Origin of the sequence: Streptomyces sp. NPDC046866 (assembly GCF_040704625.1) — a bacterium.
Taxonomy (GTDB): Bacteria; Actinomycetota; Actinomycetes; order Streptomycetales; family Streptomycetaceae; genus Streptomyces.
In genome coordinates, this window is sequence record NZ_JBEYXN010000019.1 from 1 (window position 1) to 56130 (window position 56130).

Consider the following 56130-nt stretch of genomic DNA (forward strand, 5'->3'; position numbering starts at 1 on the left):
TGCATTCCTCTCTCTCCGAAGACCTCACCGAGCTGACCACCGAGCGGCTCGTCCTGCGCACCTGGACGGCGGCCGAGGCCCTCGCCGTCAGCGCGCACGAAGGCGGCACCCGGCCTGACGGCTGGGCCGCCGACTTCCCTGCCGAAGGCGACCGCGTCATCGCGAGCCTCCTCGGCGACAACCCCGCCTGGCTCGGCGCCTACGGCCACCGCCTGATCACCGAGCGGGACAGCGGTCTCATCGTCGGCTCGATCGGCCTGTTCTGGCCGCCCCACGAGGGACTCCTCGAAATCGGCTACGGCGTCGTCGCCTCCCGACGCGGCCGCGGCTACGCCACCGAGGCCGTCCGGGCACTGGCCGCGTTCGCCCTGACCGCACCGGGCGTCCACACCGTCACCGCCGGCGTCGAACTGTCCAACCCGGCCTCCGTCCGCGTCCTGGAGAAGGCCGGCTTCCAGCGGTACGACACCACCCCGGCCCAGGACAACGAAGGCACCGCCCGCTTCAGGACCACCCGGCCCACCCCAGGCAAGTAGGCCCCGTGTGGGCCGGCGGCACCGCCGCCGGCCCATCGGTCTCACCGGCGCCCCGGTCGCCGCTGGCCGGCTGCACTGAGGGGGCCGACTCCGGCGGCGGAGGGGAGGCGGTGCCGCCCTGCCGCTCCATCCGTCCCAGGTGGCCCAAGCGGTCCCGATCAGGGCCGCTGCGGGGCGGCCCGCTGCCCGGTCACTTACTGACGTCGCTTCGGCGGTGTTGGTGTCGTGCTCTCCACCGGGCCAGGAGTTCGCCGGGTGTGCGGGCCGGCGGTGTCCGTTCCGCCGGCGCGCGTTCCTCCTGGGTGAGAGCGACGTGGGGCATGAGGTAGCGGTCGCCGCCTGTCTCCAGTACGCACAGGGGGACGTCGCCCGGGTCGTCGGGGTGGCCGATCCTGACGACCACGCCCTTCGGCGGAACGGTGGGGATCTCCGCTTCCATGACGGTGGGACGGTGGCGCGGAGTTTCGGCCACGGTGACGGTCTTTCCGTTGATCCAGACTTCCGCTCGCCGGCGCCGAGGGTCATGCAGGACGGTGATCGAGTGGCCGTCCTGGTCCAGGTGGTAACGGTGGCGGCCTGCCATGGCAGCCTCCTCCGGCGTTCCTGCCTCCCATCGTAGAACGCCGGGCCCTGCCGACTGCCGTGAGCCAGCGGGACAGGTCCCCTTGCCCGCGCCGGCCCCCCGAGGTGCCGCGTACCGTTCGACAGACGAGGCCGGGCCATCCCCGCCCAGGAGCGGCAGGCAGCAGCCGCAGGCCGTCGAAGCCGCCCAGGGTGAAAGGTGGCGGGAGGCGGGTAGGTGCACCGCGTGAACGAGCAGGAAGGGCCGCGGACGGAAGCCGACGATCTGCTGACGGGGCTCAGCGTGGACGACCGACGGCCGGAACAGCCGGTGCTGCTGGACTCCTCCGGCGCTCCGATCCGCACCTGGCGGGAGAACTATCCGTACGACCACAAGATCCGTCGCGGGGAGTACGAGCGAACCAAGCGGATCCTGCAGATCGAGCTGCTGAAGCTGCAGCACTGGGTGAAGGAGACCGGTGCGCGGCTGGTCGTGATCTGCGAGGGGCGGGACGCGGCGGGCAAGGGCGGCACGATCCAGCGGTTCACCGAACGGCTCAACCCCCGCGGGGCGCGGATCGTGGCATTGGACAAGCCGACCGAGCGGGAGGCGGGGCAGTGGTACTTCCAGCGGTACGTCGCCCACCTGCCGGCCGCTGGTGAGATCGTCTTCTTCGACCGCTCCTGGTACAACCGCGCCGGGGTCGAGAAGGTCATGGGGTTCTGCAGCCCGGAACAACACGAGCTGTTCCTGCGGCAGTGTCCCGCCTTCGAGGCCATGCTCGTGGAGGACGGGATCCTCCTGGTCAAGTTCTGGTTCTCGGTCTCCCGGGCGGAACAGCGCACCCGGTTCGCGATCCGTCAGGTCGATCCGGTGCGGCAGTGGAAGCTGTCTCCCACCGACCTCGCCTCCCTGGACCTGTGGGACGCCTACACCGCCGCCAAGGTCGAGATGTTCCGGGCGACCGACACCGCCCACGCACCGTGGACGGTGGTCAAGAGCAACGACAAACGACGCGCCCGCCTGGAGGCCATGCGCAGCCTGCTGTGGCGCATCGACTACGACCGCAAGGACGACACAGCCGTCGGCCACCCCGACCCCCTGATCGTCGGCGCCGCCGACACCCTCCTGGAGGCCGGCGAGCAACCCACGGCCCTTTCCCCCACCCCGTTGGCCGGCCCGCCCCTCGGCCCCGGCCTCCACCCTGACCCCCCACACCCCGCCCCATAGCGCCCGGCAGCCCAAGCACGGTGACCCTTGCACTGCGTACCGTCACGGCGGCGGGTCAAGGGCGACTGGGCACGTCGCCGCGGCCGGCGCCCCGCATGTCACGCGTTCGCCGGGGTGGCCCGCATGCCGCCGAGCAGTGTGGTCAGGTAGCGGCGGGCGGTGTGGACCCGGTCGGCGGACGTGCCGCCGCGGACGTCGACGGCGTGGGCGATGCCGCACATGAGCGGAACGAGGTCTCCGGCGTCGACGTCGGGGCGGACCGCTCCGGCCTCGCGGGCCCGGTCCAGGAGAGCACCGCCGGTCGACCGGAGTGACTGCTTCAGTTCCGTGGTCCGCGGGAGTGAGTCCGTGTCGGTGGCGGCCACCGGTGCGAGGGAGGCGTCGGTGACCTGTGCTTCGACGACACGGAACAGGAAGCCTTCGAACGCGCGCCACGGGTCGGTGTCGGCCAGCGCCTGCTCACCGTACGCGGCGAGGGCTTCCAGGCAGGGAGTGGCGACGGTCTCCAGCAGCGCCTCGGGGGAGGCGAAATGCCGGTAGACGGTGCCGACTCCCAGGCCGGCGCGGCGCGCGACGTCGTTGAGCTGCAGCGGGGCGCCCTCGTCGACCAGGGCGCGGGCGACGGCGACGATCCGGTCCCAATTGCGGGCCGCGTCCTTGCGCAGGGCTGTCGTCATGACGGCCATACTAATCGGATGGCCCATCCGGATGGTCCGGGCCGCCCGGGCCCGTGCGGCCCGGACCGCCAGACGGTCAGGTGGCCGTGAGGGGTGCGTGGCGTTCGCTGAGCCGGCGGACGGCTTCGGCGACGCGGGTGTCGGTCGCCGTGCGGAACGGCGCGACGGGGCGCGCCTGGGCGCCGATGACGATGCCGGTGCGGCCCGTGAGGGTGTCGTCGGTGGCAGCGGTGATCGAGGGCCGGGCGGCCACGGACGCCGGGCCTGAGGTGGAGCGGGCGAAGGTGCGACGCACGAGCGGCCACAGCAGCCGCAGGGCGGGTGAGACGATCTTGGGGTCGCTCATGGTGCCGTTGGTCATGTCGGTCGCCGCTCCTCCTGGGTCGGCTGCGAAGACCGAGACGCCGGTGCCGTCCAGCCGCTTGGCCAGGTCCAGGGTGTAGGCGAGGTTGGCGAGCTTGGCACGGCCGTACCAGTGGAAGCCGTAGTAGCCGCCGGGCGGCTCTACGGCGTCGAACACCCGCTTGGCGACGGCGACCGCGCCCGAGGTGACGTTCACGATCCTGCTCGGCGCCCCGGCCGTCAGCGTGGGCAGCAGGAGTTCCGTCAGCAGGTACGGCGAAAGGTGGTTGACGACGAACGACGCCTCGACCCCCTCCACGGCCTGGCGGACCGGGTACATGGCCCCGACGTTGTTGACCAGCACCGTCAGCGGTTCACCCGCGGCCGTGCAGTCGGAGGCGATTCGGTCGGCGAGCGCGCGTACCTCCTCCAGCGAGGCGAGGTCGGCCGGCAGGAACCGGGCCTGGCGGGCCGGGTTCTCCGCGTTGATGCGGTCGACCGCCTGGGCGCCCCGCTCGGCGTTGCGCCCGACCACGGTGACCGAGAACCCGGCAGCGGCCAGCCCCAGGGCCGTCTCCAAACCGATTCCGGCCGTTCCGGCCGTCACGACAGCTGTCTTTCCCATGCGCTCCTCCACCCCGAGCAGACATCCGGATAACTCATCCGCTTGAGGAAGACGGTAACACAAGCGGATGCGGTATCCGGTTGTGGATCCGTAGGTCGGCGGCACACGCGCCCGGTTCGGCCCGCGGGGGCCGCCGAGGTCCCCGAGGCGGCCGCGCCGGCCCCCGAGCGGGGGCCGGCGCGGATGGCGACGGGGGCTGCGTCGGTCAGGCGGTGGCGGCCAGCGCCTCCAGCCGTTTGACGAGGCGGCGGAGCACGACCAGCGGGATCACCCCGAAGACCCCGAAGGAGATGTCGATCAGGCTCCAGCCGAAGGGGATGCCCCGGACGGGCCCACAGACCAGCGCCAGGGGGACGATGCCGACGCAGGCGACCATGCCGGCCTCGATGATCCAGACGTTGCGCACCGGGTCGCGCAGGACGCCGTAGAAGAAGACGGCGATCACCAGGTGGGCGAAGGCGAGCCAGTCGGTGCCGTAGAGGAGGAACGGGTACTGCGCGTCGGCCTGGTCCAAGCCCTCCCCCACCCGGCTCAACCACGCGTGGGACACCAGGGAGTTGGCCCAGCGCAATTCGGTGACCAGGGGGAAGGCCGTGAGCCCGCTGAGGACGAGGCACACGATGAACAGGACCAGCCAGGCACGGATACGCCGTTGGAGGGCGCTTCTCTCGCTCATGGCAGCACCCTACGCCCAAAGTTGAACACGTTCAGCAGATTTCCTGAACGTGTTCATTTCCGTGGCGATGATCACAGCCGGGTGGCGGCGTTCCAGCGCCCTCGACGCCTGCCCCAGCCGCCGTGGAGAGCCGCGGCCACATCGCCCACATCGGCCGCGGTGAGGTGCCGGCGATGCTGGTCGGTCGGCCGTGGGCGGGGGCGGTGTCGCGTGTCGCTACTGGGCGGCCTTGGGGCAGGTCACCTTCGCGAACTTCGAGGTGACGGTGTACGTGTCGTTGGGGACGCCGGTGAACTCGAAGAACCCGTCCTGGATGGTTTGGGTGGTGTTCACGACGGCGCCGGAGGAGTTCTTCAACGTGACGGTCTCCGCCACCGGGAATCCCCTGCCGGACACGCCGTAAGTCGTTCCCGGGCCCTTGGTCACGGTGCACTTGATCGCGGCCTCCTCGTCCGACACCCACTTCGGGCAGATCGCCCTGACCCGACGTCCCGTTGCGCTGTAGGTGTCGTTCGGCAGCCCCGTGACCTCGAAGAAACCTCCTGTGATGGCTGTGGTCGTGCGCACCGTGGTGCCCTGTGAGTTCCTTACGGTGACGCGTTCGCCGGGCCTGAACCCTTCGCCCGACACGCCGAACGTGTTGTTGGGGCCTTCCGAGAGGAAGCAGGTGGCGGCGGGTGCGGCCCGTTCCGCTGCGTCGGCCGTCATCACGGTGACGGTGGTCCACCCGCTGAACGCCACAGCGGCCGCGACCGCGGTGGACAGGGTCTTCCTTCGCATGAGATGTCCCTTCCCTCGACTGAACGCAGTCGCTTCGCTCGAGGAGGGCCCCGGATCCTGCCGGTGGTGGTTGAGGTGTCGGCGTCTTCGACCTCGGCAGCGAGGAAGCGGAGCTGCTGACGACACATGGAGGTCCGTGACCACTCACACCCCCGGGGGCGGCCTCCATCCGCTCCCCACTATTCCACCGGGCGGGGCGGGCCGCATGTGGGCGTGTCTGCGGCGCCGGGGAGCGGCACCAGCGCCCTGCCGGCCGCGCCTCGACCGGGTCTGTCGATCAAACGGCCTGCCGACGCAGCACTTGGCCGTGATCCACGACTGTCCGGCCTGCGGCGCGAAGGGTGCGGGCGGGGGCGTGGTCAGCGCGGGGGTGCCGGTTCGATGGAGAACAGGCGGCCCTGTGGTCCGGTACCGGGCCCGGCCACCGTAGGGGGGCGCATGAAGGTGTCGGCCAGCACGACACCGGATTCCGCCCGGCCGAGTGGCCGAAACTCGCCGATGAGCGGACGCCGGCCAGGGGCGATGCCCGGTACGGGTCCGGCGGGTGCGGGGCGGGAGGCGGGCCCCTGCGGCTTTTACCGGATCACCGACGGGCGCAGCTCCACGCGCCCATGCCCTGCATGGCGGCCAGCCTCTGGGCAGTGGCGATTTGCTCCGACCTGGTGGCGCGGTCGGCGCGAGGGGCGTATCGGGCACCGCCTGCGGCCTTCCAACTCGATTGCGTGAACTGCAGACCCCCGTAATGGCCGTTTCCGGTGTTGGCACGCCAGTTGCCGCCGGACTCACACCGGGCAATGGCATCCCAATTGACCTTTGGTTTTGACACGTGGTCAGCGGCATGAGCGCTGAAAGCGCTCATGGACACCAGGTGGCAAAGAACCGATGCGCACAAAAGGTGCCAAGTCATGCGGGCGGTTCGGCGGCGTGCCTGGAAACGCGACATGGATCCTCCGTAAGTCCTCAGTCGGCCCGGGGAGACCGGGCGTAGCTGGTGGCTTCACGCCTTCAGATGCAGGAGTGGCCACGCGGTTCACGTGGCGCCCCGGATGCCCATGGTGAGGCGCGCGCTTCGCCTCGTCACTGATTACGGAGATGGCAAAGGGGTGTTCTTCGGACAGGGTGGACGTCGCTGAGTGGCTGGGCGTTCTCCGGTTCGGCCTCCGTGCGGCTGCCGGCCCTGCTCCAGCACCCGCGGCAAGCGGGCCGTCTGGGGGCCAGCCAGACGGTCAACCGCATGTTTGCTGCCCAACAGGGCGAGGCTGGGACCGACGGTGGCAAGACCTGCGGCCGGGCGTCACCTGCCTGGCCGGGGCTCTGCCGCCGTACTCGCCAGCGCGGCAAGTTTTCGGTACTCCAACTCATCGGCCTGCCGGACTTTGAGGTGGACCCGGGAGGTCTCAAGGTGGGTCTGCAGAGCGGTGAAGGCGGCCGCGTACGCCTGGTCCTGGTCCTGGTCCTGGTCCTGGTGCTGGTCCATGGCGCTGACGGGGTCCCAGAAGATCAGCAGCGGCTCGTTGTGGCGGGTGCCGTCGGGGGTGGCGAAGGCCAGCTCGTGGACAACCAGGCGAGGCTCATCGGCAGGGAGAGCTTCAAGGAGTTCCTCATGGGTCAAGTTCGCCTCCACCTCCACCTCCACCTCCACTGCCCGACCACCGGCCGTGCCTTGGCGCTGGAGGATCACGGTGTTGACGTCACGCCGCTCGGCCAGGCGACGGAACGCCTGGAGAGAACCTTCGGAAAAGACACAGGGGCTGTTCACACACGCCTCGTTTCACTCGTGGTCAGGACCTGCCCAGTCAACGCCGCAGCCTCACCGAAGACACCCTGTGCGTGGCTGGTGTGGCGCCGCGGCCCACGTGGGCACTCGGCCCTGCTCCGCCATGAAACCGGCGGAGCCCAAGGCGGGGGCGGGTCAGACGGTCGGGGAGGCGGTGTAGTCGTGGCGCTGGTAGCCGCGCCCGTCCCCCTGCCAGTCCAGGAACAGCACCGAGTCGCCCAGGGCGGCGGGGCCGGCGCTGTGGCTGATGGTCGGGGTCCGGTAGGTACCGGTGCGTTGCCTGCTGGATGTGCTGTCCTCCAGCCGAGCCTCCAGCTCGGGGAAGTCGCGCTCGAAGGCCACGGGGTCGGTGCCCTCGCGGGACTCCTTGATCTGCAACCGCAGCTTGGCGCCGTCGAAGATCGTCGGATCGTCCACTGGGTGGAAGGTCGCGCCGTCCCATTTCACTTCGGCGTAGGCGTACACGGTGCCGCCGGAGCGGGCCGCGCACGTCTTCACCGTGATCTGCCAGTTGTCCGGCCACGGCCCGTCATAGCTGGTGTCGTCAATGTCCCTGGTGCTGCTCGCACACTTGTAAGCCGGCGCCGCCGTGGCGGTGGGAGCGGTCGGTGCCGCCACCGCCAACGCGGCCAGTGCGGCCGCCGCCGCGCGGTTGATGGGGTTCATGCCCGGTCAATGCCAGCGCGGCAGACGGCGACACGGGCCGAGATCGAAACCGCCCCGGACGGGGGACACCGGCCTGCGCGACCCGGCGCCGGTGGCCGGCCGCGCCGGCGACTGCGAACCGGGCGAGGCGCGCGCAGGCCTGGCGGTCGGGTAGGCGCGGGGCGCTGCGCTCACGGCGCGCCGAGCGGGAGTGGGCGGCCGCAACGCCGCCCCCCGCCACCCGGGACGCCGTCGATGCCGAGGGGGCCGGGCAGAAGGCTTCCGCCGTCACCGGCCCCCCCTCGTGCAGCGGCGGAAACTCCCTGGCGCGCGGGGCGGACGGCGCGCAGACTCCGTCCCATGGCTGACATGGGATCGTTCCGAGAAGCAGTGACCGCCTGGGCGGCCGGCGGGACCGGGGACCGTGCGCGCGAGCTGGCCCCGCTGCTGGGCGTCCGGGCGGTCGTCCTGCTCGAAGGGGCGAGCGACGTCGCGGCGGTGAGCGCGCTCGCCGCGCGCCGCGGCCGGGACCTGGCGGCCGAGGGGGTCTGCGTCCTGCCGATGGGCGGTGCCATGAGTGTCGGGCGGTTCACCGGCCTTCTCGGACCCCGCGGCCTCGGCCTGCCCCTGACGGGGCTGTGCGACGAGGCGGAGCGCGGCTACTATGCCCGCGCCTGGGAGCGCGCCGGCGCGGCACCCGAACGGTTCTTCGTCTGCGCGGCGGATCTGGAGGACGAGCTCATCCGCGCGCTGGGCGTCCCGCGGGTGCAGGAAGTCGTGGGTTCGCAGGGCGACCTGCGCGCCCTGCAGACCTTCCTGCGCCAGCCCGCGCAGCGGGGCCGCACCTCGCAGCAGCAGCTGCGGCGCTTCCTCGGTACGAAGAAGGGACGCAAGATCAGCTACGGACGGGCGCTCGTCGAGGCCCTCCCCCACGACCGCATACCAGCCCCGCTCGACGGACTGCTCGCCTGTCTCTGACCCGGCGCCCACTACCCCTGCCCCCCAACCGCTCCCCCTTCCCCTCGCCGGAACGGGCCAGGCGGGTGGTGTTCGGTCACGGTCGGCCGATTCCGGGCGGGCTGGGGAGTCGTCCGGCGGGTGGGTCGGCGACGGTGGTGAAACCACCCGCGGCCCGATGTGGGTCGCGCCGTCGCCGGGAGTGTGAGTCATGCGTCGTTCTGTGCCCCTTCTGCTTGCAGTTGCCGCCTTGACCGGGGCGCTCGCCGTTCCCGCCGCCGCGGCGGACCCGACGCCGATCACCTCGCCCTACGTGCAGGCGGCGGCGGATGTCAACGCCGCCGGCGTGCTCAAGCGGGCGAAGAACATCGACTGGGTGCGGCACGTCAACACCGGCCGGTACTGCGTGAAGGTCAGCAACCAGGTGAACCTGGCGTTCAGCGTGGTCCAGGTCGAACTGCCCAACTCCAACCGTCGCAGCTTCACCACGACCCCCAACGCCGTCTGCGGCACGAACGCCGTCACCGTCTACACCTACGACCTCAACGGCAGCTACGTCGACAACCCCTTCACCGTCGCCGTGTTGTGACCCCGGGGTCGTCAGCCGGCTTGCCGGGCGACGACGCCCCCGGCATCGGCAGCCGCCAGACCTCCGACGACGGCCACGCCGTGGGTGAGCGCGTGGAGGGCCAGCGGCGAGGGCACCGGCCGGGCCGGCTGCGCACGCAGCGCCGCGCCGGTCACCGCGCACCCCGCCGACGCACGGGCGAAGCGCTGCGCCGCCCCCGCGGGACACCGCCGACCGGGCGAAGAACCCCGGTCGGCGGTGCGACACGCGGCGGCCCGCGTCGCCGTGCCCCGTCCGCAGTGGTTGTGTGGCGCCCGAGCCCGCTCGGGTGTCCTCGCCCGGACCGTGCGGGGTCGCGATGTCGAGGAGGCTCTGTCGTGAGTTCCACCGAGGACGTACCCCAGGGGCTGGTTCCCCCGCACCTGCTGCGGGGCCAGAAGGCGCTGGTGACGGGCGCCAACTCCGGGATCGGCAAGGCCACGGCCATCGGCCTGGGCCGGGCCGGCGCCGACGTGGTCGTGAACTACGTGGCCGGGCGCGAGGAGGCCGAGAAGGTCGTCGCGGAGATCGCCTCGTTCGGGGTGCGCGCGGCGGCGTACGAGGCGGACGTGTCCGACGAGGACCAGGTCGTCGCCATGACGAACCGCATGGTCGAGGAGTTCGGGACCATCGACATCCTCGTCGCCAACGCCGGACTCCAGCGGGACAGCGCCTTCCCCGACATGACCCTCGCCCAGTGGCAGAAGGTCATCGACGTCAACCTGACCGGCCAGTTCCTGTGCGCCCGGGAGGCGACGAAGGAGTTCCTGCGGCGCGGGGTCGTTCCGGAGGTCTCCCGCTCCGCCGGAAAGATCATCTGCATGAGCTCGGTGCACCAGATCATCCCCTGGGCCGGGCACGTGAACTACGCCTCCTCCAAGGGCGGCGTGCAGATGATGATGGAGACCCTGGCCCAGGAGCTCGCCCCGCAGAGGATCCGCGTCAATGCGATCGCCCCCGGCGCGATCAGGACGCCCATCAACCGCAGTGCCTGGGACACCCCCCAGGCCGAGCAGGACCTCCTGAAGCTCATCCCGTACCGCCGCGTGGGCGAGCCGGAGGACATCGCGAACGCGGCCGTCGGTCTCGCCTCCGACCTCATGGACTACGTCGTGGGAGCCACCCTCTACGTCGACGGGGGGATGACCCTCTTCCCGGGCTTCGCCACCGGCGGCTGACCCCGCCCGCCCGCCTCTGCCCCGGGAAGGTCGCCCATGCACACCACGGTCCACCTGCTGGCGCAAGCACCGCCCCAGATGCTGCCGGCCAGATCGCTCATGGCCTTCACCCTGGCCGCGCACATCATCCTGGTGCCCCTGGGCGTGGCGCTGCCGCTCATCACCTTGATCATGCACGGTTACGGGCTGCGCCGCGGCGACGCGACCGCCCTGCTGCTGGCCCGGCGCTGGTCGGCGGTGATGGCGGTGCAGTTCGCGATCGGTGTGGTCACCGGCACGGTGCTGTCCTTCGAGTTCGGGCTGCTGTGGCCGGGGCTGATGGGCAGGTGGGGCGACGTCTTCGGGCTCGGCTTCGGCGTCGAGGCCTGGGCTTTCTTCCTGGAGGCCGTCCTCATCGCCGTCTACCTGTACGGCTGGCGCAGGCTGCCCGCCCGTACGCACTTCGTGCTCGGGCTGCCGCTGCCGGCCGCCGCCCTGCTCGGCGCGTTCGGCATCCTGGCGGCCAACTCCTGGATGAACACCCCGCGGGGCTTCACCCTGGACTCCGAGGGAAATCCCGTCGACGTGGACGTCCGCACGGCCGTCTTCACGCCGATGTTGGGGCCGGAGTACTGGCACTTCGTCGTGGCGATGCTGGTCACCGCCGGGTACGTCGTCGCCGGGGTCTACGCCGCGGGCCGGCTGCGCGGGCGGCGCGACCGCTACCACCGGCTCGGCTTCACCGTCCCGTTCACGGTCGCGGCCGTCTTCACCCCGGTCCAGTTCGTGCTGGGCGACGCCATCGCCCGTGCCGTGTTCCGCAAACAGCCGGTGAAGTTCGCCGCCATGGAAATCGTCTGGAACACCGACACCCATGTACCGGAGTACCTCTTCGGCCGCCTGCACCCCGACGGGACCGTCTCCGGCGGCATCAGGATCCCGCAGCTCGACTCCATCCTCGCCGGCTTCAGCCCCGACACCGAGGTGACCGGACTGACGTCCGTACCGGCCGACCGGCGGCCGAACGCCACCCAGGCCACCATCACCCACTTCGCCTTCGACACCATGGTGGGCATCGGCACCGTGCTCCTGCTGCTCGCCCTCTGGTACGGGATCGTCTGGTGGCGCCGCCGCCGGCTGCCCGCCTCGCCCTGGTTCTACCGCAGCGCCGCATGCGCCGGAGCGGCCAGCGTCATCGCCGTCGAATGCGGTTGGATTGCCACCGAGGTGGGCCGGCAGCCGTGGATCGTGTACCAGAACATGAAGGTCGCCGACGCGGTGACCGCGACCCGTTCCGGCGCCCTGTGGACCATGTTCGGGCTGGTGGTCCTGGTGTACGTGTTCGTCTTCGGCTCCTTCCTGGTCGTGCTCCTGAGGATGCGCACCCGGTGGCGGCTGGACGACGAGCGGCGCGCTGGGGAAGGAGCGACGGAAGCGGAGACACCGGAGACGGACACCCCCTACGGCCCCCGCTCCGCGATCGCGGCCGGCGGCACCCCGGCAAGCCCGCGCGGCGACGGCGGCCCGGGACCGACCGGGGAAGGCAGCCGGTGACCGCCGACGTGGTGGCCGTCGTCCTGCTGCTCGCGGTCGCCGCGTACGCCTGCGCGGGCGGTACGGACTACGGCGCCGGCTTCTGGGACCTGACCGCGGGCGGCGCGGAGCGCGGGAAGCGCCCGCGGTGGCTGATCGACCACGCCATGGCGCCCGTGTGGGAGGTCAACAACGTCTGGCTCATCTTCGTCTTCGTCATCATGTGGACCGGGTTCCCCGTGTTCTTCCAGACGGTGTTCTCGTCGATGTGGCTGCCGCTGGCCCTCGCGGCCGTCGGCATCGTGCTGCGCGGCGCGGGATTCGCCCTGCGCAAGCCCATCCGCAGGGTCGCCGGACGGCGGGTCTACGGGGCCGTGTTCGCGATCTCCTCACTGCTCACGCCGTTCTTCCTGGGGGCCGCCGCGGGCGGGGTCGCCTCCGGTCGGGTGGCGCCCGGCACCGAGCCGTCGGCGCACGCCTGGGCCAATCCCACCTCCGTGCTGTTCGGCCTGCTCGCGGTCGTCGCCACGGCCCTGCTGGGGGCCGTGTTCCTGGCCGCGGACTCGGTGCGCTTCGAAGCCCCCGACCTGCACGCCTACTTCCGGTGGCGGGCGCTCGCCGCGCTCGCCGGCCTGGCCGTGCTGGCGGTGGCCACCCTGGTCGTCACCCACGGCGACGCCCCGCACGTGTGGCACGGCCTCACCCGCGGCGCCGGGCTGTTCTTCGTGATCGTCTCGGCGGTGGCGGCGCTGGTGACGGCCTGGCTGCTGCTGCGCACCTCCGGCGCGTGGTCGCGGGTCTCGGCCGCGGGCATCGTCGCGTCGGCGGTCATCGCCTGGGGGATGGCGCAGCGTCCGTACCTGATCCCGGGCTCGCTGACGGTGGCCGAGGGGGCGGGGGCTCCCGCCACCCTGCACTGGCTGGTCATCGTGACCCTCGTGGCCGTGGTGCTGGTCTTCCCCGCCGTGGCGCTGCTGTACCGGCTCGACACGGGCGGCGCGCTGGAGCCCCTCACCGATGCCGACCTGCGGCGGGGCGGCGGCCCGGAGAACCGGGCCTGACCGGCCGGAGCCCCGGCCGCGTGGACGCAGAAGGGACTGGAGCGCCGTGAGCGAACAGCAGATCCTGCTCGGCACCGCCCTGACCGTCGTGCTGGCCGTGGGTTCCCAGATCCTGGCGAGCCGGCTGCACGTCCCGTCGCTGATCGTGCTGCTGCCGGTCGGTTTCACCGCCGGGGCACTGACCGACGTGATCCATCCCGACCGGTTGGCGCCCGACTTCACGCCGTTGGTGTCGCTCGCGGTCGCCGTCATCCTCTACGACGCCGGGCTGGGCCTCCACCGGCACCAGTTGGGGGGCGAACCGCGGACGGTGGTGGCGCGGCTGATCATGCCGGGGGTGCTGATCACCTGGGCGGCCTGTGCGGGGCTGGTCGCGGGCCTGTTCGACGTTCCGCTCACGGTCGCGGTGATGCTCGGTGTGATCCTCGTCGTGTCCGGCCCGACCGTCGTCGGTCCGCTGCTCGACCACGTCCGGCCGACCGACCGGGCGCGGCGGATCCTGGTGTGGGAAGGCTCCCTGATCGATCCGATCGGCGCCATCCTGGGGGCCGTCGTCTTCCACGTCATCGTCCGCTTCCAGGGCGGCCAGGGGTTCCGGTTCGGCATGTTGTTCGGGAGCTTCGCCGTCGGACTGGCGGGCGGGGCGGTCGGGGTCGCCCTGCTGTGGCTGACGCTGCGGCAGCTGCGGCTCGGCGGGACCTTGGGAACGCTCGCCCAGCTGGCGGCGGTCATCGCGGTGTCCGCGGGCTGCGACATGCTCCTCGACGACACCGGGCTCATCGCGGCCATCGTGATGGGCATGGCGGCCGCGAACCTGCCCGGGTTCGACATGCCGGCCCGCCACCCCTTCTTCGAGACCGTCGTCCAGCTGGTCATCGGCCTGCTGTTCATCTCCATCTCGTCCACGGTCGCGCCGAAGGCCGTGGCACCGGTGCTCCTGCCCTCGCTGCTGCTCGTCGCCGGGCTCGTCCTCGTGGTGCGACCGTCGGTGGCGTTCCTGGCGACGGCCCGCACGCACCTCGGCTCCGGGGAGCGGGCCTTCATCGGCTGGATGGCGCCGCGCGGCATCGTCGCCGCCTCCACCGCCACGACGTTCTCCGCCACCCTCGTCGACGACGGGCTGTCCGGCGCGGACGAGATCCTGCCGATCACCTTCCTGGTCATCGTCGGAACTGTTCTCGTCTACGCCCTCACGGCCCGGCCCGTTGCCGCCAGGCTGGGCGTCGTCCGGCCCGCACGGACCCGTCCCCTGCTGGTCGGCGGGGCGCCCTGGGTGGTCGACCTGGCACGCGCGCTGCGCACGGCCGGCCTGGACGTGCTGATGTGGGCCGGGCTCGCGGAGGAGCGGCAGCGCATCGAGCAGGCCGGCCTCGAACTGGCCCCGGGTGAGCTCCTGGCCACGGCCACCGCCCCGGGGGCGCGGCTGGAAGGGGTCACGGCGGTGCTCCTGTGCACGGATGACGACGACTTCAACGCCCTCGCCTCGGTCGTCGTCCAGGACAGCGTCGACGGGCCGGTCTACCGGGTCGGCCCCCCGCCCGACAGCGGCGCGGTGGTGGCCCCGTACACGGGTGGCACCGCCCTCTTCGGCCCGGCCATGGTCCGCAACCTGCTCGCGGAGCACCACGCGCGGGGCGCCCGCTTCCTGGTGCAGCCCGGCTCTGAGCCCCCTCCGGCCGGGTGCGAGACGCTGTTCACGGTCCGGCGGAACGGGCTGCTGGAACCGGTCGTCGGGGCCCGCGCGGCCGAACCGGCGGACGGCGACACGCTGGTGCTCCTCGGCCCGGTGCCGGCCGGGGCGGCGGGTGCCGGCGGGCGCGGCGGGCGCGGCTGACTACCCGTGTGCCCGCGCCCGGTTCAGGGCCGCGTCGAGGGTGATCGCCGCGTCGATGAGGGCCAGGTGGGTGAACGCCTGCGGGAAGTTTCCCAGTTGGCGTCCGGTCAGGTCGATCTCCTCCGAGTACAGACCGAGGTGGTTGGCGTACCCGAGCATCTTCTCCAGGACGAGCCGGGCCTGGTCGACGCGCCCGGCGCGCGCGAGGGCGTCGACGTACATGAAGGTGCACAGCGAGAAGGTTCCCTCGGATCCGCGCAGGCCGTCGGGCGACGCCTCCGGGTTGTACCGGTACACCAGGCTGTCGGTGACCAGCTCGTTCTCGACCGCGTCCAGGGTGGAGGCCCACATCGGGTCCTCCGGGCTGATGAAGCCGACCGTCGGCATGCGCAGCAGCGACGAGTCGAGGACGTCGCTGCCGTAGTGCTGGACGAACGCCCCACGCCCCTCGTTCCATCCCTTCGCCATGACCTGCTCGTAGATCTCGTCCCGGGTGCTGCTCCAGCGCTGTGCAGCCGACGGACGCCCCGTGTCCTGGGCGAGCCGCAGCGCGCGGTCGAACGCCACCCAGGACATCACCCGGCCGTAGGTGAAGTCCTGGCGGCCGCCACGGGTCTCCCACAGGCCCTCGCCCGCCTGGTCCCAGTGGTCGGCCAGCCAGTCCAGGACGCGGAGCAGCCCGGTCCACCCGTGGTACCCGAGGTGGATGCCGTGTCCGTGGGCGAAGGAGATGCTGTCCATCGCCTCGCCGTAGATGTCCATCTGGATCTGGGTGGCGGCGCCGTTCCCGATGCGCACGGGGGCGGACCGCTCGTAGCCCTCCCAGTGCTCCAGGCTCTCCTCCTTCAGGTCGGAGGAGCCGTCGACCGCGTACATGATGTTCAGCGGCCCGGACTCCCCCTCGCCGCCGGCCCGTTCCTTGATGCGGTCGTCGATCCAGCCGATGAAGGCCCTGGCCTCCTCCGTGAACCCCATGCCCAGCAGGGCGTACACGGAGAAGGAGGCGTCCCGGATCCACGTGAACCGGTAGTCCCAGTTGCGCTCGCCGCCCAGTTGCTCGGGCAGTCCGGCGGTGGGTGCGGCGACGACGGCGCCGGTGGGCGCGTAGGTCATCAGCTTCAGGGTCACGGCGGACCGCTCCACGGCCTCGCGCCAGCGGCCGGTGTAGCGGGACTGGCCCAGCCAGGACCGCCAGTAGCGGATGGTGTCGTGGAAGAGCTCCTCGTACTCGGCGAGGCGTACCTGCCGGGGCGGTCCGTCTGCGGCGGACTCCAGCATCAGCCCGCGCTGCTCGCCCGCGTGCAGGCTGAGCGTGAGGTGCAGGTCGTAGTCGCCGGTGAGGGAGTGCACCAGCCGCTCGTCGTCCTGCTCGCGGACCGTGTGCACGGTCAGGGCCGATCCCTCCGAGACGAACACGGCTCCGTTCTCCGTCACGTGCAGCTCGTGCGGTTTGCGCCCGTAGTCGAAGCGCGGGGCGATGTCCACGTCGAAGGTCATGCTGCCGCGTACGCAGCGGACCATGCGGACCATGCGGTGGCGGTCCGTGGCCGTGGGGCCGGTCAACGGCATGAAGTCGACCACCTCGCCGGCGCCGGCCTCGGTCATGAACCGGGTGACCAGGATCGCGGTGTCGGGAAGGTACAACTGCTTGGTGGCGTACGTCGTGTGAGCGGGCCGGACCGTGCAGTGCCCGCCCTTGCCCCGGTCCAGCAGGGCTCCGAAGACGCTGGGCGAGTCGAAGCGCGGGCAGCAGAACCAGTCGACCGATCCGTCGGTGGTCACCAGGGCCGCGGTCTGCAGGTCGCCTATCAGGCCGTGGTCCTCGATCAGCGGGTACTCGTCCATCAGGGCGTCCCTTCCGGCATGCGGCGTCATCCGGGTGAGCCCCTCGTCCAGCCTAAGCCGGGGTCGCGGCACCGGCCCGCCGGGGCCCGGGAGGAGCGGCGGCGCGGGCCCGGACGGACACGAACGGGCGCGCCGGTGGTCCCGGTCCGGGCGGCCGGTCGTTACGGAGGGGAACAGGAAGGAGAACTGCCATGCCCACCCACGGATCCGCACAGCAGCCCACGACCGAGCTCGACGCCCGCTACAGTTCCGCGCTCAACCCCCGCCCGGGGGCCGAGGACGTCACCCCCACCGACTGGGCCGAGGCCCAGCGGCACCTGGCGACCGCCGAGATCTTCTGGGTCTCCACGGTGCGGCCCGACGGACGACTGCACGTCACGCCCGTGATCGCCGTCTGGCACGAGGGCGTGCTGTACTTCTCCACCGGCCCGGGCGAACAGAAGGCGAAGAACCTCGCCCACGACGCGCACTGCGCGCTGACGACCGGTGGGAACTCGCTCACCGAAGGGCTCGACCTCGTGGTGGAGGGCACGGCGCATCCGATCGCCGACCCGGCGGCCCTGGAGGAGGTGATCGCGGCGTACGAGGCGAAGTACGGGCCCCACATCACCTCGCCCGAAGGCACCTTCCACGGGATCGGGGACGCGTTCCGTGCGGGGAGGGCGAGGGTGTTCGCGGTGGCCCCGACCACCGCGTACGGCTTCGGTCGCGACAGCGGGGTGTACAGCCACACGCGCTGGACGTTCCGAGGAGCCCTTCCGTCCCTCGAGGACGCTAGCCGCCCGGTGTGAAGGTCACCGGGAGGCTCGCGGGGCCGCGCAGGCCGCCGGGGCGCCAGGGGATGTCGTCCGGCGCCACGGCGAGGGCGAGCCCGGGGAGGCGGCGCAAGGCCGTGCCGATGGCGATCTGGCCTTCCAGCCGGGCCAGCGGCGCTCCCAGGCAGTAGTGCGGGCCGTGCCCGAACGCGAGGTGGGCGTTGTCCTGCCGGGTGACGTCCAGGCGGTCCGGGTCGGGGAACCGGGCCGGATCACGGTCGGCGATGGCCGAGGCGACCAGTACGGTCGCGCCGCGCGGGACGGTGACGCCTGCGATCTCGACGTCCTCGCGCGCGAACCGGGCGATGCCGGGGCTGACGGGGCCGTCGTAGCGGAGGAACTCCTCGATCGCGCCCGGCAGCAGCCCGGGGTCGGAGCGCAGCCGGTCGAGCTGGTCGGGGTGGGCGAGCAGCATGGCGATGCCGCCGCCGATCAGGTTGACGGTGGTGACGTAGCCGGCGGCGAGCAGCAGGAACACCATGGCGATCAGCTCGTCCTCGGTGAGCTGCTGCTCCTCGTCGCGGGCCGTGATGAGGCCGCTGAGCAGGTCGTCGGCGGGGTGGGCGCGTTTGTCTTGGATGAGGCCGGTGACGTAGGCGCGCATGTGCCGCCACGCCTCGTCCACCACGGCGGGATCCGCGGGCTCGGCGCCCCTCATCAGCATGCGGTCGGTCCAGTGCTGGAACTCCCGGCGGTCGTCCACCGGCACCCCGAGCAGTTCGCTGATCACCGTGACCGGGAGCGGCAGTGCGAAGTCCGCGACGAGGTCGGCGCGGCCGTCCGGGACGACCGCGTCCAGCAGCCGGTCGGTGATGGCCTGGATCCGGGGCTCCATCGCCGCCACCCTGCGGGCGGTGAACGCCTTGGAGACCAGGCGGCGCAGGCGGGTGTGGTCGGGCGGATCGCTGCGGAGCATGTTGCTCAGCATCGACTCGCGCTCCGTCTCCGGCAGCTGCCGCAGGAGCCGGGGGTCGGAGGCGTCGCGTACGTCGCTGCTGAGGCGGGGGTCGGAGAGGGCCGCGAGCCCGTCCTCGTAGCGGGTGACGAGCCAGGCCTCCAGGCCGCCCGCGATGACGGCGCGGCGCACCGGGCCTTCCTCGCGCAGCCGCCGGTACTGCGGGAACGGGTTCGCGACGAAGGCCGGGTCGGCGTAGGGCAGGATGGCCGGCTGCTCGCTCACCTCACGTCGTCCGGCACCGGAGCGAGGTGGCTGCCTCGTTGACCGCCGTGTCCAGGGCTTGGATCTGCGGCTGGAGCTGGGTCAGCGCGTCCTTGCCCGTGGTGTCGCCGGGCAGGTCGTCGTAGCTCTTCTTGAGGTTCTCCGCCGCATCCTTGACGGCCTCCCGCTCGGCCGACTTCATCGTCTGCCTGCTCTCCTTGACCTTCTTCCAGTCCGTCTGCACGGCCTCGTACGCCTGCTGCATCTGGTCCTTCGTGGCCGTCGCCGGATTCAGCGCCTTGAGCGCGGCGTTGTCCGACTTGAGCTTGGTCAGGTTGGTACACAGCTCGGCGGCGGCCTGCGTGGCCTCCTCCTCGGGAGTCTTGTCATTGCTCGAACATGCCGAGGCGCCGACCGCCACGACCGCACAGAGCAGGCCGGAGGCAACGAACCGCTTCATGGGGACCCGCCTTTCCGCCGACCTCGCGGCCGGCGCGTCATTCACCCGGTGGGGGCGTGCCGCACTGCCGGGGCCGGGATCCGGCCGCGGCTCGGCAGCACGGCCAACCTGGCACGCCGGCACACGTCCCGCATCCCCGCACGGCCCTCCCCCGCGCCTCGTGCACGGCACCGCCCGAACCCGATCCTGCAGCGTCGTGCCGGGGTTCTCACACCTTGGGCACGTTCCGCAGAACGCCGCGGCCGATTGGCCCTAACGGATGAGACCGGGTCGTCAGGTGGCGAGTGCGTAGATGCTGCTGCCGGTGAGCCAGAGGCCGGCCAGGAGCGCGAGGCTGATGACCAGCTGTTCCTGGTGTCCTTCGAGCCAGGTCCGTAGGTGGTGGAGGCGGGCCTGGGCGCTGGCCGGCGCCCACACGGTGTACAGCTCCATGGCCAGGAGGCTGAGGGTGGCCAGGAGGCAGTATCCGGTGAGGGCGAGCCAGTCGGTGAGGGTGGAGAGGTCGGCGTCGATGACGGTGGCGGCGCCGGCGGCGACCAGGGCCCACGGCTGGAGGAGCCAGGCGAGTGCGGCGGCGGTGGCGAGGGAGGCCTGGTCGATGCGGGCCGTCCAGGTCGGTGGCCGGTAGGGGCGGGGCATCGTCCGGTACCGGTAGCAGCCGAACCCCACCAGGCCGACGCCGATGGCGAGCTTGGCGGCGACGGCGGCGGTGGAGGGCGACGTGTGGTGGACGGGGGGCGTGCCGCCGGTCAGCAGCATCACGCAGGCGATGACGGCGATGAGGTCGGCCAGCCAGGACAGCAGGAAGGCCAGCCCCTTGCGCACGCCGCGGCGTGACGCGAGGAGCAGGATGAAGGCACTGTTGTGCAGGGGGCCGAGCGTGATGGCCGTGCCGATCACGACCAGGTCCACGATCATCGGCACGGCCGCTCCCGGGATCAGGTCCGCCCGGCGTCGTTCCGGGCGGGCAGTGTGCGCGGTGCGCTCGGCGGGCGGGGATGCCGATGCCCGCCCGCCCGGCACCGGCGTCCGGGCGGCGCCGCATCCAGACTCTGCGGTGCCCGGCCTGACGGATCAAGCAGGCCACGCCGACACCTTCCGGAGCGAAGGAACCGCGCACGTGCCCTGGGAGGGGGCAGGGGCGTGCCCGCACCCGGCTCCGTTCACCCGAAGTGGTGATGTTCGCGGCCGGCGACGACGATGGTGGTGGGCGTGCGATCCGGCGCGGAGGCCGGGCTGCCAGTCATCCCGTGTCTGAACGCGCCGTCGCGCCGCGCACAGCGACCGGCGGGGTGCGCGCTCCGCAAGGACGAGCCGGAGACGCACGTACGTGCCCTTCCCCTCCAGTGAGGCTCCGAGATGACCGTCGAGCACGCGATCAGGCATGAAACCGAGCGCATGAAGACCCTGGCCCGAGACCTGGCGCACAGCACCACGCGGATCGCGGCCGACGCCTATGACGCAGCGCACGACCACCGCCGGATCGCCGGCCGCGTGCGGCGCGTGCGCGCCGGCCTCGGCCTGGCCGGTGTCGCCACGCGGAACTCGGTCCTGCCGTTCCTGCGCGGCCGACTGCAGGACTGGCAGGGCGAGTACGCCTACACCCTCGCCGTGCAGGGCTTCGTCTACGGCTTCCCCTACCTGTACAACGCGAAGCTGCGCCACGACTGGGTCACCCGGCCACGCGACCCCGCACATGTGCCGTACGCGGCCGTCAACCAGTTCTGGCACGCCGGCAGCCTCATGGACGCCACCTACCGCCAAGGCGGGTCCCCGAACAACGACACCCTGTACTCCATCGCCTGGGTCGACCTGTCGGACGGACCGGTGATCCTGTCCCACCCCGAGATGGGCGAGAGGTACTTCACCTTCCAGCTCGCGGCCGTCACCTCGGACAACTTCGACTACGTCGGCGCACGGACCACCGGATCCGCCGCGGGAGACTTCGCTCTCGTCGGGCCCGATTGGTCCGGTCGGCTGCCGTCCGGCGTCCGGCCGGTGTCGCCCGCACCGACCCCCTGGATCATCGTCCTCGGCCGCACGCTCGTCGACGGTCCCGACGACCTGCCGGCCGTCCACCGGCTGCAAGAGCAATACCGGCTCACGCCTCTCGGCCGGTGGGGACACCCCGAGGCCTCGGTGCCGGAGCGACGCGACGTACTGGAACCGGTCGACGCCTCCGACAACCCCCTCGGCCCGTGGATCACCCTGAACGCGATGCTGGCAGAGAACCCGCCCCCGGAACACCACCGGATCCTCCTGCGGCAGTTCGCCGACATCGGCATCGGCCCCGGCCTGGATGTCGAGGCCCAGCCCCAGCAGGTCAAGCACAGCCTGGTCCGGGCGGCGGCGTTGGGCAAGCAGCTCCTCACCCAGCAGTTCCTCAGCGGCGACTGGGCCACCGACGTCGAGGGATGGCACTACCCGCCGCAGAGCATCGGCCGCTTCGGCGACGACTTCCTCAGCCGCGCGGCCGACCAGTCACTGGCCGGCATCGTCGCCAACGACCCCGCCGAAGCGGTCTACCTGGTGAACTTCCACGACACCGCCGGCAACCCGCTCGCCCCCGACGGCCGCTACGAGCTCCACTTCCCTCCCGACCGTCTCCCGCCGGTCGATGCCTTCTGGTCCATGACCGCCTACACCGCATCGGACCGCAACCTCATCCCCAACCCCGCGGACCGCTACTCCGTCGGCGACCGCACACCCCGCCTCACGACCGCCCCCGACGGCAGTCTCACGATCCGCCTCCAGGCCGACCCCCCGCCGCCCGGCGACGACGCCAACTGGCTCCCGTGCGCGGCCCACGAGGACTGGTTCCTCATCCTGCGCCTGTACCGGCCGCACCCCGAAGTCCTCTCCGGATCGTGGCGCTGCCCCGGCATCCGCCGAACCGGCTGAAACCCGCCTCCACCCACCACCCCCGCCCCGCCCGCAGCCTGAGGTCACGCGGACGCACGAACGCCCGGCCGGGAACACCCGGCCGGGCGTCTTCGCGTACTCGCGGCGGGTCAGGCCCGGGTCAGTCGACGAGGGTCTGTCGGGCCACCAGTTCCGAGCGGACGAGTTCCAGGAGGCGGCCCGTCCAGTTGCGGCCCCGGCCCCCGTTCTCGCCCCAGAAGCCCGAGTCGGCGTCGTCGTAGAGCACGGTCGCGTCACCCGTGGCGAGCAGGATCGCAGCCAGGTCGGGGTGCTGCTCGTACTTGGCGCGCAGCAGACCGGCCATGACCGCCGTGCGGACCTGCTCCCAGCCTTCGCGGCGCGGCGCCGCGGCCGCGACCGCACGGGCCTTCGCACCCGACTCCGCCGCCACGACGGCGGTCCGGGCGTCCGGTTCGGCGACGGACCGGGCCCAGTAGGCGTGCGCCACCGACGGGTAGGTGACGGCGCCGACGGTGATCGGGGCGGGGTAGTCGTTGCGCAGGGCCTGCTTGCCCGGGTCCTCGAGCGCGCGCTGCGGATACGAGTGGTAGATCTTGACCGCGGGGGCGAAGGACTCGGCCGGCCCGTCGGCCGGCACCCGCGAAGGGGCCTTCGCGAGCCACTGCGCGCGGTCCTCGAAGTATGCGACGGCCTCGTCGTACTCTTCCTGCGTGACCGTTTCCCCGCGTTCGTCCGGGGTCCGGCCGCCGGGCCCGGCCACCAGGACCCGCAGGGGGCGGTCCTTGCGGTCCATGTCGCCGAGGGCGTAGTGCCGCACGGTCTCGGGGACGGCCAGGTAGGCGGCCCGGGCGGCGGCCCGGTTGTCCTCCGTGCGGTCCGCCATGAAGACGTCCACCGCAGCGAGGCAGCGGGCGGTCGAGTCGGGGCGGCCGTTCAGCTCGTCGATGGTGTCGCGGACTTCGGCGAGCAGCAGATCCGGAGTCAGCCAGGTCTGCGGTTCACCGAACGCCCACGAGGCCAGGTCGTGCGCGGAGGCGCGACCGCCCTCCGGAAGGCTCGTCGCCACCCATCCGCAGCGGAGCTTCTGCTCGAACTCGTCGAGGGTGACCAGCTCCCAGCAGTCGACGAGCCCGTCGGCGTAAATGAAGAGGTCGGTGAGGAAGTAGGAGCCGCCGTTGCATATGAACGCGTGCCGCCAGGTGCCGGGTACGCGGAGGCCGTCCGCCGTGCGATGAGTGATCCGTGCGCCGATCATGCCGTGATCATGCCGGACGGGCCGGCCGGAAGGCACCTCGAATATGCCCCGAGGGCGCCGGCCGGCCGGCCGTCACCACGCCGGTGGGCGGCCCCGCCCGACCGCTCAGGTGTGCGGGACGACCGCGACCGGGCACGGAGCGTGGTGCAGGACCGCGTGTGCCACCGAGCCGATCCGGCCACGGCTACGCGCCGCTGTTCGTGTCCGTGCTGCCCCGGGAGGAACACCCCCACGGGATGTCGGACGCCGCGTACGAGGAGCTCTTCACCCACGACCGGCCCGTGGTCTTCGCCTACCACGGCTACCCCTGGCTCATCCACTGCCTCGCCTACCGCCGGCCGAACCACCCCGGGCTGCACGTCCGCGGCTACAAGGAGTCCCGCACGACCACGACGCCCTTCGACATGGTCGTCCGCAACGACCTCGACCGGTACAGGCTGGTCATGGACGTGATCGACCGCGTGCCCGGGCTCGGCGACGACGCGGCGGCGCTGCGCCGCCGGATGGCCGGGCAGCGCCGGCGCCACGGGGCCTGGATCCGCGAGCACGGCACCGACCTGCCGGAGGTGGCCGACTGGTCCTGGCCCTTCCCGTCCGTCGGCGGTCCCGACCGCTCGTTGCCGCCGACCCGGAAACAGGTCCTTGCGGTCGGGCCGTGGGGCCGTAGGGGCGCCTTCCGCGGACCGTTGCACGACCGCGCTCTGGTACCCCCCCCTCGCCCGTGCCGTCCGTGCCGTCGCGGGTGTCGTCGACGTCCGGACGGGACCCGGCGGGGCGACTCGTGCGGCCATCCGCCGGGTGGAGGACCAGCAGATGTGGCCCAACGCGGTCGCCAAGGGCACTGTCGTGTTTCGAGTGGGCCTTCAAGGAGCCCGGGCGCCATCTGGATGGCTCCGCGTTCGATTCGCCCGGGGTGGGAGATGCCCGTGACGACCTGGAGTGGGCGATGCTGTGTCTCCCGCCTGGGGCCGAACGGGACTTGGGCCGCATCATCACGCGCATCGATGCGGAATTCGAGCGCCACACCTTGCCAGAGCCCGACGACAACGAGTGGGCGCCGACGCGCTGGTGGTGGACCAGAATGCGTGATCGCTGATGTCCGGACGAAGCTGTCCCCCTCCGCGACCGCTCCGCAAGATCTGTGCCGGACGGGAACGGGTGGCGGGTCTACAGCTGGACTTCTCGCGGTACCTCCGCGAGGGGGGCGTCGGGCTTCCGCTCCCGGTCGGGGCCGCGCTCGGGCTTCCGGCCCTCACGCGTCGGGCGCATCGCCGCCCGGTAGCGGGAGGGTGCGATCCCGAACCGCTCCGTGAACGCCTGTCGCAGCGCCTCGGCGCTCCCGAAGCCGCAGCGCGCCGCGACCCTCGCCATCGGCAGCGCCGTCGTGGCGAGGAGCTGCGCGGCGGCCTCGGTGCGGGTCCGCCTGACGTAGCGGCCGGGCGCCAGCCCCAGCTGCTCCGTGAACAGCCGGGTGAGGTGGCGGGGCGTCACCCCCGCCCTCGCCGCGAGCGCCGCCGTGCCGAGGTCCTGCTCCGGGTGGGCCGCGATGTGCTCGACGAGCGCGCGGACCACGTCGTCACGGGCCGGCGGAGTCGCGGTGAAGAGGCTCATCTGCTCCTGGTTGCCCGGCCGTTGCAGATAGACCACGAGGTCGCGGGCGACCTGGCGGGCCAGCTCCGGGCCGTGGTCCTCCTCGATGAACGCCAGGGTGAGGTCCAGCGCGCTGGTGACCCCGGCCGCGGTGTAGACGTGTCCGTCGCGGACGTAGATGGGCGCCGGGTCCACGGTCACCCCCGGGTGCCGCTCGGCGAGCTGCCGCGCGAACCGCCAGTGCGTGGTCGCACGGCGCCCGTCGAGAAGCCCGGCTGCGGCCAGGACCCCGGCCCCCGTGCACACCGAGGCCACCCGCCGGCTCTCCCGCGCCAAGCGCCGAACGTGTCCGACGAGCCGGCCGTCCGCCGCCGCCCGCTCGAAGCCCGTACCGCCCGAGACGATCAGGGTGTCGAGGGGACCGGTCACCCGCTCGAGCTTCTGCTCGGTGCCGAGGGCGAGCCCCGATCCGCAGACGAGCGGGCCGCCGCCCGGGCCCACGACGAGGACCCGGTAGGGGACCTCGGGCGCGCCGATCCCGTTGGCCATGGCCAGGGTCGTCGTCACACAGGCGATGTCCAACAGCTCGGCCGCCTCGTACCCGACCACCACCATGAGCCGCTCCGCCATGCGCCCGACCCTATGCCGGAAGGACGGCTACCCCAAGGGGACGGACACGGTGACCGGTGACCGCTTTCGGCTGCCGCGGCCGCCGGGGACCGTGGTCTCGGCCGTGCGCACCACCGCACGCGCCCACAGGCCCGCCCCTCGCAGAACCGGAGGCACCCGATGCACACCCTCGCCCGCCGCTGGCCCACGCTGATCGCCCTGGTCCTCGCGGGCCTCACGTTCGTCGACGGGCGGCCCGCGCCGGAGTTCCTCGCGGGAGTCCTCGCCGCGATGCCGCTGTTCTACCTGTTCTTCGGCGCGCTCCGGGGCGAACTGCGCAGCCCGGGTGTCCTCGGCCTCCAGCTCGCCGCGCTCGTCGGATTCGCGGCCGTCGCCCTGGCGGCCGTGCTCCTCGACGGCCGGCTCACGCTGCTGGTCCTCGCGGCGGGCTGGCTGGGTCACGCGGTGTGGGACGCGGTCCACCACCGCAGGGCGGAGGTCGTGCCCCGCGCGTGGTCACAGTGGTGCGGCGTCTTCGACGCCTGCGGCGCCCTGGCCCTGCTGCTGGCCGCCGCCTCGATCGGCTAGGACGTTCTCAGCGATCACTGCGCCGCCCGGAGCTCGAACACACCCGGCCCGCACCGGCCCGGCCCGCCAACCGGCCGCGTACGCATCCCGGACGTCGGCGTTCAGGCGCCGCGGCGCCAGCCGGCCATGCGGCCCGGGACGCTGCGCAAGGGCGGCAGGGCGTGCGTCCGCGTGCGGTCCTGGTCAGCCGGTCCGCTCACCACGCGGCGATGACCGGCGCGGCGGACTCGTGCCGGCGCCAGGCTTCGTTGAGGCGCGTGAGCCGGGCCGCCGCACCGATGCCGCGCAGGGACGCGACCCTGCCGTCGCGGACTTCGAACGCCAGGGCGCCCACGACCCGGTCGCCGACCACGGCGAGGACGGACGGGGAGCCGTTGACCCGTGCGAAGTGGAACGCGGGTGAGCCGCCTGCCAGTCGCCGCTTCGCCGGCGTCGGCTTGAAGCCGGCCCGCACGTGGGAGGCGACCTGCTCGGGCGTCTTGTACTGCAACAGCCGCTTGGCCAGCCCGGCGCCGTCCGAGAGTGCCGTCACGTCGTCGGTGAGCAGTGCCACCAGGCGCTCGGTACGCCCCGACGCGGCGGCGGCGAGGAACTCCTCGACGACCCGGCGCGCGGACGCGGGGTCGGCCTCGCCGCCGCGGCTGCGGCGGCGCTCGGCGGCGACCCGGGCCCGGGCCCGGTGGACGTGCTGCTGGCTCGCGGACTCGGTGATGCCGAGGATACCGGCGATCTCGGCGTGGCTGTGGGAGAAGGCCTCGCGCAGGACGTAGACGGCCCGTTCGAGGGGCGAGAGGCGCTCCATCAGCGTCAGTACGGCCAAGGACACCGATTCGCGCTGCTCGAAGGTGTCGGCCGGGCCGAGGATCGGGTCCCCTTCCAGAACCGGTTCGGGCAGCCAGGCTCCCGCCGCTCGCTCGTGGCGTGCCTGTGCCGAGCCGAGCCGGTCCAGGCACAGGTTGGTGACGACCTTCGTCAGCCATGCTTCCGGCACCTCGATGCGTTCCCGGTCGGCGGCCTGCCACCGCAGGAACGCGTCCTGCACGGCGTCCTCGGCGTCGGATGCCGAGCCGAGCAGCCGGTACGCGAGCGAGGCCAGCCGGTTCCGGCCGGCCTCGAACCGCGCGGTGTCGAAACGGTCGCTGACGGTGCTGTCCATGCGGATCACCCTAGGCGGCTACGCGGCCGCCCGGCCGGCGGGGGCGTCCGGCGCGTACGGGACCGCGTCCGCGGCGGACGCCTGCGGCGCGGCGGGTACCAGGTGCCGCTTGCGCTTGGGCAGACCGAAGGTCGGGTGCGCGTTGGCCCACCGCGCCGTCCTGAGGATGGCCTCCTTGACCCGCGCGGCCTGGCGGCCGCCCAAGTGCTTCGGCTTCGCCCGTCCTTCGCGGTCGACGGGCTGCAGGATGCCGTCCTGCCGCCCGAGGCTGATGTGGTTGCCCAGGTAGTCCAGCTTGACGTGTCCGACCGTGGCGCCGGTGAGGCGTCCCACGATGGCCTTGACGGCCTGCATGCCGGTGTAGCCGGCCGTGGCGCACGACATCGGCAGCGGCAGGCCGTTGTCGCCGATCGCGTGGACGCTGTCGCCGGCGGCGTAGACGTTCGGGTGCGAGAGCGAGCGCATGGTGCGGTCGACGAGGATCCGACCGTCCCCGGTGACCGCCAGCCCGGCAGCGGCGGCGATCGGGCTGACCGCGAACCCTGCGGTCCAGACGGTGGCGTCGGACGCCAGGGCGGTGCCGTCGGCGCACAGGACCCGCGTCGCTTCGACTGCTTCGACGCTGGTGTGCTCCAGGACGGTGATGCCCAGCCGGTCGCAGGCCCGACGCAGGTGGCCGCGGGCTCCGGCGGAGAGCCGGGCGCCCAGCTCGGCGCGGGCGACCAGCGTCACCGACAGGCCGGGCCGGGATTCGGCGATCTCGGTGGCGGTCTCGATGCCGGTCAGCCCGTCGCCGACGACCAGCACGTTCCCGCCTTCCAGCAGGCCGTCCAGGCGTGCGCGCAGCCGCAGCGCCGAGGGCTGGGCGGCGACGTCGAAGGCGTGCTCGGCCACGCCGGGGACGCCGTGGTCGTCGCCGTGGCTGCCGAGCGCGTAGAGGAGCGTGTCGTAGCCGAGTTCGGCGCCGCCGTCGGCGCCGGCCAGGGCGACGACCTGGCGTTCGGGGTCGACGGCGGTGACGCGGGCCAGGTGCAGCCTCGTCCCCGTGCCGGCGAAGATGTCGGCGAGCTTCTGGGGTTCGATCTCCTGGCCGGCCGCGACCTGGTGGAGCCGCAGCCGCTCGACGAACTCCGGCTCGGCGTTGACCACGTGGATCTCGGTGTCCGCCGGGGACAGCCGACGGGCCAGGTTTCCGGCCACGTGGGTCCCGGCATATCCGGCGCCGAGGACGACGATGCGGTGCTTCATGGGGTGCTCCTGTCGGTTCGCTGGGCTCTCGGCGACTTGAGCGGGACAGCCGTCCGATTCCTGACAGGAAACAGATGTGATGTGGGCCACAGGCCGATGGCGCGGCCCACCTGCGCTCCACCGCTGGGCGGGCCGGCGGTGGAGCGCCTCGGCGGGTGCGTCGGGGGGTTACGCGTTGAGCGCCGACCAGAGCCACTGGCCGCCGACGCGGACGTAGAGGCGCTTGTTGACGGAGTCCACGGCGAGGGTGCCGTCCAGCGGCGGACGGGTGAAGGAGGCGTCGGTGACCGGGCCGGGTACCAAGCGCAGCGGCGGGTTCGGCGCGTTCTTGACCGGAATGGTTCCGGTCGCCTGGGCGCCGATGGTGCCGTAGCTGTTCTCCACCCGGAAGTCGCCGGTCGAGGACTGCTCGTAGTAGATGTGGGTGCCGGTCGGGGCGGTGGCGTAGAGCCCGACGACGTTGCGCAGCACGGCGGTGGAGCCCGGGCCCGAGTAGAGGGCGACGCCCGCGTTGACGGTGGCCTTGTCCCCGTTGGCGATGACCACGTTCTCCAGCGCGCTGGCGCTCGCCGCCCAGCTGATGATGTTCCGCGCGGTGGCCGGGGTGCCCGCCGCGAAGTCACCGGCGTAGCAGTAGATGTTGGTGGCGTAGACGTGCCTGCAGCCGGCGTCGGTCTTCAGGTGCGGGCCGCCCTGCATGCGGGAGGTCTCGAACTTGCAGTCGGTGATGTACACGCCGTTGGGGTTGTTGGTGGTGACGGCGCCCTGGCCGATCCACAGCGCGCCGGTGCCGAAGGCCTCCAGGCGGCAGCCGATGAAGTGGATCTGGTTGATGTTGTCCTTGCTGTGGCCCCAGGCGCCCTCGGTGGCCGAGGACGCGTTGCGCAGCCAGATGTTCGGCTGGGTCGTGCTCGCGGTGGTGCCGGTGCAGTCCTCGATGACCAGGTTGTAGAAGCGGGAGTCCCAGAACTCCACGGCGTCTATGCACATGTCCCTGTTCGAGGTCATGAAGACGTCGCGGACATAGGAGTTGTTGTTGTAGTAGAGCTCCAGCAGCAGGCCGGTCCTGCCGTTTCCGTTGAACCCGAGGTCCTCGACGGAGCAGTAGCGGCGGTGGGTGGCGCCGGTGGAGTAGGCCGCTCCCGTGCCGGACATGCGGAGCAGGATGCCGTCGCCGCCCTTGACCAGCATGGACGCCTTCGCCCCGGCGCCGGCCAGGCGGATGCCGTCGGCCTTGACGGCGAGTGCGGGTGCGCCGGCTGCGGGCTTGACGAGGTACTTTCCGACGGGGAAGTACACGGTGCCGCCGCCTGCGGCGGCCGCCGCGTCGAGTGCGCGCTGGACGGCGGCGGTGTCGTCGGCTGAGCCGTCGCCGACGGCGCCGTGGGCCTTGACGTCGAACCAGTCCGGCGTTCCGGAGGGCGTGGTCGCCGCGGCGGCCGTGGCGGTGCCGGATGCCAGCGCGGTCCCGGTGAGCCCGGCCACCGCTCCGGTCAGCACTGCGCGGCGGGCTGTCTTGCGCTGTTCGGTCATGGTCTCCCCCTTGTGACGACGGACTACGGGAATGATCTTGCCATCTGCGACGCCGGTCGAGGGGACTTCGCCCGCACGGCGCCCCCGCACCGAGCACGCCGAGCCCGGTCCGTGCGCCGGCGTCCGGTGCACGGCGACGCGTACGGCGTGGCCGCGGCCGAAGCGCATCCGAAGGCGGGGCCGCGCGAGAAGCTTGGGTGCACTGTCCGTGCGCCGCGCCGTGGGCCCGCGCCGTCACCTCGACGGCCGGCCGGGGGCCGCCGCCCGACCGGAACGGAGAGCACCACCCGTCATGAGGCGCAGCAGCGACATCGTCATCGTCGGCGCCGGGGCCGCCGGCCTCTCGTTGGCCTGGCGGCTGCTGGCACCGCCGCCCGGCGTCCGCGTCCCGGACGTCGTCCTCGTCGCCCCGCCGCCCGGCCGGCTCCGGCCTCCCGAGCGCACCTGGTGCTACTGGGAGGCCGGCCCCGGCGACTACGACCCGCTCCTCACGGCGAGCTGGCGCAGGCTGCGCGTCCGCGCCGCGGACGGGGACGGCCCGGTTCGCGACCTCGGCGCGCTGCGCTACAAGATGCTGCGCTCGGACGCGTTCGAACGGGGCTTGGCGGCCCGCCTGAGCGGGCTGCGCCGGATCGAAGCCGCCGTCGAGGACGTCACCGACCGCCCGGACGGCGCCGACGTGGCCTGCCGCGCCGCCGACGGCGCCGCGTTCACGCTCCGCGCCCGCTGGGTCTACGACTCCCGGCCCCCCGCCGCACCGCCGCCCGCCCGCGTTTCGCTGCGCCAGCACTTCCGCGGCTGGTTCGTCCGGTGCGACCGCCCGGTCCTCACCCCCGACACCGTCGAACTCATGGACTTCCGCACCCCGCAGCCGGAGCACGGACTCTCCTTCGGCTACGTCCTGCCGACCAGTCGCCACGAGGCGCTGGTGGAGTACACCGAGTTCGGGCGCGCGCCCCTCACCCGCGAGGCCTACGACCAGGCCCTCCACCACTACACCGGCGACGTCCTAGGGCTCGGACCGCTGCGCGTGAGCGCCACCGAACAGGGCGTCATCCCCATGACCGACGGCCGGTACGAGCGCCGCGCCGGCCGGCACGTCTTCCGGATCGGCGCGGCGGGCGGAGCCGTACGCCCCTCCACCGGGTACGCGTTCGCCGCCATCCAACGGCAGGCCCGCGCCGTGGCGGACGCCGTGCACGCGGGCCGGCCGCCGGTGCCCCCGCCGGCCCACCCGGCGCGGGCCCTCGCCATGGACGCCGTCCTCCTGCGCGGCCTCGACACCGGACGCATCGACGGCGCGGCCTTCTTCAGCCGCCTGTTCCGCGACGTCCCCTGCGGCCGCCTGCTCCGCTTCCTCGACGGAACCAGCCGCCCCGCCGAGGAGTTCGCCATCGGACTGCGCACACCCGTGCTCGCCATGCTCCGCACCGCGGCGGAAATGCCCCTGCTCAGCCGCCGCAGCTGACCGCCACCCCCGAGGGAGACCACCGATGACCCGCCACCCCGACGCCCCCGCCGCCCGCCGCGGCCGCGACCGCAAGGCCGTCGTCATCCCCGCTCCCCCCGGCCGGCGGTTCGCCGGCGACGGCGGCCCCGGCCGGTGCGCGGTCATCGGCGCCGGCCTCGCGGGCATCGCCGCGGCGACGGCCCTCGCCGAACGGGGCGTCCGGGTCACGCTGTACGAGCGTGAGCAGACGCTCGGCGGGCGCCTCGCCGGATGGCCCACCGACCTCGCGGACGGATCCACCGCCACCATGAGCCGCGGCTTCCACGCCTTCTTCCGCCAGTACTACAACCTGCGCGGGCTGCTCAGGCGGGTCGACCCGGGCCTCGACCGGCTCCGCCCGCTGCCCGACTACCCGCTGCGGCACCGCTGCGGTACGTACGACAGCTTCGCCCGCGTCCCGCGCACGCCGCCCTGGAGTGCGCTGGGCTTCGCCCTCCTCAGCCGGAGCTTCCGCCACAAGGACCTCACCCGGATGAACCCGCGGGCCGCGCTGCCGCTGCTGGACGTCCGGGTCCCCGAGGTCTACCAGCGCTACGACGACGTCAGCGCCCTCGCGCTCCTCGACCGCGTGCGCTTCCCCGAAGCGGCCCGGCACCTCGCCTTCGAAGTCTTCTCCCGCAGTTTCTTCGCCGACCCCGGCGACCTGTCCGCCGCCGAACTCGCCCTCATGTTCCACATCTACTTCCTCGGCTCCTCCGAGGGCCTCCTCTTCGACGTGCCCGACGAGCCCTACCCGCAGGCCCTGTGGGACCCGCTCGCCCGCTATCTGGACGGCCACGGCGTCGACATCCGCACCGGCACCGCCGTGGCGGGCCTCGAACCCGGGCCCGGAGGCGGGCACCTCGTGCACACCCCGAACCGCACGGAGCACGCGGACGCGGTGGTCCTCGCCCTGGACACGGGCGGGCTCAAGGCGCTCACCGCCGCCTCGCCGGAGCTGTGCGACGCCGCGTGGCGTGGCCGGATCGGCAGGCTCCGCACCGCCCCGCCCTTCCTCGTGACCAGGCTCTGGCTCGATCGCCCGGTCCACCGGCACCGTCCCGGCTTCCTCGGCACCAGCGGCTACGGCCCGCTGGACAACATCAGCGTGCTGAACTTCTTCGAGGGCGAGGCCGCCCGCTGGGCCGGCAAGACCGGCGGCGCCGTCATCGAACTGCACGCCTATGCCGCGGACCCGGGCGCGCAGCCGCACGCACTCGCACGCGGCCTCGTCGAGCAACTGCACCGCGTCTACCCGGAGACGGCCGCCGCGCGCACCGTCGACCGGCGGGACGAGTGGCGCCGCGATTGCCCCCTCTTCGCCGTCGGCGGCCACGCCGACCGGCCCACCGTCGACACCCCCGACCCCACCGTCACCGTCGCGGGCGACCTGGTCCGCACCGGCCTCCCGGTGGCGCTCATGGAGCGGGCCGCCACCACAGGCTTCCTCGCGGCCAACACCCATCTGCGGCGCTGGGGCCTGCGCGGGCAGACGCTGTGGACCGTCCCCCCGCACGGCCGCTCCGCACCCCTGCGGCTCCTGGCCCGCCGCTTCGGCGAACGCTGACCGAGCCGCGGCGCGACGCCCGGCGGCCGCGCTCAGCCGGGAAACCGGCCCTCCGCGCGCAGCCGTCGGCGGCGCTCGGCGTACGCGAGGTCGTCGCGCCACAGGCGGCCCGCCGCAGCACGCATCGCGGGCCGCAGCAGCGGCGCGAGCGCCCGCGCCACCGCGAACCCGCGCCGGTCCGACCCGGCCACGATCGCCTCGACCACGGCCGTCCGCGGACGCCCGGCACCCGGCGGTGTCAGGGGCGTCGCGTGCGTCTCGACCACCGAGCCCTCCCCCTCGCCGCCGACGATCCGCATGACGACCGTCCGCGGATCCGGCGCGTGGAAGGCCGCGCTCACGGGGACGACGATCCGCCCGGCCACCTTGAACGACACGTCCACCAGCAGCACGTCGTCCCCGTCCGCCGGAGCGCCGCCCGGCAGGTCCCGGACGGCCAGGTCCACGAACGCGTACGGGTGGAGCCACGCGCCGTGCCACGGGTCGAGGCGGTTGGCGACGACGTCCTGCGGCTCGCACGCGCCGGTCCCCGTGTAGACCGCGGCGAGCGCTGCGCCCCGCGGCGGCCGGACCGGCACCGCGGGGCGCTCGGTGGGCGGTTCACCACCCACCCGGTCCAGGCGCACCCACAGCAGCACCCCGTCGTCGTGCACCGGCCACGGCGCCCACCCGGCGAACGGACCGCCGTCCAGGTCCAGCCCGTGCCAGTGGCAGACCAGCCTCCCGCACCGGACCACGGCGTCCTTCAGCGGCGCCCCGAGATGCGGGCACGCCCCGGGACCCGCGTGGGGCGTGCCGTCCTCGCCGCGCCACAGCACGATCTCGGTGCCCGCCACCGTCCGTCCCAGCGGCCGGCGGGTGGTCAGGTCCCGGGAAGCGCCGACGACGAACCAGTTGCCCGACGGACGCGCCGCCGCCCGCTCGAGCGCCTCGGCGATCAGCGCCGGCCTGGCCTGCCGCCACGTCGGGCGCTGCCGGTCCCAGGCGACGGCGTTGCGGCGCAGCCGCAGCGGGCTCACCGCCCGTCGGCCGCCCGACCCGTGTGCCGTACTCACACCGTCTCCTCTCCGCGGCGACCGGTGACGCTGCCGCCTCCTCCCGGCGGAGCCGGATGCCGGCCGTCCGCCCGGACCGCGCGCCCGATCCGCCCCTGCGGTCCGCCGGCGCGGGCGCCCGTACGCGGCGCGCGGCGGGCCACGAGGGCGCCGGCCAGGCCCCGCAGGGCCACGGCCGCCCGGCGTCGGCGCCCCACGGCCGCCCGGCGGTGCACCACCGCGTACCCGTCCCGCTCGATGGCGCCGAGGATGTCGCCGTACAGCACGAAGGCCGTGCGCACGCAGGGCGCCGACACGGGATCCAGCCGGCCGATGCCGGGCTCCGCCGCCCGGTACACGCCGCGGGTCAGGGCCGCGGCCGCCCGCAGGGCCGAGGTGATCCGGGCGTCGCGGCGTCCGGTCCGCCTGCTCCACACGAGCAGGCCGCGGTCCACCCCGTGCGCGGCCAGCAGGTCCGCGGGCAGGTAGACCCGTCCGCGGTCGAGGTCCTCGCCGACGTCCCTGAGGAAGTTGGTCAGCTGGAACGCCACCCCGAGGGCGGCCGCGTACGGCTCCGCCTCCGCCCGCGGCACGACCGTGCCCAGCACCGGCACCATCTGCAGCCCGATGACGGCGGCCGACCCGTGCATGTAGCCCTCCAGGTCGGCGTACGTGGCGTACTCCTCGACCGACAGGTCGCTGCGCATCGAGGCGAGGAAGTCGGAGAAGTGGTGCGCCCCGATGCCGTACCGCGTCCTGGTGTCGGCCGCCGCACGCACCACCGGCTGCGGCACCCGCTCGCCCCGGACGGCCCGCAGCCACTGCCGTTCCAGCGCGTCCAGGGCGTTGCCCCGGTCGAGGGCGGTGGCCGTCGTGCCGAGGTCGTCGACGATGTCGTCGGCGTACCGGGCGAAGCCGTACAGGGCGTGCACCGCGGCACGCCGGTCGAGGGGCAGCAGGCGGGTGGCGAGGAAGTAGGTCTTGCCGTGGCGGGCGTTCAGCCGCCGACAGGCCGTGTAGGCCGCGCGCAGCGACGGGTCGGTGATGCCCGCGGCGTCGAGCTCCCGGGCCGTCATCGGGCCCGCTCCCCGTCCGGTACGGCCTGGCCGGGCGGCACCGTCCGGGGTGCCCGGCTCGCAGGCCGGGCGGTACGGGGCGGGCGCCGGGCGCCGCCCGTCACCCGGGCGGCGGCGAGCTTCCCCGAGAGCAGCACCGTGGGCACGCCGACACCGGGTGTGGTGCCGCAGCCCGCCAGGACGGCGTTCTCCGTCCCCCGGACCAGGTTCCGCGGGCGGAAGGGCCCGGTCTGGGTGAAGGTGTGGGCGGCCGAGAACGGAGTCCCGGCGGCATGTCCGAGCGCCGTCCACTGCGCCGGCGTCACCAGGCTCTCCGCCTCGATGGACGCTCCCAGTCCTGCCAGCCCCCGCCGTTCCAGCTCGCGCACCAGGGCGTCGCGGTACCGCGGTCCCAGCTCGCCCCAGTGGGCCGCCCCCGGCCCCCGTTCGGTGTTGGGGCAGGGCGCCAGCACGTAGTGCAGGTGGCGGCCCGGCGGGGCCAGCGACGGATCGGTGGTGGTGGGCCTGGTGATCAGCAGAGACGGATCGGTCATCAGCCGCCCGGCGCCGATCAGTTCGTCGAAGGTGGCCTCCCACGCCGACCCGAACGACAGCGTGTGGTGCGCCAGCTGCGGCCACGAACGGTCCGTCCCCACGTGCAGCACCACCGCGCTCGGTGCGTGCCGCAGGCGCACGGCCCGCCGGGGAGCGCCTCCCAGCAGACCGTAGGAGAGCGGCAGGTCGGGCGTGAGGACCACCGCGTCGCACGGGATGCGGTCGTGTGCGGTGACGACCGCGGTCACCCGGCTTCCCGAACGCTCCAGCCGCAGCACCGGCTCGCCGTACCGCAGCACGGCACCCGCCCGCGCCGCCGAGCCGGCCATGGCCTGCGGTACGGCGTGCATTCCGCCCCGCGGGAAGTACACCCCGGCGACCGTGTCCATGTACGCGATGACGGCGTAGGCGGCCAGCGCACGCGACGGCGCCACTCCGGCGTACAGCGCCTGGAAGGTGAACACGCGCCGCAGCCGCTCGTCCCGCAGGAACCGGCCGATCGCCCGGTCGAGGCGCCCGAACCCGCCGAGCGCCGCGAGCCGCGCCAGTTCGGGACGCAGCAGCTGGGCCGGGGAGTCGAAGTTGGCGTCGATGAAACGCCGCATCTGGACGGCGTGGAGCTGCTCGAGCCACCGGCGCAGCCCGCGGTAGCCCATGGCCTCCCTCGGGCCGGCGAAGGCGGCGATCTCGGCCTCCATGGCCTCGCCGTCGGTGTGGACGTCGAGCCGGGAGCCGTCGGCGAACAGCGCCCGGTACGCGGGATGGAGCGGGACGAGGTCGAGCCGGTCGTCCAGGGAGTCGCCCACGGCCCGGAAGGCCTCGTCGAGGATCTCGGGCATGGTGAGCACGGTCGGCCCGGCGTCCGCCCGGTAGCCCCGGAGGTCAAGGCGTCCGGCCCGTCCGCCCGGCCCCGCCTCCCGCTCCACGACGGTCACCTGCCGTCCCGCCCCCGCCAGGTGCAGGGCGGCGGCCAGCCCGGCCAGGCCGGCGCCCACCACGACGACGTGGTCCGTCGGACCGGTCACGGTCTTCAACGGTCCTCCCCGATCGGCCCGCGACCGCCGGCGCCGTCCCGTACGGACTCCTCCGCCGCCGGCCGGGTCCCGCCCGGGTCGAGTCCGCAGGCGCCGCGCAGCAGAAGACCGATCCGGTCCGCGGCCGCCGGCGAGAGGCCTGCGGCCGCGACCGCCTCGGCGCCGTCGCCGCACAGCTCCTCGATGCGCTCGGCGACCTCGTCGCGGGCGCCGCACGAGACCAGCAGGTCGAGGACGCGCGCGACGTCGCGCGTCCCGGCGGCCGGTGCGCCGACGACCTCGTCCAGGAGCCGCAGGCCCGCCCGGTCCCCTTGGCGCGCGCACAGCTCCCGCGCAACGGCCAGCACACAGGTCGCCTTGCCCTCGCGGACGTCCTCGCCGACCGGCTTCCCGATCACCGCCGGCTCGCCGAAAATCCCCTGCAGGTCGTCATGCAGCTGGAAGGCGAGCCCCGCCGACCGTCCGGCCTCGCGCAGCCGGCGCACCGTGCGCTCCGGCGCGCCCGCCAGCGCGGCGCCGAGGGCCAGCGGATGCCCCACCGTGTACAGCGCCGTCTTCAGCACCGCGGTGCGCACCGCCTGGCCGGCCGATCTCGCCCCGGTGACCTGGGCCCGCAGGTCGAGGTACTGGCCCGCCACCATCTCGGTGCGCATCGCCCGCCAGATCGCGTACGCCCGCGTGGCCGCCGGCGACCCGTGCACGCACTCCGCGAACGCGTCGTCGGCCCACCCGAGGGCCAGGTCGCCGGCCAGCACGGCGGCCGCGCCGCCGAACGTGCCGCAGGGCAGTTCGCGCCCCCCGCTACCGAACTGGTCGTCCAGGACGACGTGCAGGGCGGGGCGCCCTCTGCGCAGGGACGATCCGTCCATCACGTCGTCGTGGACCAGCGCGCAGGTCTGGATCAGCTCCAGCGCCGCCGCGGCACCCAGGGCCCGCCGGGCCTCGGCGTCCTCGCCCCCGCAGCCGCGCATCGCCCACCACAGGAGCTCGGAGCGCAGCCGCCTGCCGCCCGCCAGCGCGAACTGCGCGACCCGTGCAGCGATGTCGGCCGCGAACACGGGGTCCGTGGCCTCCGCCTCGGCCAGGCGCCGCTCCAGCATCTCGCCGAGACGCGCTTCGACGGCCGCGGGCACGTCCTCATCGACGTCGAGCGGGTCGAGTGGTTCGAGCGGGTCGAGCGGGTCGAGTACGCGCATGGGAACTCCCTTGGCCGGCGGCGTCGCTTCTTTGGCTCACGGGTCATTCCGTACCGCCTGTGCTTCCGGATGCACGCTCATTGCGCCGAGCGGCCCCCTAACGGCCCGCTCCCGAGGCGCGCGAGCCGTGCCGCCGTGTAGGCGGGGCACACCGCGGCGCCCGGCGAGGCGCGACAGGTCCGGCCGCTCGCGGAGCGACACTGGGACGTCGAAGACCCGTGGAGGAACCGACGATGGCCCTGCTCCGAGACGCCGAACTCGCCGGGGCGTTCGACCGCGCGGCCCGCACCTACGACCGGATGACCTCGGCCAGCCCCGGCTACCACCGCCACCTGCGCCGCTCGGCGCGCCGCCTCGCACTGCCCCGGGACGGAGCGGACCAGTCCGTCCTCGACCTCGGCTGCGGCACCGGCGCGTCGACGGCCGCCCTGCTGCTCGCCGCGCCGCGCGCGACGGTCACCGCCGTCGACGCGTCGGCGGGCATGCTGGCCCGGGCCCGGAGCAAGGCCTGGCCCGATCGGGTGACCTTCGTCCACGCACCCGTCGAGGGCATGGCGGACGCCGGCGTCACCGGCCCGTACGACGCCGTCTTCGCCGCGTACCTCTTCCGCAACCTGGCCGATCCCGACGCCGGACTCGGCGCGGTGCGCGACCTGCTGCGCCCCGGCGGGCGGCTGGCCGTCCACGAGTACGCCCTCGGCGGCCGCGCCGTCGACCGCGCGGTGTGGTCGGCGGTCATGGGCGCCGTGGTCCTGCCCTGGGCGCGGCGCCACGGCGACGAAGCGCTCTACCGCCATCTGTGGCGCAGCGTACTCGACTTCGACACCGCCGGGGCGTTCGCCCGGAGGCTGGGCCGCGCCGGGTTCACCGGCGTGCGCACGCTGCCCCAGCCGGGCTGGCAGACCGGCATCACGCACACGTTCGTGGCGACCCGGCCCGCCTCCTGACCCTCCAGCCTGCATTGTAACCAGCCGGCTTGGGGCATTCCCTCCGGAGCGGGGGAAACGGGTTCGGATTAGGGGGAAACGGGTTCGGATTGGGCGGTGGGGGGCCTGCGCCGCACCAGCGGCGCGAACACCTCCGCCCGAGGTCTCGGCGGAGGCGGCGCGGTGGAGTAACCCCGGGTGCGCTGCCACGGCCCGGCCCTGAATCTGGGGGCATGAACACGCGCAGGGTGGTGGTGGAGGCGCCAGACGAACGCGGTCTGCGCGCGGTCACCGTCAACGGCAAGCCGGCCGGGAGCGCCTGGTCCCTGCGTGATCTGCGCAAACAGCTGCGCCGCGCGGGGGTGCCGGCCGACACGGACTTGGCGGATCGGGCCCGCGTGGCCTGGCGCGGGGCGGACAGCTCCACCTGGCCCGACCGCGCGGGCCGCCGCCGCGCCACCATCGCCGTACTGTCCGGCGGACTGCTGGTGTCCGCATTCCTCCTTGCCCGCATCGGGATGGTGGACGCTGTGGGGGCTCTGACCTTCTCCGGGCGTTTGGCGGGGATGCTCTTCGTGCTCGCGGGAGCCCTGCAGGTCGTCGCAGCGGCTGCGGTGTTCGATTTTTGGGGGAAGCGGGCCATGCCGTACTCGGGTGCGGTGGTGCTGGTGGGCGTACTCGTCACATGGGCGACGGAGGCACTGCTGCTGACGGTGTGGTTCCAGGAGCGGGAGTGGACGCCGTACCTGCCGGCGTTCCTCGCGCTGTCGGCGTGGGCGCTGTGGGCGGCCTGGGCGGTCCGGCAGGAGCGGGCCTGGCAGGGGATCCCGCATCCGAAGAGCTTCACCGCCGGCGTGGTGGCCACCGCCGTACTGGCGTCGGCCAATTTCGTCTACTCCTCGGTGTACCAGCCCAGTACGGCGCTCTTCCACTTCAAGGTGGAGGCGAAATTCGGGACACCGAGCAAGGATCCGAACCGCCCTCTCGTGTACCTTCCGGTAAAGCTCCGGGTCGCAAACGACGGCGCCGTACCGGCCTACGTTCTCGACAGTTTCTACGGCGTGTGGGGGCGAGAATCCGCCTTCGATGCGAAGAAGACCGAGCTGGACCAGAACACATGGCGGACGGACATGGTTGCCCAGGTGGACACCGAGCTTCACGTGCAGCCCACCAGGTTCACGCTCATCGGCACCGGGCCGGTCGTCGCCGAAGGCTCATGGATCGCGCCGGGGACCGACTTCATCACGGATCGAGTGATCCAGATTCCCACGGGCAAAGATTACGACCTCACCATGACCAAAATGACAGCCATCTTCATGAGAGGAGACCGGGCAAAGATCGACGCAAAGTATTATGTTCCGATTTACTCATGGAACGAGAAGCCGGGCAGATATTTCGAGTGCCCCACCCCCTGCAACGACTACGTCATGCACTTCGGGCGCGTGCGTCACAACAACAACATCATCAATGTGACGCGCAGGCCCCGCTACATTGCCTCGACCCGGTGGATCGGCAAGACCGAGAGCGGGCTCCGCCATCAGATCTCCCCCTTGGATTCCCGGGGCCGCCTGTCGACCGACGTCGAAAGCGCCGACAGGTACGGCGTCGACCAGTACGACTCCGGCTTCACGACGATCCCCTACACCGAACTCACGGCAACCCGCTCCTGAACGGTGGGGCAGAGACTCGGTCCAGGGCGCCGCAGACGGCCGTGCACGAAGCCGCCCGCCTCCGCCTCGGCGGGGGCGGGCGGCGGCCCGGCGGGCGGGCGGGCTGGCCGGCTGGCTGGCTGGTCAGCGCAGTCCGGCGAAGAGGTCGTTCTCGGGGACGGGCGCGCCGGTGGAGTCCTTGACGCGCACGAAGGTCTCCGTGCCCATCAGCGCGCCGAACCTCTCCTTGCCCATCCTGAGGAAGAAGATGTTCTCGCCCTGGCTGGCGTGCGCAGCCAGGGCATCGAACTTCTGGCCGCTGAAGGCGGTGGTGTCCACCCAGGTGGTGATCTCATCGTCGGGGAGGCCGATCTCCGCCAGCGCTGCGGCCTCGGCGGGGTCCGGCTCCGGCATGTCCTCCTGGAACTCGCGCATGACCTCCCCGAAACGCTGCATCGTCGAGCGCGGCACCGTCGTCCAGTACACCTTCGGCGTCAGCGCGGTCATCTCCAGCGCCGCCATCGTGATGCGGTGGGCCTGGATGTGGTCGGGGTGGCCGTAGAAGCCGTTCTCGTCGTACGTGACGACCACGTCGGGTCGGTAGTGCCGCATCAGTTCCGCAAGTCGGGCTGCGCCCTCCTCCACAGGGGTCTGCCAGAAGGATCCGGGGGCGTCGTTGCTCGGCCAGCCCATCATCCCCGAGTCCGCATAGTCCAGCGTCTCCAGATCGCTGACCTCGAGAACGGCACAGCTCGCCTTCAGTTCTTCACCGCGCATCAGGGCGACGGCCGCCGGATCGTGCCCGGGGTCACCGGGCTTGACCCCTCCCGGTCCGTCACCGCAACGGCCGTCGGTACACGTGACGAGAACCGTGCGGATGCCTTCCGCCGCGTACCGCGCGAGGACCCCTCCGGTTCCCGTGGCCTCGTCGTCGGGGTGGGCGTGCACTGCCATGAGCGTCAAGGGCCGGTCAGTCATGGAAAACAGTCCTCCTGCAGGGATACTTCTTCGTCCGAGGACGCGGCGGGCGTGCCGCGATCACCGCAGTCGATGCAACCGCATCCGCCGGCCCGGGTGTTCCCCCTGTCTCAGGAACCCCCGCTGATCCATCGTCGTCGGCAGACCGTACGCGCCCCCGGGGGCCGAACCGGTCGTCGGCAGCAGGGCGCGGGTGCGGCGGCCGGGCGGCCAGGGGCTGCCTGGGCCCCGCCGGGCACCGCCGGGGCCGCCGCCCGGGTGGCAGCGGCCCCGACGGGGGTGGTGCGCGGGCTAGGGGCGGGCCAGGATGTCGGTCACGCGGTGCGCGTAGATGACCCGGCCGCAGGGGGAGCCGGCGTCCGTGCAGGTCGGGTCGGTGGTGTCCATGCGGTGTTCGGTCAGCGACCACAGGTACTGCGTGCCGCCGCCCGGCACGCTCTGCCCGTGTTCGAAGGACAGGTCCTCGGGACCGACCGCATTGGTGATGTTGGCGCCGTAGTCCACCAGCCGGCCGCCGGAGACGGTCGCCCGGCGCAGGCTGCCGCTGTGGGTGGTCCAGCTGCGGTTGAAGTAGTACATGCCGTCGTAGCGTGCCGCGCCCTGGGTGAGGTCGCGGGGCAGGTAGAACGCGCCCGTCGCGGCGACCACGCCGTTGGCCGACTTCAGGAGGCCGGTGGCGTCATCGATGGGCAGTGTGCCGACCCGGCCCTTCTCGGGGTGCGCGTCGTCGGAGTCGCAGTACTCGCCCATGACCAGGGCCGGAGCGGTGGTGGCGCTGCGGTCGACGGAGATGTACGACGCCTTCGGCGCTCCGGTGGCCGCGCAGGTCGCGGCGGAGGTGTTGCCCTGGGCGCTGACGAACTTGTACGAGGCCACCTGCGGCATCACGTACCGGTACGTGTAGCCGTAGTAGACGTTGTTCTGTCGGCCGACCTGCGTGTCGTCCCGGACGTTGCTCTTCAGGCCGTCCGGCGTGGTGTCGTCCACCGAGGCGTTCTGGTCCGGGTTGAGGTCCAGGATGGAACGCATGTCGAACACGCGCAGGCCGTTCAGGGTGTCCGCGACGTAGAGGTAGTACTTGTACCAGGCGATGCCGCCCGCGTGGATGTCGACCGCTTTGTAGGAGACGTGGTTGTAGCTGTTGTAGTACGGCTCCACCAGCAGGACGTGGCGGTAGCGCCGGCCGTCGGGGTCGCCGGGTATCGCGGTCTGCGGGTCCAGGAACGACAGCCGCACGCCCTTGCTGCCGGCCTTGTCGTACCAGGCGGTGACCAGTGGCTTGCGCGAGCCCCACAGCTCGTCGGACTGGGCGTCCGACACACCGGTCATGCCCTGGGGGATCCACTCGTCGGTGGCGGAGTCGCCGGGATCCCAGCAGAGCTTCTGGGCAGGGGCGAGCACCTTGCCGTCGTCGCCCGAGCCGAACGGATCCGTGGTGCACGACGCGCCCGTCTTCGCGACCCGGTTGCCCTGGTCGAGGAGGTCCTGAACGCCCTGCGTGGGCAGGGCCGCTTTCAGGTCGGCCACGTGGGCGCTCAGGTCGGGTCCGGACTTGAGGTTGAACGAGGACGCGGCCGCCGGGTCTCCGGGGGCCGCGTGAGCGGGGGAACCGATCAGGGGAACCGACAGGACCGCCGCTACTGCTGTGGCGACCCAAGCGGCGTACTTGCCGCGGGTGTTGCGGAGTGGCATCGCTGATTCTTCGACCTTCACTGGGAAGAGGGAGCGATGATCATACGGATGGCCACGGAGCGGGCGTTCCGAGTGCCCCCATCCCCCCGTACCGGCCCGACTGCACACCAAGCCGGACCACCGCGGCAGCGCTGCCTGGGACAGCGGTCCGGCCGCGAGCGCCTCTGCATAGAGCCGCGCTCCGAGAACCGCCCTGCCGGCTGCTCCCGACCACGAAACGCGCCAAGCAGCGCGCGGGAGGCGCTGGCAACGGACTCGGGCCCCATGGCCCCAGTGGGCGCCGGCCCAGCTCATCCGCGAACCGCCTTAGGATGGTCAGGGTGACAGCAAGCACGTATGACATCGAGAAGGCGGCCGGTGTGCTGCGCAGCGGCGGGCTGGTGGCCCTCCCGACCGAGACCGTCTACGGACTGGGTGCCAACGCCGAGGACCCCGCCGCCGTCTCACGCATCTTCCAGGTCAAGGGACGCCCGCCCACCCACCCGCTGATCGTCCACATCGGCAGGGCGGAGGAGCTGGACGACTGGGTCGCGGACGTGCCCCAGGCCGCCCGCCTGCTGGCGGAGCACTTCTGGCCGGGCCCCCTCACGCTGGTCCTGCGCCGCGGTCCCCGAGTGCCTCTCGAGGCGACCGGTGGCCTGGAGACGGTCGCCGTACGCGTGCCCGACCATCCCGTCGCACTCTCACTGCTGGCGGCCTTCGGCGGCGGCATCACGGCCCCGTCCGCGAACCGCTTCGGCTCTGTCAGCCCCACCACCGCACACGACGTCCTCGCCGAGCTCGGCGACGCCGTCGACTTCGTCCTGGACGGCGGCCCGTGCGAGGTCGGCGTCGAGTCCACCATCGTCGACACCACCGGCGACGTCCCGACCATCCTGCGCCCGGGCGGGGTGACCTCCGAGGACCTCGAAGCGGTGCTGGGATACCCGCCGGCAGTCCCTTCGTCCAGCCCCGTCCGGGTACCGGGCCAGCATCCGTCCCACTACGCACCGCGTGCGCGGGTCGTCCTCGTCGAGCCCGAGCAAGTCGTCGCCGAAGCGGAACTCGCTCAGGAGCTGGGGCACCGTGTGGGCGTCTTCCTGCCTGCCCCCTTCGCCGACACCCCCGTGAAGGCACACGCCGTGGTGGCGGTCCCCACCGCGATGTCCGCCTACGCCCGCGGGCTGTACGGGTTCCTGCGCGCATTCGACCGGCAGGGGTGCGACCTCATCGTCGCTTCCCTGCCGGGTGAAGAGGGCCTTGGGTTGGCGATCGCCAACCGGCTCCGCCGCGCCGCAGGACCCCGCCACACTGTGTGACCGGCACCGGCGCCGTACCCCGCGCCAGGTCGGCGCGGGGCGCGGGGCTCGGCGCGCGGTGCCTGCGGGAACGGGGCGGTCAGGACGCCGCGGGAACCGCGGCATCGAAGCCGCGGCTGGCGACCAGCTGGGCGCTGCCGTCGGCAAGCCGGTACGAGAGTCCCACCACGCCGAGGCGGCCGGCGGCCACCCGCTCGGCCAGGACACGGGAGCGCTCGAGCAGCAGGTCCACGGTGTTCTCGATGTGCTCGGCCAGAATCTCGTCGGCCGTCTCGCGTCCGGCAGCGCGGGCCGCCAGCACGCTCGGCGTCACTCGTTCGACCACGTCCCGGACGAAGCCGCCCGGCGTCCGCCCGTCCTCGAGGGCGGAGCAGGCCGCGGCGACGGCGCCGCACGAGTCGTGGCCGAGGACGACCACCAGCGGCGCGTTGAGGACGCTCACGCCGAACTCGATCGAGCCGAGTACCTCCGTACCGGCGACATGGCCGGCGGTGCGCACCACGAACAGGTCTCCCAGGCCGCGGTCGAAGATTATCTCGGCGGCCAGCCGGGAGTCCGAGCACCCGAACAGCACGGCGAAGGGCTGCTGGGACGGTGCAGTCTCGGCGCGGCGGAGTGCGTCCTGGTTCGGGTGTTCGGGGGTTCCTGAGACGAAGCGCTGGTTACCGGCCAGCAGCAGCTCGAAGGCGTCGCGGGGTGTCGGGTTCTGAATTTCGGCCATGCCCGCAGCCTACGATCCGGCACCAGCAGTCGCACCACCCGGTCCCCGAAGCCCGCCGGACCGGCCCCCCACTGACGGCGCCGGCACCACTCCCGCACGCCGACACGAACGGCCCAACCCTCTGCGGGCGACCTCGTCAGGCCGACACCCGAAATGCCCTGAACCGCGTCGAGTGCTCAGACGGTCAGGCCCTCGATGGCCACAGGAAGGTGGCGCGGGCCGCGCAGCACCGCGTTGGCGCGGTACGGAGGCGGATCCTCGAGCAGCCGGGAGAACGTCACCCGGCGGAAGAGTTCGGGCACGGCCAGCTGCAGTTCCATGCGGGCGAGCGGGGCGCCGAAGCAGTAGTGGATGCCGGTGTAGAAGCCCAGGTGCTCGTTGTCCTTTCGGTCGGGATCGAACCGGTCCGGGTCCTCGAAGCGCTGGGGGTCGCGGTTGGCGGCGGCCAGCATGAGCCAGACGGGCGAGCCCTTGGGGATCGTGGTGCCGGCGATGTCGATGTCGGCCAGGGCGGTGGTCCACGGGACGAACTGGACCGGGGGCTCGTACCGCAGCACTTCCTCGATGAGCGGGACGGCCAGGGCCGGGTCCTTCCGGAACCGATCGAGGATGTCGGGGTGGCGCAGCAGAGTGAGGGTCGTGTTGGTGATCGCGTTGACGGTGGTCTCGTGGCCGGCGACCAAGAGCAGCACCGCGGTGGCTTCCAGGTCGGCCGGGGTCATGGTGGGGGCGAGGGCGCTGAGGATTCCGGGGCCGGGGTGGCTGCGTTTGGTCTCGATCAGCCCGGTCAGGTAGGCGCCCATCTCCAGGCGTGCCCGCTGTGCCTTCTCCGGGCCGCCGTCGTCGCCGGAGTGGGGGTCGATGGACGATGCCAGGGCGTCGGCCCAGGCGTGGAAACGCGGTTCGTCCTCGCGCGGCACGCCCAGTACCTTGCAGATGGCGGTGACGGGAAGGGGATAGGCGAAATCCTCCACGATGTCGACCTGGTCCTTGCCGTCGAAAGCGTCGAGCAGCTCGGTGACGGTCTTGGCCAGGTCTCCGCGCAGCCCGTCGAGGAACGTGGGGCTGTGTGGGGGGCCGAAAGGCCGGTTGATGGTCTCGCGCAGCCGGTCGTGCACGGGCGGGTCGGTGAAGATGAAGCTGGGCGGCAAGCCCGACTCCGCCGCTGGTTGCCCGGGGCGGGTGTGGCCGGGCAGACGGTTGCTCGTGTCGTTGCTCAGTCGCGGGTCATTGGCCAGACTCCGTACCTCGTAGTAGGTGCTGACCAGGTAGGAGCCGTCCTCCTCCCGCCTGACCGGTTGCTTGCGCAATTCCGCGTAGAGCGGGTACGGATCGGCCCGATGGGCGTAGTCGGTGATCTGCGCGAGGATGCTGCCGGACGTCATGGTGACTCCTGAGGGCTCCGGGCGTTACGGGGCCGGTGATCAGGCATGCGACGGAACGAACGCGACACGCCGCTCGCTCGGTGAGTGGCCCGTCAGCGTGACCGTGGCCCCATGGGTGGGCAGATGGGGGTCGGGGAAGGCCGGGTCGACCGGGTTCAGCGTCTCGGTCCGGCGGTCGACCGTGCGGTACTGCGGCGGGAACGGCGCGCCGGACGCGATCTGCTGCTCGTAGAACCCCAGCCACTTGGCTCCGTCGAAGGACGCCGCGGCAATGACGCGGCCGCGGTATCCGTACACCGCGACGAACCGTTCCTCGTCGAGGGCCCCCTGGGCGACGACCAGCTGGTCGCCCAGCGAAGGTACACCCACCGACTTGATGTTGACACCGAACTGGGTGGACCAGAACATCGGCACCCACAGGTGCGGACGGCGCTCCGGACCGGCGCAGATCATGTTGTGGGCGGCGATCTGGGCCTGTTCGACCGCGTTGCCCCAGTGCTCCAGCGCCAGGAACTGGTAGTCGAACAGCGGGTGGGGGCTGCGGGCGACGTCCCCGGCGGCGTAGATGTCGTCGGTGACGATGCCGTTCACGTCGAACACCCGGCATCCGGCGTCGCACGCGATGCCCCGCGGGCCCGCGGCCACCCCCGAACCGGCCAGCCATTCGGTGTTCCGCATGGCACCGAGCGAGACGACCGCCACTTCCACGTCGATCGCAGAACCGTCGGACAGATGGGCGCGCCGCAGTCGTCCCATGTCGTCGCCCTCGAGGGCGGTGACGCTGACGCCGCAGCGCAGGTCGACTCCGTGCTTGCGCTGCAGCCGGTCCGCGACGGCGCCGATCACTCCGCCGAGCGCACCCACCAGCGGTGCCGGGCCGCGTTCGGCGACCGTGACCTCGAGGCCGGACTCCCGGCAGGCGGAGGCGACCTCCGAGCCCGTGAAGCCGGCGCCGATCACCAGCACCCGGGACACGCCACCGGTCAGCTTCCGGTGCAGGCGGGCGGAGTCGTCGCAGGTACGCAGCCCGAACACCCCCTCCAGCGCAGCCTCTTCCGGGTGGAACCAAGGCCGTGCTCTGGTCCCGGTAGTGATCAGCAGGCGGTCGTAGGGGACGGTGTCGCCGTTCGCCAGGCGCACCTGCTTGGCGTTCCGGTCCAGGGCCTCGGCGGCGACGCCCAGACGCCATTCGGCGTGGATGTCGCGCCGCCTCGGCAGCGCGGTGTCCTCGGGGCGTGCCCGTCCGAGCAGCACCTGCTTGGACAGCGGAGGCCGGTCGTAGGGTTCGTACGGCTCGTCGCCGATCATGGTCAGTGAGCCGGTGAAGCCCTTCTCTCGCAAGGCCTCCGCCGCGCGCAGGCCGGCCAGCGAGGCGCCGACGACCACGATCCGGCCCTGGCGCCGCAGGAGCTCGACGTCCTGTTCAGCGGACATGGGGCTCCACCCGGTTCGTCGGCTCGTCGGAGTAGTCGACGAGGATGGCCTGGACCGGGCAGGCTGCGGCAGCCTTCGCCACCCGGTCACGCTGTGCCTCGTCGAAGCGAGGGGAGAACAGCAGCGCCTCGTCCCCGTGGAGGGCGAAGACGTCCGGGGCGAGGAAGACGCACTGCGCGAACCCCTGGCACCGGTTGAGATCGACGACAAGCCTCATGGGAATCGCTCCCTGCAGGGGCCGCGGTGGCCGAACCCCGCAGCCGTCTGCGCTCGGTCCATTGGTCGGTAGGCATGCCTCACGTTCAGCTTCGGCCTTCCGCCCAGGTCTCGCAAGGCGAGTGCGGCACCGGGAGGCCGGGCCTCGCGCGATCCACAGCTGATCGTGATCCGCAACCATCAGCCTGCCCACCGTCCGAGTGATTCCCCCCGCCGAGGGGACCCATTTCGGTCTCGCCGGTGCAACGATCGCAGATGTGCCGCTTCGTTCCCTTTCGAGCAGAGAGAACTCTCCCAGTGCGCCTCCCCCTTCTCGTCCATGTCGTGAGCGCCGGTTGCGCTGCTGCTGCCCTGCTGTCAGCCGGAACGGCTGCCGTCGCGGTGCCTGCCCCCGTGCTGCCGGTGAAATGTGTCGGTACCTCCGACATCCAGTCCGACGGGCTCAAAGACCAGCCGACGCCGCAGACGTACAAGGGAACACGGAGCTATGTCTGCTCGGGGGATGACCTCCTTGTTCCGACCGCGGTCGAGTCGGTGGTCGAAGGAACGGCGAACAGCAGCTGCACCAAGCTGAGCGCCACCACCCGCGAGACGTTGACCTGGCCTGACGGGACGACCAGCGAGATCGAGATCCCCATCGAGGTGGCCATCGAGCCGGGCAGGGCCGACCTCCGTGTGACCGGAACCGTCATGGAGGGCAAGTACGCCGGTGCCGGCGTCACCGGCACGATCCCGCTGCCCCCTTGCGGCCTGCCCGCCAGGGTCGCGGGCCCCGCCGCCCTGACGATCACGCCGACCGCACCGCTCGCTTGAGTGCGAGCCCGGAAAATCACCCCGCACAGAAAGACTGCCCCCATGCCTGACCCTCAGGTCGTAGAAGCCCCGAAGGCGCGCGTCTTCGCCATGCTGGACATGGACGGAGACGGAGTCGCCTCCCGGCACGACTACTTCGTCCGGATCGAACGGGCGGTGAAGGCGTCCGGACGCGCCGACGACGACCCGCTCGTCCTTGCCGCCTACGCCAAGGGGGAGCGGGCCTGGGCGGCCATGGACGCCAACGGCGACGGCATCATGACGTTCGACGAGTACACGGACTGGGTGGACGCCGAGAAGTTCGACACCATCTGCAAGTACGCGCTCGGCGCCCTGTTCGACCTCGCTGACGCGGACCGGGACAACCACCTGAACCGGTCCGAGTTCACGATGCTGCGCGAAGCACTGGGAAACCGGGTCGGCAAGTCCGACGCCGCTTTTGCCGCGCTGGACGCCGACAAGGACGGTCGTGTCGGCCGGGACGAGTACCTGGCAGCGATCCGCGCCTACGTCACGGGCGAAGAGTCACCGATGGGCGAAGCCCTGTACTAGGGCGTGGCGTCGAAGCGATCGCGACCAGTGGATCGCGGTCGGGGTGATACGTCGCCATCCCTCTCCATGTGGACGGGCCTGCATGGATTGTGAACGTTTTGGCGAATCCCTCAGCAGGTGTCAGGGCGAGCCATACACTCGCACGGTGAATCGGTCCACCGAGGCCCTCAGCGGCCAGCTCGGCTCGACACCGGCCGGGGGCGCGTCCCCACGGTCTGCTCACATCTCACGCCGCACAGCGCTGCGCCTGGGGCTCGGCGCTGTCGCCGCGGTCGGCGTCGGCCCCACCGTCGTCGGCTGCACCGACAGCCAAGGCAACGGTGGCGGTGGCGGTGGCAAGGGCGCTGCTCAGGGAAAAGAGGTTGTCCCCCCACGGTTCTGGCGCCACCTCACCGACGTCGGCTGCTGGATCGAATCGACGCCGGCCGTGGTCGGCGGTGTGCTGTACATCGGTACCGGCGGCCCCGCCTTCGTGTACGCACTCGACGCGGCAACGGGCACGCAAAGATGGTCCTTCACCCCGGAGTCCGCGATCTACTCGTCGCCCGCGGTCGCCGAAGGCCTGGTGTACATCGGCAGCACGGACGAGAACCTCTACGCCCTGGATGCGGCCACCGGTACCCAGCGGTGGGCCTTCCACGCCGGTACCCCGGTCAATACGTCGCCGGCAGTCGTCGACGGCGTCGTGTACTTCGGCAGTTCCGGCGACATCCACACCCGGGGCGGCGCGTACGCCGTGGACGCCGCCACCGGCGCCCAGAAGTGGGCGTATCCCATCGGCGGCATCGACGGTTCGTCGCCCGCGGTGGTCGACGGATGCGTGTACTTCGGCGCCGGAGACGGCAACCTGTACGCCCTCGACGCCGCCACCGGCACGAAGAAGTGGGCGTTTCCCACCGGCGGCATCATCAGCTCGTCCCCCGCCGTCGTCGACGGGTGCGTGTACTTCGGCAGTGGTGACAAGAACCTGTACGCCCTCGACGCGGCCACCGGCACCAAGAAGTGGTCCCACTCCACGGGCGGCGTGGTGAGGTCGTCGCCCGCAGTGGCCCAGGGCACGGTGTACGTCGGCAGCGGTGACATGAACGTGTACGCCGTCGACGCCGCCACCGGCGCGGAGAAGTGGACCTTCGCCACGGGCAACTGGGTGGGGGGACGGCCCACCGTCGTCAACGGGGTGGTGTACATCGGCAGCGCCGACAGCAACCTGTACGCCCTCGACGCGGCCACCGGCACCAAGAAGTGGGCCTTCACCACCAGCGGCACCGTCAAGTCAGCGCCCGCAGTGGTCGACGGGGTGGTGTACATCGGCAGTGACGGCGGGTACGTGTACGCCCTCGACGCGGCCACCGGAACAACAGGACCGGAATCGCCCCCCTCACCCTCTCCCTCAGACGCCCGGTCCGCCGTAAAGGCTTAGCCCAGCGGTTGCACGGCCCGTACGAACACGCCGACCCATCGGGGGTTTCCTTGGCCACGACTCCGACTCCACCACCGCCTTCCGGCTCGGACTCGCCTGACGCAGCAACGGAACCCGCATCGCCGCCGCTTCCCGCCTCCGCCGTGCGGTCCCGAGCGATCCACAACGGCGCACCGCAGCCCGAGCCCGAGCCGCAGGCCCCCGAGCCGCCGGCTCCGACGGCGTGGCACGTCCTGGCCGATGAGCGCCTGCCGGGCTTTCGCCGGCTCCGACCGCAACACCGCGCCCTGTACATGGCCCTCGCGGTCGCCGTCGTCCTGGGCGGCCTCGTGTTCGCCTACTACGCGACGTACCTTCTGGACCGTTCCACCTCCACCGACCGGGCTCGCTCAGACAAGAACGCCCAGAAGGCCGTGGACCGCGAAGGGGCTGCCTTCGTCTCCACCATCACGCCCATCGACTACGAACAGGACATGCCCGAAGCCGTCGTGATCGTTCTGGACCGTCCGCTCACCGACCGCGAACAGGCCGCTCTGACCGCTTTGAAGGGGGGCAACAAGGCGTCGGTCTGGGCATACCTGAAGTCTCTCGGCGGCCGACTCATCGAGTACACGTTCACTGCTGCCCTCCCGAAACCCTTGGCGGACGGGCACGAGATAACCCCGGGCTCCAAGTCCCAGACGTTCAAACTGAACCTGAACAGCGACCGCGGCGCCGGCCTGACGATCAACGGCATGACCGCCGTGAAGGACTCCTGCGGCGCGCCCACGGCCAAGACGGTGGTCGACATCCCGCCGGCCGGCTCCTCCGCGCGTCCGGGCCTGCTGTGGGACCTGGCCGGCGGGCAGACGGACAGGCCCAAGGGGCCTTACGTCCTCGACGACGGCGCGAACCAGGGCGAGTTGTACTTCCGGAAGAACGTGGTCGACCTGGGCAACGGCCAGTCGAACATGGCTTTCCTCGTTCAGCCCGAGGTGACGACGCAGACCTGTACATGGCACATCGACGCGTCGTACACCGACACCTCCGGATCCCACGTTCAGCGGATCCCGAGCGGCAGCGGCACCATCACGACCGAGGCCGTACCTCAGCAGCCGGTCCAGTACTTCGGATGGGTCATCGGTCAAGGGTGGGGTTGCATCGGCCAAATGAGCCAGAAGGGCTGCACCGCCACCAAGACCCTCGAACAGAACAGGCCCACCACCCGACCCGATCCGCAGTGACGGCCGGCGGGCGGGGACCGGTCAGGGGAGGATTTCGACGTAGCCGTCGGTGCCGTGCACGCGGATGCGTTGGCCGTCCCGGATCAGGCGGGTGGCCCGCTCCACGCCGACGACCGCCGGGAGGCCGTACTCCCGGGCGATCACCGCGCCGTGGGTCATCAGGCCGCCCACCTCGGTCACCAGGCCCGCGATCCGGAGGAACAGCGGCGACCAGCTGGGGTCGGTGAAGGCCGTGACCAGGATGTCGCCCGGTTCGAGATCGGCCTGCGCCACGTCGAGGACGACCCGGGCGCGTCCCTCGACGGTTCCGGCCGAGACCGCCACGCCGGCCAGGGCGCCGGCCGGGACGTCGTCCCGTCGGTAGGCCCCGGTGAGGGCCTCGCCGTCCGAGGTGAGCACGCGGGGCGGGGTGAGCGCGTGGTGCGCCCGGAACTCCTCCTTGCGCTGCCGGACGAGCTGCGGGTCGACCGGTCGGCCGGAGCGCACGACGTCGTGGAGTTCTGCGAAGGTGAGGTGGAAGACGTCGTCCCGCTCCGGCAGCAGGCCTGCCCGCAGGAGGCGTTCGGCCTCCTGCATCAGGGCCTTCTTGTAGACGAAATAACGGCAGATGATGGCGTACTTGGGGTACTCCCGGTACCCGATGAAGGTGCGGACCCGGTCGATCATCCGCTCGGTCTCCTCGGCCTTGCGGTCCCCGTCCGGCAGGGCGCGCAGGCGTGCCAGGACCTCCTTCTTCTTCTGGTGCGCCTTCTGCCGCCCCAGCTCGAAGCGCCGCCCGGCGGCACCCGGCTCGAAGGTGCGTACGTGGTCGAGGATCACCGGGACCAGCGCGCTGGGGTGTTCGCGCCAGCGCGGCCTGGTGATGTCGATTTCGCCGACGCACCGCATGCCGTACCGGTCGAGGTAGGTCTCGATGGCGTCGCGGGCCTCGGATCCTCCCGGGAGTTTCGCCAGCTCGTCCAGGAAGCCGTCGTCCTGCACGTCCCGCAGGAAGGCCACCACCTCCGGCAGCGGGCGGATGACGTCCGCGACGTCGAGCAGGGCCAGTCCCATCTGCGAGGTGATGTTGCCGGGGGCGGACAGCGTCAGCGTGTCGGCGGGGTTCTTCTCTCCCAGCCACTCCCCCAGCTTGTCGTTGAGCCACCACGTGGCCTCCATGCCCGCCATGATCGCCTGAATGCTCAGCGGGTCGCTGAGGAGGCGCTTGTGCTCGTCGAACGCGTCCAGCAGGAAGTCGAACAGCGCCGGTCCGCTCTTCGTCCGGATGTCGCGTTCGAGGGCGGCGAGGGAGGTCCGGCTGCGCTCGATCAGTTCGGTGACGATGGCCGGATCGGTCTCGATCGGGTCGGGCGCACCGCCACCGCCGGGCGGCGGGCCGCCGGCGGCCGGGCCCGGTCCCGGTTCGGGTTCAGGGAGCGGGGGAACGACGTCGCTGCGGTCGAGGACCGTCTCCAAGGCGTCCCGGACCAGCGGGTCGCCCTTGCCGAGGGCGTCCAGCAGGGCGGCGCGGCTCGCGGGCGCGGCCAGGCGCTGGGTGACGTCGACGAACAGCCGCCCGCCGGCCTCGTGCATCGGCACCATGGCCGTCAGCTGCCACATGGAGAAGCCCAGCGGCTTCATGGGGTCGGTCATCATCTGCGCGTGGCCGACGGAGACGTAGACGCGGTCCTCCCGGTCGCCGCGCTCCGGGACGGGGAACAGCGTCGTGATCGGCCGGCTCTGCACGATCCGGAAGCCGTCGTCCAGCAGGCACCATTCGATGTCCTGGGGGCAGCCGAAGTGCGCTTCGATGCGCCGCCCGAGCTCGACCAGCCGCAGGGCCTGCGCGTCCGTCAGCGCCGGCTGCTCCTGCTGCTGCGGCGGGAGCGCCACCTCGTGCGTGCCGCCGGCGGGCAGAGCGGTCAGGGCGCGCTGTTGGGCGGCGATCGTCCGGGCGACGACCTTGCCGTCGCGCACGGTGAAGACGTCCGGGTTGACCAGGCCGGCGACCAGTGCCTCGCCGAGGCCGAAACCGGCGTCGATGGTGGCGACCTTCCGGTGGCCCGTGACGGGGTCGGCGGTGAAGAGGATGCCGGAGGCGTGCGGGAAGGCCATCTGCTGCACGACCACCGCCATGTGGACCGTGCGGTGGTCGATGCCGTTGCGACGGCGGTAGGCCACGGCGCGCTCGGTGAACAGCGAGGCCCAGCACCGGCTGATGTGCCGGAGGACCTCCGTCGGCCCCACGACGTTGAGGTACGTGTCGTGCTGGCCGGCGAAGGAGGCCGTCGGCAGGTCCTCCGCCGTGGCGCTGGAGCGAACGGCGTAGGCGGCCCGTTCGCCGGACCGGGCGAGTGCGCGGGCGATCGCCGCCGCGAGATCGTCCGGGACCGCGGTTGCTTCGATGGTCCGGCGGATCTGCGCGCTGAGCGTGCGGATCGCTTCCGGGTCGTCCGGGTCCACGTACGACAGGCGGTCGAGCAGGTCGCCGACCCGGGGTGCCTGCGCGATGACCCGTCGGAAGGCCTCGGTCGTCACGCAGAAGCCCGCCGGGACGCGGATCCCCTCGAGGCGCGACAGCGCGCCGAGGTGTGCGCCCTTGCCGCCGACGGTCGCGACCTGGGTCTCGTCCACGTGGCACAGGTCCCACACGTACTGCTCGTTCACTGCGATGCCTCCGGGGCGGTCGTGGCTGGGGGATGAGGCGATGATTCTGCGCCCCGCCCGGGGCCTTGCGGCAAGCCCCCTCTCGCGCTATAACTTGAGAGTGGCAAGGAGAGTGCTCTCCTTGCCTTCGTCGTTTCCGGCCCCCGGCGGCCCTGGCAGGCTCAGGCGGTGAACAGCTGCCCGACCAGCTTTTCGCGGTGGAGGGCGGCTTCGACGGTGTCTTCCGCGAAGCAGAGCATGACGCCCTTGCGGCCGGGGTGGTACGCGGCCAGGATGATCGCGCCGCGGCGGCTGACCGGGTCGTAGGCGTGGCCTGACGCGCGGAGCCGGGTGAGGGCGGCGGTGAACGAGGGCACCTCCCAGTGCTTGGGCCACACCCGCTCCAGCAGGATGCGGTCGGTGCCGAAGCCCGGTCCGACGACCCGCTTGCCGACGATCTCGTAGATGTGGGTGGATCCGGTGGCGCGGCCGTTGTACTCGGTGAAGAGGACGTCCCCCTCCGGTGTGACGACGGCGTCCGCGCTGAGGATCCCGCGGTAGCCGACCGCCCGCAGCCCCTGCGAGATGCGGTGCCCGCCGTCCAGCAGCACGTCGAGCTGCCGGGCGGTCAGGTCCTGGGCGGGCATCACCTGGGCGTTGGGGAGGGGGCGGTACTGCATCTCGCCGTGGCCGCCGAGCCGGATGCCCGCGTCGGAGATCCAGAACTCGGCGAAGTAGGCGCGGCTGCCGGGGTGGTAGCGCTCCACGACGACCCGGTCGCGGCCGCCGACCGTCAGCCAGTCCCAGCGCTCGGCGAGGTACGCGGAAACCGCCGGCCGGTCGGGGAGCACCCGCACGTCGCGTGCTCCGCGCAGGTCCACGTCCCCCGTGCGGCCGAGGATCTCGTTGCCGTCGCTGCCCGATCCGAAGTCCTGCTTGAGGATGACGGGGCTGCCGCCCTCCAGCAGGCGGACGATGTGCTCCTCCGCGCGCCGGGGGTCGGCGCAGACCGCGCCGTCCGGCAGGGGGGCGCCCACGCCGGCGGCCAGGGCCCGGAAGACCGCCTTGCTGCTGCCGAGCAGTCCGCCGCTCTGGGTGAGGAACGCGTGTCCTTCGAGGGCTCCGGGA

General features: G+C 72.3%; 50 protein-coding genes and 1 pseudogene (1 of these 51 only partly in view). 21 read left to right on the forward strand and 30 right to left on the reverse strand.

Annotation, left to right across the window (positions count from 1 at the left end; translation table 11 throughout):
* The first annotated feature begins 32 nt into the window (after positions 1-32).
* The gene (locus AB0953_RS24690) at positions 33-536 is read left to right on the forward strand and encodes a GNAT family N-acetyltransferase (RefSeq protein ID WP_366861890.1); all 504 of its coding nucleotides are present in this window, start codon (positions 33-35) and stop codon (positions 534-536) included.
* Positions 537-726: 190 nt separating this feature from the next.
* Here the strand turns inward: AB0953_RS24690 and AB0953_RS24695 are convergent, their stop codons facing one another.
* The gene (locus AB0953_RS24695) at positions 727-1119 is read right to left on the reverse strand and encodes a hypothetical protein (RefSeq protein ID WP_366861736.1); all 393 of its coding nucleotides are present in this window, start codon (positions 1117-1119) and stop codon (positions 727-729) included.
* 225 nt (positions 1120-1344) lie between these two features.
* Between AB0953_RS24695 and ppk2 the strand changes: the two genes are divergently transcribed.
* Entirely contained in the window at positions 1345-2328 is a 984-nt protein-coding gene (gene ppk2 / locus AB0953_RS24700) for a polyphosphate kinase 2 (RefSeq protein ID WP_366861737.1), read from the forward strand.
* 98 nt (positions 2329-2426) lie between these two features.
* Here ppk2 and AB0953_RS24705 read toward each other — a convergent pair whose 3' ends face one another.
* The 7 genes from AB0953_RS24705 to AB0953_RS24735 all read right to left on the reverse strand — a co-directional run bounded on the left by AB0953_RS24705 (position 2427) and on the right by AB0953_RS24735 (position 7871).
* Positions 2427-3005, reverse strand: coding sequence for a TetR/AcrR family transcriptional regulator (locus AB0953_RS24705; RefSeq protein ID WP_366861738.1), 579 nt, complete (start codon positions 3003-3005; stop codon positions 2427-2429).
* Positions 3006-3081: 76 nt separating this feature from the next.
* A complete protein-coding gene (locus tag AB0953_RS24710; protein ID WP_366861739.1) occupies positions 3082-3972 on the reverse strand; it encodes an SDR family NAD(P)-dependent oxidoreductase in 891 nt (296 codons plus the stop codon).
* A 205-nt stretch (positions 3973-4177) separates the two neighbouring features.
* Complete coding sequence (locus AB0953_RS24715; protein ID WP_366861740.1) at positions 4178-4648, reverse strand: hypothetical protein; 471 nt, start codon at positions 4646-4648, stop codon at positions 4178-4180.
* A 216-nt stretch (positions 4649-4864) separates the two neighbouring features.
* Positions 4865-5428 (reverse strand): hypothetical protein, encoded by a 564-nt coding sequence (locus AB0953_RS24720; protein WP_366861741.1) that lies wholly within the window; start codon positions 5426-5428, stop codon positions 4865-4867.
* Positions 5429-6011: 583 nt separating this feature from the next.
* Positions 6012-6287 carry a transglycosylase family protein gene (locus AB0953_RS24725; protein ID WP_366861891.1) on the reverse strand — a complete coding sequence of 92 codons (276 nt, stop codon included), beginning with the start codon at positions 6285-6287 and terminating at the stop codon, positions 6012-6014.
* Positions 6288-6722: 435 nt separating this feature from the next.
* On the reverse strand, positions 6723-7187 hold the full coding sequence (locus tag AB0953_RS24730; RefSeq protein WP_366861742.1) for a hypothetical protein: 465 nt from the start codon (positions 7185-7187) through the stop codon (positions 6723-6725).
* A gap of 153 nt (positions 7188-7340) precedes the next feature.
* Complete coding sequence (locus tag AB0953_RS24735) at positions 7341-7871, reverse strand: hypothetical protein (RefSeq protein WP_366861743.1); 531 nt, start codon at positions 7869-7871, stop codon at positions 7341-7343.
* 339 nt (positions 7872-8210) lie between these two features.
* Between AB0953_RS24735 and AB0953_RS24740 the strand changes: the two genes are divergently transcribed.
* From AB0953_RS24740 to AB0953_RS24765, 6 genes are all read left to right on the forward strand, one after another.
* The gene (locus tag AB0953_RS24740; RefSeq protein WP_366861744.1) at positions 8211-8828 is read left to right on the forward strand and encodes a TOPRIM nucleotidyl transferase/hydrolase domain-containing protein; all 618 of its coding nucleotides are present in this window, start codon (positions 8211-8213) and stop codon (positions 8826-8828) included.
* Between the two features lie 229 nt (positions 8829-9057).
* On the forward strand, positions 9058-9396 hold the full coding sequence (locus AB0953_RS24745; RefSeq protein WP_366861745.1) for a hypothetical protein: 339 nt from the start codon (positions 9058-9060) through the stop codon (positions 9394-9396).
* A gap of 401 nt (positions 9397-9797) precedes the next feature.
* Positions 9798-10592, forward strand: coding sequence for an SDR family oxidoreductase (locus tag AB0953_RS24750; RefSeq protein ID WP_366861892.1), 795 nt, complete (start codon positions 9798-9800; stop codon positions 10590-10592).
* A gap of 36 nt (positions 10593-10628) precedes the next feature.
* On the forward strand, positions 10629-12125 hold the full coding sequence (locus AB0953_RS24755; RefSeq protein WP_366861746.1) for a cytochrome ubiquinol oxidase subunit I: 1497 nt from the start codon (positions 10629-10631) through the stop codon (positions 12123-12125).
* The gene (locus tag AB0953_RS24760; RefSeq protein WP_366861747.1) at positions 12122-13165 is read left to right on the forward strand and encodes a cytochrome d ubiquinol oxidase subunit II; all 1044 of its coding nucleotides are present in this window, start codon (positions 12122-12124) and stop codon (positions 13163-13165) included. Before AB0953_RS24755 ends, AB0953_RS24760 begins: the two co-directional genes overlap by 4 nt.
* 46 nt (positions 13166-13211) lie before the next feature.
* The gene (locus AB0953_RS24765) at positions 13212-14999 is read left to right on the forward strand and encodes a cation:proton antiporter (protein ID WP_366861748.1); all 1788 of its coding nucleotides are present in this window, start codon (positions 13212-13214) and stop codon (positions 14997-14999) included.
* Here AB0953_RS24765 and AB0953_RS24770 read toward each other — a convergent pair whose 3' ends face one another.
* Positions 15000-16844 carry a glycoside hydrolase family 15 protein gene (locus tag AB0953_RS24770; protein WP_366861749.1) on the reverse strand — a complete coding sequence of 615 codons (1845 nt, stop codon included), beginning with the start codon at positions 16842-16844 and terminating at the stop codon, positions 15000-15002. It abuts the gene before it with no gap.
* Positions 16845-17035: 191 nt separating this feature from the next.
* Between AB0953_RS24770 and AB0953_RS24775 the strand changes: the two genes are divergently transcribed.
* Positions 17036-17635, forward strand: a complete 600-nt coding sequence (locus AB0953_RS24775) for a pyridoxamine 5'-phosphate oxidase family protein (protein ID WP_366861750.1) — start codon at positions 17036-17038, stop codon at positions 17633-17635.
* On the opposite strand, the gene AB0953_RS24780 is transcribed toward AB0953_RS24775, so the two are convergent.
* The 3 genes from AB0953_RS24780 to AB0953_RS24790 form a co-directional block, all read right to left on the reverse strand.
* Complete coding sequence (locus AB0953_RS24780; RefSeq protein ID WP_366861751.1) at positions 17619-18839, reverse strand: cytochrome P450; 1221 nt, start codon at positions 18837-18839, stop codon at positions 17619-17621. The genes AB0953_RS24775 and AB0953_RS24780 overlap by 17 nt on opposite strands.
* 1 nt (position 18840) lies before the next feature.
* A complete protein-coding gene (locus tag AB0953_RS24785; protein WP_366861752.1) occupies positions 18841-19278 on the reverse strand; it encodes a hypothetical protein in 438 nt (145 codons plus the stop codon).
* Between the two features lie 273 nt (positions 19279-19551).
* The gene (locus AB0953_RS24790; protein ID WP_366861893.1) at positions 19552-20196 is read right to left on the reverse strand and encodes a GAP family protein; all 645 of its coding nucleotides are present in this window, start codon (positions 20194-20196) and stop codon (positions 19552-19554) included.
* A gap of 441 nt (positions 20197-20637) precedes the next feature.
* Between AB0953_RS24790 and AB0953_RS24795 the strand changes: the two genes are divergently transcribed.
* On the forward strand, positions 20638-22179 hold the full coding sequence (locus AB0953_RS24795) for a DUF1254 domain-containing protein (protein WP_366861753.1): 1542 nt from the start codon (positions 20638-20640) through the stop codon (positions 22177-22179).
* A 121-nt stretch (positions 22180-22300) separates the two neighbouring features.
* On the opposite strand, the gene AB0953_RS24800 is transcribed toward AB0953_RS24795, so the two are convergent.
* Positions 22301-23416: an NADAR family protein gene (locus AB0953_RS24800; RefSeq protein ID WP_366861754.1), complete on the reverse strand. Its 1116-nt coding sequence runs from the start codon at positions 23414-23416 to the stop codon at positions 22301-22303.
* 105 nt (positions 23417-23521) lie between these two features.
* Positions 23522-23581, reverse strand: a complete 60-nt coding sequence (locus AB0953_RS24805) for a hypothetical protein (RefSeq protein WP_366861894.1) — start codon at positions 23579-23581, stop codon at positions 23522-23524.
* A 41-nt stretch (positions 23582-23622) separates the two neighbouring features.
* Between AB0953_RS24805 and AB0953_RS24810 the strand changes: the two are divergent.
* Positions 23623-24000 (forward strand): annotated as a pseudogene (locus AB0953_RS24810) (phosphoketolase); the annotation flags it as partial.
* Positions 24001-24583: 583 nt separating this feature from the next.
* On the opposite strand, the gene AB0953_RS24815 reads toward AB0953_RS24810, so the two are convergent.
* A complete protein-coding gene (locus AB0953_RS24815) occupies positions 24584-25636 on the reverse strand; it encodes a helix-turn-helix domain-containing protein (RefSeq protein WP_366861755.1) in 1053 nt (350 codons plus the stop codon).
* A gap of 159 nt (positions 25637-25795) precedes the next feature.
* Between AB0953_RS24815 and AB0953_RS24820 the strand changes: the two genes are divergently transcribed.
* On the forward strand, positions 25796-26203 hold the full coding sequence (locus tag AB0953_RS24820; protein WP_366861757.1) for a hypothetical protein: 408 nt from the start codon (positions 25796-25798) through the stop codon (positions 26201-26203).
* Between the two features lie 196 nt (positions 26204-26399).
* On the opposite strand, the gene AB0953_RS24825 is transcribed toward AB0953_RS24820, so the two are convergent.
* From AB0953_RS24825 to AB0953_RS24835, 3 genes are all read right to left on the reverse strand, one after another.
* Positions 26400-27359 (reverse strand): sigma-70 family RNA polymerase sigma factor, encoded by a 960-nt coding sequence (locus AB0953_RS24825; protein WP_366861758.1) that lies wholly within the window; start codon positions 27357-27359, stop codon positions 26400-26402.
* Between the two features lie 18 nt (positions 27360-27377).
* On the reverse strand, positions 27378-28607 hold the full coding sequence (locus AB0953_RS24830; RefSeq protein WP_366861759.1) for an FAD-dependent oxidoreductase: 1230 nt from the start codon (positions 28605-28607) through the stop codon (positions 27378-27380).
* Between the two features lie 168 nt (positions 28608-28775).
* Complete coding sequence (locus tag AB0953_RS24835; protein ID WP_366861760.1) at positions 28776-30140, reverse strand: glycosyl hydrolase family 28-related protein; 1365 nt, start codon at positions 30138-30140, stop codon at positions 28776-28778.
* A 292-nt stretch (positions 30141-30432) separates the two neighbouring features.
* On the opposite strand from AB0953_RS24835, the gene AB0953_RS24840 reads away from it, so the two are divergent.
* Both AB0953_RS24840 and AB0953_RS24845 read left to right on the forward strand, forming a co-directional pair.
* Entirely contained in the window at positions 30433-31608 is a 1176-nt protein-coding gene (locus tag AB0953_RS24840) for a lycopene cyclase family protein (RefSeq protein WP_366861761.1), read from the forward strand.
* Positions 31609-31633: 25 nt separating this feature from the next.
* Entirely contained in the window at positions 31634-33196 is a 1563-nt protein-coding gene (locus tag AB0953_RS24845) for an FAD-dependent oxidoreductase (protein ID WP_366861762.1), read from the forward strand.
* 32 nt (positions 33197-33228) lie between these two features.
* On the opposite strand, the gene AB0953_RS24850 is transcribed toward AB0953_RS24845, so the two are convergent.
* From AB0953_RS24850 to AB0953_RS24865, 4 genes are read right to left on the reverse strand one after another with little or no spacing between them, the layout of a single operon-like run.
* Complete coding sequence (locus AB0953_RS24850) at positions 33229-34251, reverse strand: DUF5914 domain-containing protein (protein WP_366861763.1); 1023 nt, start codon at positions 34249-34251, stop codon at positions 33229-33231.
* Complete coding sequence (locus AB0953_RS24855) at positions 34248-35306, reverse strand: phytoene/squalene synthase family protein (protein WP_366861764.1); 1059 nt, start codon at positions 35304-35306, stop codon at positions 34248-34250. Before AB0953_RS24855 ends, AB0953_RS24850 begins: the two co-directional genes overlap by 4 nt.
* Complete coding sequence (gene crtI, locus AB0953_RS24860; protein WP_366861765.1) at positions 35303-36874, reverse strand: phytoene desaturase family protein; 1572 nt, start codon at positions 36872-36874, stop codon at positions 35303-35305. Before crtI ends, AB0953_RS24855 begins: the two co-directional genes overlap by 4 nt.
* Positions 36871-38070 carry a polyprenyl synthetase family protein gene (locus AB0953_RS24865; RefSeq protein ID WP_366861766.1) on the reverse strand — a complete coding sequence of 400 codons (1200 nt, stop codon included), beginning with the start codon at positions 38068-38070 and terminating at the stop codon, positions 36871-36873. The genes crtI and AB0953_RS24865 overlap by 4 nt, the downstream gene beginning before the upstream one ends.
* 233 nt (positions 38071-38303) lie before the next feature.
* Between AB0953_RS24865 and AB0953_RS24870 the strand changes: the two genes are divergently transcribed.
* Positions 38304-39017: a methyltransferase domain-containing protein gene (locus AB0953_RS24870; RefSeq protein WP_366861767.1), complete on the forward strand. Its 714-nt coding sequence runs from the start codon at positions 38304-38306 to the stop codon at positions 39015-39017.
* 212 nt (positions 39018-39229) lie between these two features.
* Positions 39230-40666 carry a hypothetical protein gene (locus AB0953_RS24875; protein WP_366861768.1) on the forward strand — a complete coding sequence of 479 codons (1437 nt, stop codon included), beginning with the start codon at positions 39230-39232 and terminating at the stop codon, positions 40664-40666.
* Positions 40667-40789: 123 nt separating this feature from the next.
* Here the strand turns inward: AB0953_RS24875 and AB0953_RS24880 are convergent, their stop codons facing one another.
* Together AB0953_RS24880 and AB0953_RS24885 are read right to left on the reverse strand one after the other, a co-directional pair.
* On the reverse strand, positions 40790-41623 hold the full coding sequence (locus tag AB0953_RS24880; RefSeq protein WP_366861769.1) for a PIG-L family deacetylase: 834 nt from the start codon (positions 41621-41623) through the stop codon (positions 40790-40792).
* 291 nt (positions 41624-41914) lie between these two features.
* Positions 41915-43315, reverse strand: a complete 1401-nt coding sequence (locus tag AB0953_RS24885; RefSeq protein ID WP_366861770.1) for a hypothetical protein — start codon at positions 43313-43315, stop codon at positions 41915-41917.
* 311 nt (positions 43316-43626) lie between these two features.
* Here AB0953_RS24885 and AB0953_RS24890 point away from each other — a divergent pair, with 311 nt between their 5' ends.
* Positions 43627-44613, forward strand: a complete 987-nt coding sequence (locus AB0953_RS24890; RefSeq protein ID WP_366861771.1) for an L-threonylcarbamoyladenylate synthase — start codon at positions 43627-43629, stop codon at positions 44611-44613.
* A 79-nt stretch (positions 44614-44692) separates the two neighbouring features.
* On the opposite strand, the gene AB0953_RS24895 is transcribed toward AB0953_RS24890, so the two are convergent.
* The 4 genes from AB0953_RS24895 to AB0953_RS24910 form a co-directional block, all read right to left on the reverse strand.
* Positions 44693-45334 carry a carbonic anhydrase gene (locus AB0953_RS24895; RefSeq protein ID WP_366861772.1) on the reverse strand — a complete coding sequence of 214 codons (642 nt, stop codon included), beginning with the start codon at positions 45332-45334 and terminating at the stop codon, positions 44693-44695.
* A 176-nt stretch (positions 45335-45510) separates the two neighbouring features.
* Positions 45511-46719, reverse strand: a complete 1209-nt coding sequence (locus tag AB0953_RS24900; protein WP_366861773.1) for a cytochrome P450 — start codon at positions 46717-46719, stop codon at positions 45511-45513.
* Between the two features lie 39 nt (positions 46720-46758).
* A complete protein-coding gene (locus tag AB0953_RS24905) occupies positions 46759-48153 on the reverse strand; it encodes an FAD-dependent oxidoreductase (protein ID WP_366861774.1) in 1395 nt (464 codons plus the stop codon).
* Positions 48143-48370: a ferredoxin gene (locus AB0953_RS24910; protein ID WP_366861776.1), complete on the reverse strand. Its 228-nt coding sequence runs from the start codon at positions 48368-48370 to the stop codon at positions 48143-48145. Before AB0953_RS24910 ends, AB0953_RS24905 begins: the two co-directional genes overlap by 11 nt.
* A gap of 323 nt (positions 48371-48693) precedes the next feature.
* On the opposite strand from AB0953_RS24910, the gene AB0953_RS24915 reads away from it, so the two are divergent.
* The 4 genes from AB0953_RS24915 to AB0953_RS24930 all read left to right on the forward strand — a co-directional run bounded on the left by AB0953_RS24915 (position 48694) and on the right by AB0953_RS24930 (position 52377).
* Positions 48694-49182, forward strand: coding sequence for a hypothetical protein (locus AB0953_RS24915; protein ID WP_366861777.1), 489 nt, complete (start codon positions 48694-48696; stop codon positions 49180-49182).
* A gap of 42 nt (positions 49183-49224) precedes the next feature.
* Positions 49225-49734, forward strand: a complete 510-nt coding sequence (locus AB0953_RS24920) for an EF-hand domain-containing protein (protein WP_366861778.1) — start codon at positions 49225-49227, stop codon at positions 49732-49734.
* A 145-nt stretch (positions 49735-49879) separates the two neighbouring features.
* Positions 49880-51154 (forward strand): PQQ-binding-like beta-propeller repeat protein, encoded by a 1275-nt coding sequence (locus AB0953_RS24925; RefSeq protein WP_366861779.1) that lies wholly within the window; start codon positions 49880-49882, stop codon positions 51152-51154.
* A gap of 293 nt (positions 51155-51447) precedes the next feature.
* Entirely contained in the window at positions 51448-52377 is a 930-nt protein-coding gene (locus AB0953_RS24930) for a hypothetical protein (protein WP_366861781.1), read from the forward strand.
* Positions 52378-52398: 21 nt separating this feature from the next.
* Here the strand turns inward: AB0953_RS24930 and rph are convergent, their stop codons facing one another.
* Complete coding sequence (gene rph / locus AB0953_RS24935) at positions 52399-55023, reverse strand: rifamycin-inactivating phosphotransferase (RefSeq protein ID WP_366861782.1); 2625 nt, start codon at positions 55021-55023, stop codon at positions 52399-52401.
* A gap of 161 nt (positions 55024-55184) precedes the next feature.
* Positions 55185-56130: the 3' portion of a peptide ligase PGM1-related protein gene (locus AB0953_RS24940; protein ID WP_366861783.1), read on the reverse strand. Its footprint extends 362 nt past the window's final position; 946 of the gene's 1308 nt are visible here — the last part of the coding sequence; its start codon lies beyond the right edge, outside the window; it ends in the stop codon at positions 55185-55187.

What these genes read in the sequence shown, in the direction of transcription:
- AB0953_RS24875 (WP_366861768.1), top strand. Translation starts at nt 39,230, where the DNA reads ATGAACACGCGCAGGGTGGTGGTGGAGGCGCCAGACGAACGCGGTCTG.
- AB0953_RS24830 (WP_366861759.1), bottom strand. Translation starts at nt 28,607, where the DNA reads ATGAAGCACCGCATCGTCGTCCTCGGCGCCGGATATGCCGGGACCCAC.
- AB0953_RS24870 (WP_366861767.1), top strand. Translation starts at nt 38,304, where the DNA reads ATGGCCCTGCTCCGAGACGCCGAACTCGCCGGGGCGTTCGACCGCGCG.
- AB0953_RS24890 (WP_366861771.1), top strand. Translation starts at nt 43,627, where the DNA reads ATGGTCAGGGTGACAGCAAGCACGTATGACATCGAGAAGGCGGCCGGT.
- AB0953_RS24920 (WP_366861778.1), top strand. Translation starts at nt 49,225, where the DNA reads ATGCCTGACCCTCAGGTCGTAGAAGCCCCGAAGGCGCGCGTCTTCGCC.
- AB0953_RS24715 (WP_366861740.1), bottom strand. Translation starts at nt 4,648, where the DNA reads ATGAGCGAGAGAAGCGCCCTCCAACGGCGTATCCGTGCCTGGCTGGTC.
- AB0953_RS24800 (WP_366861754.1), bottom strand. Translation starts at nt 23,416, where the DNA reads ATGATCGGCGCACGGATCACTCATCGCACGGCGGACGGCCTCCGCGTA.
- AB0953_RS24815 (WP_366861755.1), bottom strand. Translation starts at nt 25,636, where the DNA reads ATGGCGGAGCGGCTCATGGTGGTGGTCGGGTACGAGGCGGCCGAGCTG.
- AB0953_RS24710 (WP_366861739.1), bottom strand. Translation starts at nt 3,972, where the DNA reads ATGGGAAAGACAGCTGTCGTGACGGCCGGAACGGCCGGAATCGGTTTG.
- AB0953_RS24840 (WP_366861761.1), top strand. Translation starts at nt 30,433, where the DNA reads ATGAGGCGCAGCAGCGACATCGTCATCGTCGGCGCCGGGGCCGCCGGC.
- AB0953_RS24885 (WP_366861770.1), bottom strand. Translation starts at nt 43,315, where the DNA reads ATGCCACTCCGCAACACCCGCGGCAAGTACGCCGCTTGGGTCGCCACA.
- AB0953_RS24725 (WP_366861891.1), bottom strand. Translation starts at nt 6,287, where the DNA reads ATGAGCGCTTTCAGCGCTCATGCCGCTGACCACGTGTCAAAACCAAAG.
- AB0953_RS24930 (WP_366861781.1), top strand. Translation starts at nt 51,448, where the DNA reads ATGGCCCTCGCGGTCGCCGTCGTCCTGGGCGGCCTCGTGTTCGCCTAC.
- AB0953_RS24705 (WP_366861738.1), bottom strand. Translation starts at nt 3,005, where the DNA reads ATGACGACAGCCCTGCGCAAGGACGCGGCCCGCAATTGGGACCGGATC.
- AB0953_RS24910 (WP_366861776.1), bottom strand. Translation starts at nt 48,370, where the DNA reads ATGAGGCTTGTCGTCGATCTCAACCGGTGCCAGGGGTTCGCGCAGTGC.
- AB0953_RS24845 (WP_366861762.1), top strand. Translation starts at nt 31,634, where the DNA reads ATGACCCGCCACCCCGACGCCCCCGCCGCCCGCCGCGGCCGCGACCGC.
- AB0953_RS24855 (WP_366861764.1), bottom strand. Translation starts at nt 35,306, where the DNA reads ATGACGGCCCGGGAGCTCGACGCCGCGGGCATCACCGACCCGTCGCTG.
- AB0953_RS24820 (WP_366861757.1), top strand. Translation starts at nt 25,796, where the DNA reads ATGCACACCCTCGCCCGCCGCTGGCCCACGCTGATCGCCCTGGTCCTC.
- AB0953_RS24825 (WP_366861758.1), bottom strand. Translation starts at nt 27,359, where the DNA reads ATGGACAGCACCGTCAGCGACCGTTTCGACACCGCGCGGTTCGAGGCC.
- AB0953_RS24835 (WP_366861760.1), bottom strand. Translation starts at nt 30,140, where the DNA reads ATGACCGAACAGCGCAAGACAGCCCGCCGCGCAGTGCTGACCGGAGCG.
- AB0953_RS24735 (WP_366861743.1), bottom strand. Translation starts at nt 7,871, where the DNA reads ATGAACCCCATCAACCGCGCGGCGGCGGCCGCACTGGCCGCGTTGGCG.
- AB0953_RS24785 (WP_366861752.1), bottom strand. Translation starts at nt 19,278, where the DNA reads ATGAAGCGGTTCGTTGCCTCCGGCCTGCTCTGTGCGGTCGTGGCGGTC.
- AB0953_RS24880 (WP_366861769.1), bottom strand. Translation starts at nt 41,623, where the DNA reads ATGACTGACCGGCCCTTGACGCTCATGGCAGTGCACGCCCACCCCGAC.
- AB0953_RS24740 (WP_366861744.1), top strand. Translation starts at nt 8,211, where the DNA reads ATGGCTGACATGGGATCGTTCCGAGAAGCAGTGACCGCCTGGGCGGCC.
- AB0953_RS24905 (WP_366861774.1), bottom strand. Translation starts at nt 48,153, where the DNA reads ATGTCCGCTGAACAGGACGTCGAGCTCCTGCGGCGCCAGGGCCGGATC.
- AB0953_RS24900 (WP_366861773.1), bottom strand. Translation starts at nt 46,719, where the DNA reads ATGACGTCCGGCAGCATCCTCGCGCAGATCACCGACTACGCCCATCGG.
- AB0953_RS24790 (WP_366861893.1), bottom strand. Translation starts at nt 20,196, where the DNA reads ATGATCGTGGACCTGGTCGTGATCGGCACGGCCATCACGCTCGGCCCC.
- AB0953_RS24775 (WP_366861750.1), top strand. Translation starts at nt 17,036, where the DNA reads ATGCCCACCCACGGATCCGCACAGCAGCCCACGACCGAGCTCGACGCC.
- AB0953_RS24755 (WP_366861746.1), top strand. Translation starts at nt 10,629, where the DNA reads ATGCACACCACGGTCCACCTGCTGGCGCAAGCACCGCCCCAGATGCTG.
- AB0953_RS24795 (WP_366861753.1), top strand. Translation starts at nt 20,638, where the DNA reads ATGACCGTCGAGCACGCGATCAGGCATGAAACCGAGCGCATGAAGACC.
- AB0953_RS24865 (WP_366861766.1), bottom strand. Translation starts at nt 38,070, where the DNA reads ATGCGCGTACTCGACCCGCTCGACCCGCTCGAACCACTCGACCCGCTC.
- AB0953_RS24695 (WP_366861736.1), bottom strand. Translation starts at nt 1,119, where the DNA reads ATGGCAGGCCGCCACCGTTACCACCTGGACCAGGACGGCCACTCGATC.
- AB0953_RS24720 (WP_366861741.1), bottom strand. Translation starts at nt 5,428, where the DNA reads ATGCGAAGGAAGACCCTGTCCACCGCGGTCGCGGCCGCTGTGGCGTTC.
- AB0953_RS24895 (WP_366861772.1), bottom strand. Translation starts at nt 45,334, where the DNA reads ATGGCCGAAATTCAGAACCCGACACCCCGCGACGCCTTCGAGCTGCTG.
- AB0953_RS24770 (WP_366861749.1), bottom strand. Translation starts at nt 16,844, where the DNA reads ATGGACGAGTACCCGCTGATCGAGGACCACGGCCTGATAGGCGACCTG.